Source organism: Streptomyces sp. NPDC048507, from assembly GCF_043199995.1.
In the GTDB taxonomy this organism is placed as follows: Bacteria; Actinomycetota; Actinomycetes; order Streptomycetales; family Streptomycetaceae; genus Streptomyces.
On the sequence record NZ_JBICWZ010000001.1, the window covers coordinates 633,089 to 688,244 of the forward strand.

The 55,156-nt window shown below is 75.4% G+C and carries 55 protein-coding genes and 1 pseudogene (2 of these 56 cut by a window edge); 36 read left to right on the forward strand and 20 right to left on the reverse strand.

Annotated features, from left to right (window positions below):
* Positions 1–459: the 3' portion of a DoxX family membrane protein gene (locus tag ACGFXC_RS02920; protein ID WP_393708824.1), read on the forward strand. Its footprint begins 72 nt before the window's first position; the window shows 459 of its 531 coding nt (coding positions 73–531); the start codon falls outside the window, past its left edge; it ends in the stop codon at positions 457–459.
* A 78-nt stretch (positions 460–537) separates the two neighbouring features.
* Here ACGFXC_RS02920 and ACGFXC_RS02925 read toward each other — a convergent pair whose 3' ends face one another.
* The 5 genes and pseudogenes from ACGFXC_RS02925 to ACGFXC_RS02945 form a co-directional block, all read right to left on the reverse strand.
* Positions 538–1,053: a universal stress protein gene (locus ACGFXC_RS02925; protein ID WP_393708826.1), complete on the reverse strand. Its 516-nt coding sequence runs from the start codon at positions 1,051–1,053 to the stop codon at positions 538–540.
* 169 nt (positions 1,054–1,222) lie between these two features.
* Positions 1,223–1,546: a pyridoxine 5'-phosphate oxidase C-terminal domain-containing protein gene (locus tag ACGFXC_RS02930; RefSeq protein WP_393708828.1), complete on the reverse strand. Its 324-nt coding sequence runs from the start codon at positions 1,544–1,546 to the stop codon at positions 1,223–1,225.
* Between the two features lie 130 nt (positions 1,547–1,676).
* Positions 1,677–1,841, reverse strand: a pseudogene (locus ACGFXC_RS02935) (hypothetical protein); the annotation flags it as partial.
* Positions 1,842–1,951: 110 nt separating this feature from the next.
* The gene (locus ACGFXC_RS02940; protein ID WP_393709599.1) at positions 1,952–3,334 is read right to left on the reverse strand and encodes an ATP-binding protein; all 1,383 of its coding nucleotides are present in this window, start codon (positions 3,332–3,334) and stop codon (positions 1,952–1,954) included.
* Positions 3,335–3,434: 100 nt separating this feature from the next.
* Positions 3,435–4,112 carry a response regulator transcription factor gene (locus tag ACGFXC_RS02945; RefSeq protein WP_393708830.1) on the reverse strand — a complete coding sequence of 226 codons (678 nt, stop codon included), beginning with the start codon at positions 4,110–4,112 and terminating at the stop codon, positions 3,435–3,437.
* 135 nt (positions 4,113–4,247) lie between these two features.
* Here ACGFXC_RS02945 and ACGFXC_RS02950 point away from each other — a divergent pair, with 135 nt between their 5' ends.
* The 3 genes from ACGFXC_RS02950 to ACGFXC_RS02960 all read left to right on the forward strand — a co-directional run bounded on the left by ACGFXC_RS02950 (position 4,248) and on the right by ACGFXC_RS02960 (position 8,484).
* A complete protein-coding gene (locus tag ACGFXC_RS02950; protein ID WP_393708832.1) occupies positions 4,248–4,820 on the forward strand; it encodes a hypothetical protein in 573 nt (190 codons plus the stop codon).
* Between the two features lie 154 nt (positions 4,821–4,974).
* Entirely contained in the window at positions 4,975–7,053 is a 2,079-nt protein-coding gene (locus ACGFXC_RS02955) for a SpoIIE family protein phosphatase (protein WP_393708833.1), read from the forward strand.
* Positions 7,054–7,206: 153 nt separating this feature from the next.
* A complete protein-coding gene (locus tag ACGFXC_RS02960; RefSeq protein ID WP_393708835.1) occupies positions 7,207–8,484 on the forward strand; it encodes a chloride channel protein in 1,278 nt (425 codons plus the stop codon).
* Positions 8,485–8,512: 28 nt separating this feature from the next.
* Here the strand turns inward: ACGFXC_RS02960 and ACGFXC_RS02965 are convergent, their stop codons facing one another.
* A complete protein-coding gene (locus ACGFXC_RS02965) occupies positions 8,513–9,511 on the reverse strand; it encodes an SMP-30/gluconolactonase/LRE family protein (protein ID WP_393708837.1) in 999 nt (332 codons plus the stop codon).
* 188 nt (positions 9,512–9,699) lie between these two features.
* Positions 9,700–11,343, reverse strand: a complete 1,644-nt coding sequence (locus ACGFXC_RS02970; protein WP_393708838.1) for an AMP-binding protein — start codon at positions 11,341–11,343, stop codon at positions 9,700–9,702.
* 156 nt (positions 11,344–11,499) lie between these two features.
* On the opposite strand from ACGFXC_RS02970, the gene ACGFXC_RS02975 reads away from it, so the two are divergent.
* From ACGFXC_RS02975 to ACGFXC_RS03000, 6 genes are all read left to right on the forward strand, one after another.
* A complete protein-coding gene (locus ACGFXC_RS02975; protein ID WP_393708840.1) occupies positions 11,500–12,126 on the forward strand; it encodes an alpha-ketoglutarate-dependent dioxygenase AlkB in 627 nt (208 codons plus the stop codon).
* A gap of 6 nt (positions 12,127–12,132) precedes the next feature.
* A complete protein-coding gene (locus ACGFXC_RS02980; protein ID WP_393708842.1) occupies positions 12,133–13,101 on the forward strand; it encodes a hypothetical protein in 969 nt (322 codons plus the stop codon).
* Positions 13,102–13,178: 77 nt separating this feature from the next.
* Positions 13,179–13,613, forward strand: coding sequence for a VOC family protein (locus ACGFXC_RS02985; RefSeq protein WP_393708844.1), 435 nt, complete (start codon positions 13,179–13,181; stop codon positions 13,611–13,613).
* Positions 13,614–13,746: 133 nt separating this feature from the next.
* On the forward strand, positions 13,747–14,955 hold the full coding sequence (locus ACGFXC_RS02990) for an RNA ligase (RefSeq protein ID WP_393708846.1): 1,209 nt from the start codon (positions 13,747–13,749) through the stop codon (positions 14,953–14,955).
* Between the two features lie 3 nt (positions 14,956–14,958).
* Complete coding sequence (locus tag ACGFXC_RS02995) at positions 14,959–15,897, forward strand: AAA family ATPase (RefSeq protein ID WP_393708848.1); 939 nt, start codon at positions 14,959–14,961, stop codon at positions 15,895–15,897.
* Complete coding sequence (locus ACGFXC_RS03000) at positions 15,894–16,256, forward strand: NTP pyrophosphohydrolase (RefSeq protein WP_393709600.1); 363 nt, start codon at positions 15,894–15,896, stop codon at positions 16,254–16,256. Before ACGFXC_RS02995 ends, ACGFXC_RS03000 begins: the two co-directional genes overlap by 4 nt.
* A 9-nt stretch (positions 16,257–16,265) precedes the next feature.
* On the opposite strand, the gene ACGFXC_RS03005 is transcribed toward ACGFXC_RS03000, so the two are convergent.
* Complete coding sequence (locus tag ACGFXC_RS03005) at positions 16,266–16,739, reverse strand: hypothetical protein (RefSeq protein ID WP_393708850.1); 474 nt, start codon at positions 16,737–16,739, stop codon at positions 16,266–16,268.
* A gap of 201 nt (positions 16,740–16,940) precedes the next feature.
* Between ACGFXC_RS03005 and ACGFXC_RS03010 the strand changes: the two genes are divergently transcribed.
* The 3 genes from ACGFXC_RS03010 to ACGFXC_RS03020 all read left to right on the forward strand — a co-directional run bounded on the left by ACGFXC_RS03010 (position 16,941) and on the right by ACGFXC_RS03020 (position 21,669).
* Entirely contained in the window at positions 16,941–17,315 is a 375-nt protein-coding gene (locus tag ACGFXC_RS03010) for a YbjQ family protein (RefSeq protein WP_356217139.1), read from the forward strand.
* A gap of 148 nt (positions 17,316–17,463) precedes the next feature.
* Complete coding sequence (locus tag ACGFXC_RS03015) at positions 17,464–20,919, forward strand: endo-alpha-N-acetylgalactosaminidase family protein (protein WP_393708852.1); 3,456 nt, start codon at positions 17,464–17,466, stop codon at positions 20,917–20,919.
* A 39-nt stretch (positions 20,920–20,958) separates the two neighbouring features.
* Entirely contained in the window at positions 20,959–21,669 is a 711-nt protein-coding gene (locus tag ACGFXC_RS03020; RefSeq protein ID WP_393708854.1) for a class I SAM-dependent methyltransferase, read from the forward strand.
* On the opposite strand, the gene ACGFXC_RS03025 is transcribed toward ACGFXC_RS03020, so the two are convergent.
* Positions 21,599–22,444: a helix-turn-helix domain-containing protein gene (locus ACGFXC_RS03025; RefSeq protein ID WP_393708856.1), complete on the reverse strand. Its 846-nt coding sequence runs from the start codon at positions 22,442–22,444 to the stop codon at positions 21,599–21,601. The genes ACGFXC_RS03020 and ACGFXC_RS03025 overlap by 71 nt on opposite strands.
* 64 nt (positions 22,445–22,508) lie before the next feature.
* The gene (locus ACGFXC_RS03030; RefSeq protein ID WP_393708858.1) at positions 22,509–23,474 is read right to left on the reverse strand and encodes an EamA family transporter; all 966 of its coding nucleotides are present in this window, start codon (positions 23,472–23,474) and stop codon (positions 22,509–22,511) included.
* A 29-nt stretch (positions 23,475–23,503) separates the two neighbouring features.
* Between ACGFXC_RS03030 and ACGFXC_RS03035 the strand changes: the two genes are divergently transcribed.
* The 4 genes from ACGFXC_RS03035 to ACGFXC_RS03050 all read left to right on the forward strand — a co-directional run bounded on the left by ACGFXC_RS03035 (position 23,504) and on the right by ACGFXC_RS03050 (position 26,778).
* Positions 23,504–24,952, forward strand: coding sequence for a PLP-dependent aminotransferase family protein (locus ACGFXC_RS03035; RefSeq protein WP_393708860.1), 1,449 nt, complete (start codon positions 23,504–23,506; stop codon positions 24,950–24,952).
* Positions 24,953–25,095: 143 nt separating this feature from the next.
* Entirely contained in the window at positions 25,096–25,572 is a 477-nt protein-coding gene (locus ACGFXC_RS03040) for an LAETG motif-containing sortase-dependent surface protein (RefSeq protein WP_393708861.1), read from the forward strand.
* A 7-nt stretch (positions 25,573–25,579) separates the two neighbouring features.
* Positions 25,580–26,269 carry an RNA polymerase sigma factor gene (locus tag ACGFXC_RS03045; RefSeq protein ID WP_393708863.1) on the forward strand — a complete coding sequence of 230 codons (690 nt, stop codon included), beginning with the start codon at positions 25,580–25,582 and terminating at the stop codon, positions 26,267–26,269.
* The gene (locus ACGFXC_RS03050) at positions 26,266–26,778 is read left to right on the forward strand and encodes a hypothetical protein (RefSeq protein ID WP_393708865.1); all 513 of its coding nucleotides are present in this window, start codon (positions 26,266–26,268) and stop codon (positions 26,776–26,778) included. Before ACGFXC_RS03045 ends, ACGFXC_RS03050 begins: the two co-directional genes overlap by 4 nt.
* A gap of 20 nt (positions 26,779–26,798) precedes the next feature.
* Here ACGFXC_RS03050 and ACGFXC_RS03055 read toward each other — a convergent pair whose 3' ends face one another.
* A complete protein-coding gene (locus ACGFXC_RS03055; RefSeq protein WP_393708867.1) occupies positions 26,799–27,221 on the reverse strand; it encodes a MarR family winged helix-turn-helix transcriptional regulator in 423 nt (140 codons plus the stop codon).
* A 164-nt stretch (positions 27,222–27,385) separates the two neighbouring features.
* Between ACGFXC_RS03055 and eno the strand changes: the two genes are divergently transcribed.
* Positions 27,386–28,687 (forward strand): phosphopyruvate hydratase, encoded by a 1,302-nt coding sequence (gene eno, locus ACGFXC_RS03060; protein ID WP_393708869.1) that lies wholly within the window; start codon positions 27,386–27,388, stop codon positions 28,685–28,687.
* Here the strand turns inward: eno and ACGFXC_RS03065 are convergent.
* Positions 28,654–29,166, reverse strand: coding sequence for a MarR family winged helix-turn-helix transcriptional regulator (locus ACGFXC_RS03065; protein ID WP_393708871.1), 513 nt, complete (start codon positions 29,164–29,166; stop codon positions 28,654–28,656). The genes eno and ACGFXC_RS03065 overlap by 34 nt on opposite strands.
* A 239-nt stretch (positions 29,167–29,405) precedes the next feature.
* Here ACGFXC_RS03065 and ACGFXC_RS03070 point away from each other — a divergent pair, with 239 nt between their 5' ends.
* The 3 genes from ACGFXC_RS03070 (at position 29,406) to ACGFXC_RS03080 (ending at position 32,825) form a co-directional block, all read left to right on the forward strand.
* The gene (locus tag ACGFXC_RS03070; RefSeq protein ID WP_393708873.1) at positions 29,406–30,617 is read left to right on the forward strand and encodes an MFS transporter; all 1,212 of its coding nucleotides are present in this window, start codon (positions 29,406–29,408) and stop codon (positions 30,615–30,617) included.
* A 34-nt stretch (positions 30,618–30,651) separates the two neighbouring features.
* Complete coding sequence (locus ACGFXC_RS03075) at positions 30,652–31,092, forward strand: heme-binding protein (RefSeq protein ID WP_393708875.1); 441 nt, start codon at positions 30,652–30,654, stop codon at positions 31,090–31,092.
* A gap of 86 nt (positions 31,093–31,178) precedes the next feature.
* Positions 31,179–32,825, forward strand: a complete 1,647-nt coding sequence (locus ACGFXC_RS03080) for a glycoside hydrolase family 20 protein (protein ID WP_393708877.1) — start codon at positions 31,179–31,181, stop codon at positions 32,823–32,825.
* Here the strand turns inward: ACGFXC_RS03080 and ACGFXC_RS03085 are convergent.
* The gene (locus ACGFXC_RS03085; protein WP_393708879.1) at positions 32,822–33,130 is read right to left on the reverse strand and encodes a DUF3040 domain-containing protein; all 309 of its coding nucleotides are present in this window, start codon (positions 33,128–33,130) and stop codon (positions 32,822–32,824) included. The two genes, ACGFXC_RS03080 and ACGFXC_RS03085, sit on opposite strands and share 4 nt — an antisense overlap.
* A 100-nt stretch (positions 33,131–33,230) precedes the next feature.
* Positions 33,231–34,043: an endonuclease I family protein gene (locus ACGFXC_RS03090; protein WP_393708881.1), complete on the reverse strand. Its 813-nt coding sequence runs from the start codon at positions 34,041–34,043 to the stop codon at positions 33,231–33,233.
* A 218-nt stretch (positions 34,044–34,261) separates the two neighbouring features.
* On the opposite strand from ACGFXC_RS03090, the gene ACGFXC_RS03095 reads away from it, so the two are divergent.
* Positions 34,262–34,828 (forward strand): DJ-1/PfpI family protein, encoded by a 567-nt coding sequence (locus tag ACGFXC_RS03095; protein WP_393708883.1) that lies wholly within the window; start codon positions 34,262–34,264, stop codon positions 34,826–34,828.
* 104 nt (positions 34,829–34,932) lie between these two features.
* Here ACGFXC_RS03095 and ACGFXC_RS03100 read toward each other — a convergent pair whose 3' ends face one another.
* The gene (locus tag ACGFXC_RS03100; RefSeq protein WP_393708885.1) at positions 34,933–35,742 is read right to left on the reverse strand and encodes a glutamate ABC transporter substrate-binding protein; all 810 of its coding nucleotides are present in this window, start codon (positions 35,740–35,742) and stop codon (positions 34,933–34,935) included.
* A 329-nt stretch (positions 35,743–36,071) separates the two neighbouring features.
* Between ACGFXC_RS03100 and ACGFXC_RS03105 the strand changes: the two genes are divergently transcribed.
* A complete protein-coding gene (locus ACGFXC_RS03105) occupies positions 36,072–36,617 on the forward strand; it encodes a TerD family protein (protein ID WP_393708887.1) in 546 nt (181 codons plus the stop codon).
* 201 nt (positions 36,618–36,818) lie between these two features.
* On the opposite strand, the gene ACGFXC_RS03110 is transcribed toward ACGFXC_RS03105, so the two are convergent.
* On the reverse strand, positions 36,819–37,421 hold the full coding sequence (locus tag ACGFXC_RS03110) for a TetR/AcrR family transcriptional regulator (protein ID WP_393708889.1): 603 nt from the start codon (positions 37,419–37,421) through the stop codon (positions 36,819–36,821).
* Between the two features lie 218 nt (positions 37,422–37,639).
* Here ACGFXC_RS03110 and ACGFXC_RS03115 point away from each other — a divergent pair, with 218 nt between their 5' ends.
* The 9 genes from ACGFXC_RS03115 to ACGFXC_RS03155 all read left to right on the forward strand — a co-directional run bounded on the left by ACGFXC_RS03115 (position 37,640) and on the right by ACGFXC_RS03155 (position 46,787).
* The gene (locus tag ACGFXC_RS03115; protein ID WP_393708891.1) at positions 37,640–38,575 is read left to right on the forward strand and encodes a phosphatase PAP2 family protein; all 936 of its coding nucleotides are present in this window, start codon (positions 37,640–37,642) and stop codon (positions 38,573–38,575) included.
* A complete protein-coding gene (locus tag ACGFXC_RS03120) occupies positions 38,572–39,441 on the forward strand; it encodes a hypothetical protein (RefSeq protein WP_393708893.1) in 870 nt (289 codons plus the stop codon). The genes ACGFXC_RS03115 and ACGFXC_RS03120 overlap by 4 nt, the downstream gene beginning before the upstream one ends.
* A 122-nt stretch (positions 39,442–39,563) precedes the next feature.
* The gene (locus tag ACGFXC_RS03125) at positions 39,564–39,830 is read left to right on the forward strand and encodes a GlsB/YeaQ/YmgE family stress response membrane protein (protein ID WP_393708894.1); all 267 of its coding nucleotides are present in this window, start codon (positions 39,564–39,566) and stop codon (positions 39,828–39,830) included.
* Positions 39,831–39,899: 69 nt separating this feature from the next.
* Entirely contained in the window at positions 39,900–40,385 is a 486-nt protein-coding gene (gene rraA / locus ACGFXC_RS03130; protein WP_393708896.1) for a ribonuclease E activity regulator RraA, read from the forward strand.
* 96 nt (positions 40,386–40,481) lie between these two features.
* Positions 40,482–42,158: a peptide-N4-asparagine amidase gene (locus ACGFXC_RS03135; protein WP_393708898.1), complete on the forward strand. Its 1,677-nt coding sequence runs from the start codon at positions 40,482–40,484 to the stop codon at positions 42,156–42,158.
* Positions 42,159–42,185: 27 nt separating this feature from the next.
* Complete coding sequence (locus ACGFXC_RS03140; protein ID WP_393708900.1) at positions 42,186–43,883, forward strand: protein kinase; 1,698 nt, start codon at positions 42,186–42,188, stop codon at positions 43,881–43,883.
* A 92-nt stretch (positions 43,884–43,975) separates the two neighbouring features.
* A complete protein-coding gene (locus tag ACGFXC_RS03145; RefSeq protein WP_393708901.1) occupies positions 43,976–44,902 on the forward strand; it encodes a squalene/phytoene synthase family protein in 927 nt (308 codons plus the stop codon).
* A gap of 68 nt (positions 44,903–44,970) precedes the next feature.
* Entirely contained in the window at positions 44,971–46,185 is a 1,215-nt protein-coding gene (locus tag ACGFXC_RS03150) for a sensor histidine kinase (RefSeq protein WP_393708903.1), read from the forward strand.
* A complete protein-coding gene (locus tag ACGFXC_RS03155; protein WP_393708905.1) occupies positions 46,182–46,787 on the forward strand; it encodes a response regulator in 606 nt (201 codons plus the stop codon). Before ACGFXC_RS03150 ends, ACGFXC_RS03155 begins: the two co-directional genes overlap by 4 nt.
* A gap of 16 nt (positions 46,788–46,803) precedes the next feature.
* Here the strand turns inward: ACGFXC_RS03155 and ACGFXC_RS03160 are convergent, their stop codons facing one another.
* Positions 46,804–47,577 carry a transglycosylase SLT domain-containing protein gene (locus tag ACGFXC_RS03160; protein ID WP_393708907.1) on the reverse strand — a complete coding sequence of 258 codons (774 nt, stop codon included), beginning with the start codon at positions 47,575–47,577 and terminating at the stop codon, positions 46,804–46,806.
* 592 nt (positions 47,578–48,169) lie between these two features.
* Between ACGFXC_RS03160 and ACGFXC_RS03165 the strand changes: the two genes are divergently transcribed.
* From ACGFXC_RS03165 to ACGFXC_RS03175, 3 genes are all read left to right on the forward strand, one after another.
* Positions 48,170–49,255, forward strand: a complete 1,086-nt coding sequence (locus ACGFXC_RS03165; protein ID WP_393708909.1) for an S-(hydroxymethyl)mycothiol dehydrogenase — start codon at positions 48,170–48,172, stop codon at positions 49,253–49,255.
* Between the two features lie 138 nt (positions 49,256–49,393).
* Positions 49,394–50,158, forward strand: a complete 765-nt coding sequence (locus ACGFXC_RS03170; RefSeq protein WP_393708911.1) for a PIG-L deacetylase family protein — start codon at positions 49,394–49,396, stop codon at positions 50,156–50,158.
* Positions 50,159–50,189: 31 nt separating this feature from the next.
* The gene (locus ACGFXC_RS03175) at positions 50,190–51,047 is read left to right on the forward strand and encodes an enoyl-CoA hydratase/isomerase family protein (RefSeq protein WP_393708913.1); all 858 of its coding nucleotides are present in this window, start codon (positions 50,190–50,192) and stop codon (positions 51,045–51,047) included.
* Here the strand turns inward: ACGFXC_RS03175 and ACGFXC_RS03180 are convergent.
* From ACGFXC_RS03180 to ACGFXC_RS03190, 3 genes are all read right to left on the reverse strand, one after another.
* Positions 51,034–51,834, reverse strand: a complete 801-nt coding sequence (locus ACGFXC_RS03180; RefSeq protein WP_393708915.1) for a hypothetical protein — start codon at positions 51,832–51,834, stop codon at positions 51,034–51,036. The genes ACGFXC_RS03175 and ACGFXC_RS03180 overlap by 14 nt on opposite strands.
* 48 nt (positions 51,835–51,882) lie before the next feature.
* Positions 51,883–52,794 (reverse strand): SDR family oxidoreductase, encoded by a 912-nt coding sequence (locus tag ACGFXC_RS03185; RefSeq protein WP_393708917.1) that lies wholly within the window; start codon positions 52,792–52,794, stop codon positions 51,883–51,885.
* 124 nt (positions 52,795–52,918) lie between these two features.
* Positions 52,919–54,070, reverse strand: a complete 1,152-nt coding sequence (locus ACGFXC_RS03190) for a hypothetical protein (protein ID WP_393708919.1) — start codon at positions 54,068–54,070, stop codon at positions 52,919–52,921.
* 361 nt (positions 54,071–54,431) lie between these two features.
* Between ACGFXC_RS03190 and ACGFXC_RS03195 the strand changes: the two genes are divergently transcribed.
* Positions 54,432–55,156: the 5' portion of an NADPH:quinone oxidoreductase family protein gene (locus tag ACGFXC_RS03195; RefSeq protein ID WP_393708921.1), read on the forward strand. It continues 268 nt past the right edge of the window; the window shows 725 of its 993 coding nt (coding positions 1–725); it begins with the start codon at positions 54,432–54,434; its stop codon lies beyond the right edge, outside the window.

Here is a 55,156-nt window from a genome sequence, read left to right on the forward strand (position 1 = left end):
CACGGGGCGCAGAAGCTGTTCGGCTGGTTCGGCGGGGCCGGGCTGGCCGGAACGGCGGCCGGGATGGAGCGCATGGGGTTCGTGCCCGGCCGGGAGAGCGCGCTCGCCGCGGGTCTGGGCGAGGCGGGCGGCGGGGCGCTGCTCGTGCTGGGCCTGGCCACCCCGGCCGCGGGCGCCGCTGCGGCCGGGGCGATGGCGGGGGCGGTCGCCGTGCACGCCCCGGCCGGGTTCTTCGCCCAGGGCGGCGGCTTCGAGTACCCGGCTTTCCTCGGGTTCACCGCGGCGGCCGTCGGCCTCGCGGGGGCGGGCCGGTACTCCGTCGACCACGCCACCGGCCACCTCTTCGACCGGCCGTGGATGGTGGCGCTGGCCTTCGCGGGCAGCGCCGCGGCCGCCGCCGCGGTCGTCACCAAGCGGGCCTGCGTGCAGGTGCGGCGGGAGGAAGCGCAGGAGGAGTGAGCCCGTCCGCCGGGACCGTCGCGCGCCCCCTTCGCGCTCTTCGTACGCCCCCCGCGCGCCCTTTGTGCGCCCCTCGTGTCACTCCGTCAGTTCGCGCGCGTCCGGCGGGAGGTGCCACGTCCCGCGCCGCCGCACGGCGTCCAGCGGGGCCCGGAGCGGGCCCGGCGGGACGGTCAGGACGGGGCAGGGCGCGTGCGCCAGGCAGTAGCGGGCCACCGACGGCCGCAGCGGGCCCAGTGGTCCGCGGCGGGTGCCCGCGCCGACCACGAGCAGGTCGTCGCCGTCCCGGACCGCGTCGACCAACACGGCCCCGGGGGTGCCCCGGACCGCCTGGCCGCGGAGGTCGACCCCCGGTCCGGCCGCCCCGACGGCGCGGTCGAGGGCCTGCCGCAGCCGCTCGACCGCGGCCGCCCGGTACCCGGGGTACAGGGCGTCGGCCCAGGCCGTACGGGAACCCGGGGCGCCGCCCGGCGCCCGCCAGGCCAGCACCACCCACAGCTGCGCCCGCCGTGCGCGGGCCTCCGCCGCCGCCCGGTGCAGGGCCGTCGGGCTCCCGGTACCGCCGCTCACGCCCACCACCACGCGTCGTCGCACCGCCGGCCCTCCCCGTCGATCCGGGCCGCCGCCCGAGCGCCGGCCGTCCGCCTCCATTCAACGGCGGCCGCGACGGGCCGTCCGTCAACGATCCGTAGGAACCGGGGCCCGGGCCGTCAAGGTCCCGTCAGGGGCCCGGGCGGCCCGGACGGCCCGGACGGTCCGGACGCTAGGACCAGAGCGGGAAGCGGTCCCAGCCGTCGCCGGCCCGCTCGTAGCGCAGCCGGGTGTGGACGCGGCTCTCGGCGGCCTGCCAGAACTCGACGGCGTCCGGCGCGAGGGTGTGCAGCGTCCACGCGGAGTCGACGAGCGAGGGCTCCTTCGCGATCAGGGCCAGCGCCCCCGCCAGCTCCCGGTCGCGCGCGGCGGCGTCCGTCAGGTACTGGCTCTGACGGGCCAGCAGGGACTCGGCGCGGGCCGTCACCGAGCGGCCCAGGAAGTCGGCGGCGCTGTCCTCGGCCGACCCCGGGGTCACCCGTCCGCGCAGGCGCACCTGGCGGCCGTGCTCGGGCCAGTAGAAGGTCAGGGCGGCCCTCGGGTGCCGGGCGAGCTGGGCGCCCTTGGGGGCTGAAGTCGTGGCAGGCGAACTGCCAGCCGGTGGCGTCGACGCCCTTGAGGATCAGGACGCGCGCGTCCGGGTTCCCGGCGGCGTCCACCGTGGACAGGGTCATCGCGTGCGGATCGCGCACCCCGTCCGTCACCGCCTCGAACAGCCAGGACACGAAGAGCCGTACGGGATCCTCCGGACCCCGGCCGACCGAAACGCATCCTTCCCCTGCATCCTGCATCCGCGAGGGCGGTTTCGTACATCACCTCGCACATGCTTGTCCGAATGGCCGAGAAGCTCGCAGACGGGGCCCTGGAGGGCGTGTGGCGGACCGTCCCTCCCGGCCGTCCGTCAGCCGGTGGCGGCGGTGCGCGGGGGCGCGACGGGCAGCCGGACCACCAGCCGGGCCCCGCGCGGGGAGTCCTCGGCCGTCAGGGTGCCGCCGTGGTGCGCGGTCAGGTCGCGGGCGATGGCCAGGCCCAGCCCGGCGCCCCCGTGGTCACGGCTGCGGGCGTCGTCGAGGCGGGCGAAGCGTTCGAACACCCGCTCCCGGTCCGCCGGGGCGATGCCGGGGCCGTCGTCGCGGACCTCCAGTACGGCCGTCCGCGCGTCCGCCCCGCCGGTGACGCCCAGGGTCACCTCCACGCCGCCGTCGGCGAACCGCTGCGCGTTGTCGAGGAGGTTGGTGACCACCCGGGTCAGCCACAGTCCGCTGCCCTCCACCGCCACGCCCGCCGCCAGGGAGCTCCGTACGGGGACCCGGTCGCCCAGGCGCGCGGCCACGGCGTCGCCCACCACGTCACCCAGGTCCAGCCGGACCGCCGCCACCGGCTGCGCGGCGTCGATCCTGGCCAGCAGCAGCAGGTCGGACGCGAGCTGCTGGAGCCGCTCCACGTCCTCCAGGGCCCCGCCGATCAGCTCCGGCCACAGCTGCGGGTCCCGGACCGCCAGGGCCACCTCCAGCTGGGTGCGCAGCACCGTGATCGGGCTGCGCAGTTCGTGCGAGGCGTCGGCGATGAACCGGCGCTGACGGATCCCGGAGGATTCCAGCCGGTCCAGGGTGGCGTTCACCGTCTCGGCCAGGCGGGCCACTTCGTCGCGGGTGGGCGGCACCGGCACCCGGCGGTGCAGGCCGCGGTCGGATATCGCGGCGACCTCCGCCCGGATCGCCTCGACGGGCCGCAGGGCGCGTCCGGTCACCCGCCAGGTGACGAGGCCGACGGTGGCCAGCAGCAGCGGCCCGCCGGCCAGGAGGGCGGCCGTCGTGGTGTCGTCGGCTGCGTCCACGTCGCGCAGCGAGGTCCCCACGAAGACCGATACCAGGCCCTGCGGGGTCTGCGTCGTCACCTGCACCACCCGCTGGCGGTGCTCGCCGCCGACCGGGCGGATCCGCCAGGTGTGGAAGGAGGTGCCCGGGCGCAGTGGCGCGGCGGGGCCCAGCGCGGGCAGGCCCGCCAGGTTCGGGGTGGCCCGCAGCACCCGGCCGCGGGCGTTGACCACCTGGACGAAGTCCGCCCCGCGGCCGGCCGGCCGCATCAGGTCGAGGTCCCCGGCCGCCGCCAGCCGGGCCACCGTCCGGGCCTGCTCGGCGGCGTCCCGTTCGGCGTTGCGCAGCAGGTTCCCCTCCAGCAGCCCCAGCAGGGCGAAGGAGGCCACGGCCAGGGCCACCGCCACCACGACGACGGCGGCCGCGGTCGCCCGGGCCCGGACGGTGGTGGGCAGCAGCCGCCGCAGCCCCGGCAGCCGCGCCCCGAGCGCGCGCACCCCCCGCAGCGCTACCCGGGGCAGGCCCCGCAGCGCACCCACGAGCGTGCGCCGCGGCCGGGGCGCGGGCTCAGCCACCGTCGGCCGCCAGCCGGTAGCCCGCGCCGCGCACCGTCTCCAGGGCGGCCCGGCCGAACGGCGCGTCGATCTTCCGGCGCACCGCGCTGACGTGCACCTCGACCACGTTGGGATCGCCGTCGAAGGCGCTGTCCCACACCTGTTCCAGGATCTCCCGCTTGGGCACCACCTCGCCCGGCCGCCGGGCGAGGTACTCCAGCACCGCGAACTCCCGCGCGGTCAGCCGGATCTCGGTGCCGGCCCGCGAGCACAGGTGGCGGGCCGGGTCCAGGGTCAGGTCGCCGAAGGTCATGGAGCGCGGCGCGCGCCGGCCCGTACGGCGGCCCAGGGCGCGCAGCCGGGCGACGAGGACGAGGTAGGAGAAGGGCTTGGAGAGGAAGTCGTCGGCGCCGGTGTCCAGGGCCTCCGCCTCGTCGTACTCGCCGTCCTTCGCGGTGAGCATGAGGATCCCGGCCTCGTTCCCGGCCGCGCGCAGCCGTGCGCAGACCCGGTAGCCGTTCAGCCCGGGCAGCATGATGTCGAGCACGACGAGGTCGTAGTCGTGCTCGGAGGCCAGCCACAGCCCCTGGAGCCCGTCGTGGGCCACGTCCACGGAGAACCCCTCGGACTGGAGTCCCCGCTGCAGGGCCAGGGCCAGCCGTCGTTCGTCCTCCACCACCAGTACGCGCATGGGGACCAGGGTCTCAGGCCCGGCCGGCGGCAGGCTGAAGAGGTCTTCAGGTGGCTTCAGGTGGGCTTCAGCAAGCGCTCGGCATGCTCGGGGCGAGCCGGGTGCGGTGCCCGGCTGCCCCTGAGGAGTCCCGGTATGTCTGAGCCCTTCCCGCAGTCCGATCCTTCCCCGCGGCCCGAGGGCGGCGCCACCGGGCGGGGGCGCCCGGGCCGGCTGCTGCCCCGGGGCCGGGGCGCCCGGTGGGCGGCCGCGGGCGTGGCGGCCGCGGTGATCGTCGGCGGCGGGGCGGCGGCCGTCGCCGTGGCCGGACACCACGACGGGCACGGCCGCAAGGAGGCCCGCGCCGCAGGCCCCGAGCGCGCCGGGCACGAGCGCGCCGCCCACCGGGGCGCGGGGGAGCGCAGGGGGCCGGGACGGGCCGCCCCGGAGGTCCGCGACGGAGCCGCCGGGCTCGGCGGCGCGCCGAAGAAGGGCGCGGCGCCCGCTCCGCTGCCGTCGCTCGCCGTCGGCCAGGCGGCGGAGAAGGCGGCGGGCGCGGTGCCCGGCGGCAAGGTCGAGTCCCTGCGGGCGGTGGCCCAGGAGGGCGGCGGCGGCGCCTGGCGCGCGGTCGTCCTCGGCCCGGACGGGGTCCGCCACGCGGTCATCGTCTCCGGCGCGGACGGCACGGTCACCGGCAACACCCCCCTGACCGCCTCCCGGACCCCCTGACACCGGCCCGCCCGTCACCACCGACCTCCGGCGGCCGCCCCCGGGCGGCCGCCCACCCGTCCGGCCCGTCCGTCCTGCCCGTGCCGCTCCCGGCGGGCAGAATGAAGGGAACGTGCTCCGCCCCGGCGCGGGCGGATGGCAGAGGAGGCCGCAGGTGCTGCCGTCGGATCAGCCGGGTGAGGCGCAGGCTCGCGGTCCGATCCGGTCCGAGCCGGGCTCGCTGCTGGAACACGTGGCCGTGGCTGTCTTCGGCATCGACGAGGAGGGCCTGGTCCGTTACTGGGGACCGGGCGCCCAGGGCCTCTTCGGCCACGCGGCGCCGGACGTCCTCGCCCGCCCCGCGGCCCGCCTCTTCCCCGCCGCCGCCGCCCCGGGCCCCGCCGAACAGCTGGCCGAACGGGCCCGGACGCTCGGGTACTGGCGGGTGCGGCTGCCGGTCCTGCACCGGGACGGGAGCGTCTTCGACTGCGGGTTCCGCGTCTTCCCGGTGACCGGCACCTCGGGCGGGTCCGTCGTCATGGGCCTGGTCAGCAAGGGCGAGGAACTCGACCGGGTCAAGACGAACCTCGCCTTCCTCGACGCCCTCTTCGAGACCTGCCCCATCGGCCTCGTCATGCTGGACGAGGACCTGCGCTACGTCCACCTCAACCAGGTGCTGGCCGACATGGACGGCATGAGCGTCCGCGACCACCTCGGCCGCCGCACCGCCGAGGTCATGATCACCTCGGACGGCGGCGAGTTCGAGGGCATGCTCCGCGCCGTCGCCGACGAGGGCACCCCCCTGGTCGGCGCCCTCGTGGGCCTGCGCACCCCGGGCCGCCCCGACCGCGACCAGGTCCGTTCCGTGAGCTTCTTCCCCCTCACCCGTGCCGTCGGCACCGACCCCGGTGTCGGCGGGCTGCTGGTGGACGTCACCGACCGCGAGCGGGCCCTGCTGGAGGCGACCGCCGCCCGGCAGCGCCTCGAACTGCTCGACCGGGCCGCCGCCCGCATCGGCACCACCCTCGACCTGGACACCACCGCCCGGGAGCTGGTCGCCGTCGCCGTGCCGGAGTTCGGCGACGCCTCCGTCGTGGAGCTGGTGGAGTGGATGGACCCCGACCGCCCCTACGATCCGCGCCTGCCCCTGTTCACCCGCCGGATCGCCGCCGCGACCACGCTCCCGCCGCCCGCCGACGAGCTCGTCGGCGGCCTCGACCGGGTCGAGTACCCGCCGGGCTCCAGCATCCACCACGTCCTCAGCACGGGCCGCCCGCTCTGCGTCCACGTCAACGAGGACTTCACCAGCCGTACCGTCGTCCACCGCGACCGCGCCCGGCTGCTCCTCGACAGCGGCCTGGCCGACATCATCCTCGCCCCGCTCGTGGCCCGCGGCACCGTCCAGGGCATCGCCATGTTCGGCCGGTCGTCCGCCCGTCCCGCCTTCACCGGACAGGACCTCAGCCTGGCCGGCGAACTCGCCTCCCGCGCGGCCCTCTGCCTGGACAACGCGCGCCTGTACGGCCGGGTCCAGGACATCGCCCTCACCCTCCAGCGGGCCCTGCTGCCGAGCGCCCTCGCGGTCAGCCCCCACCTCACCGTCGCCCACCGCTACCTCCCGGGCAGCCGGGCCAGCGAGGTCGGCGGCGACTGGTACGACGTCATCGACCTGCCCGGCGACCGGGTCGCCCTCGTCGTCGGGGACGTCATGGGCCACGGGGTGCCGGCCGCCGCCTCGATGGGGCGGCTGCGCATCACGGCCAAGGCCCTGGCCCGGCACGGCCCGCAGCCGCAGGACCTGCTCGCCGAACTCGACCTCTGCGCCCGCGAGTCCGGCATCGAACTGGCCACCTGCCTCTACGTGGTCCACGACCCGCACACCGGCTGCGCCCGGATCGCCGGGGCCGGGCACCCCCCGCTGCTGGTGCGCCATCCGGACGGCACCGTCGAGACCGTCGGCGAGGGCCTCGGCATCCCGCTCGGCGTCGGCGGCATCCCGTTCCGCTCGATCAGCACCCACCTGCCCGAGGGCGCCGTCCTGGCCCTCTACACCGACGGGCTGATCGAGGCGCGCGGCCGCGACATCGACACCGGACTGGCCGCCCTGCGCGCCGAACTGGGCCGCGCACAGGGTTCGTTGGAAGAGATGGCGGATCAGGTCCTGACGGCCCTGCTGCCCGACTCCCCGACCGACGACACCGTCCTGGTCCTCGCCCGGATCCACGCCGCGACCCCGCCGCCCGGCCCGGCCTGAGGCCGGGGAGGCCTCACCCTGCCGCCGGGCCCGGGTCCGGTCGGGTCCTCCGGCCGGGTGGGCGGGGGACCGTTACGGCGAGGTGCGCCGGGACCGGGGGGCCGGGGGTGCAGGCTCGGCGGACGTTCCCGTCCGGCCTGGTGGAGGCAGATCGTGCCCGGTGTTCGCTCCGACGGCCGCGTGTTCGTCGTCGCGGCGCTGGCAGGCTCGCTGGTCGGGCTGGTCGGCGGCGCCTTCCGCTGGTGCCTGCTGCACGCCGACGCGCTGCGCGGCGAGGTGCTGGAGGCCGTCGCCGGCCCGGGCCCGGCGCGCTGGCTCGTGCCGGTCGCCCTCACCGCGCTGGGGGCGGCACTGGCGTGCCTCGTCGCCCGGTCGGTCCCCCAGGCGGCGGGCAGCGGCATCCAGCACGTGGAGGCCGTGTGGCGGCGGGAGTCCGAGCCGCACCCGGTCCGGCTGCTGCCGGCGAAGTTCTTCGGCGGGCTGATCGCGATCGGTTCGGGGCTGGTGCTGGGACGCGAGGGCCCCATCGTCCACATGGGAGCCGCGATCGGCTCCGTGGCCGGGCGCCGCGCCCGGCTCGGCGCCGAGGACGCCCGCCTGCTGTACACCGCGCTCGGCGGGGCGGGGCTCGCGGCGGCGTTCGCCGCTCCGCTGGGCGGGCTGCTGTTCGTCTGCGAGGAGGTGACCCGCACGATCAGGCCGCGGCTGGTGCTGGTGACGCTCGTCGGCACCGTCAGCGCCGTGGTCTGCGTACGGCTCGTCGTGGGCGGCGATCCCCTGTTCCCGGTGGCGGACCTGGCCGCCCCGCCCCTGTGGACGCTGCCGCTCTTCCTGCTGTTCGGGGTGACGGCGGGGGCGCTGGGCGCGGCGTACAGCGCCCTCGTCGTCGGCATGCTGAACGCGGGCGACCGGCTGGTACGGGTTCCGCTCCCGGTCCGGGCCGCCGCCATCGGGGCCGTGGTCGGCGCCCTGATGGCGCTCGATCCACTGCTGGCGGGCGGCGGCGACCCGCTGAGCGAGCGGGTGCTCGCGGGCGGCGGCATGACGGTGGCGGCGCTGGCGGCGTACCTCGCCGTCCGGTTCGTGGCGGGCCCCCTGAGCTACGCGGCCGCGACGCCCGGCGGGCTGTTCGCCCCGCTGCTGGCCCTCGGAGCCCTGTGGGGAGCGCTCGCCCACGCGCTGGCCGCCCCGCTCCTGCCGGCCGGTGCCGGGGGCCCGGTCCCGTTCGCGGTGGTGGGCATGGCGGCCCTGTTCACCGCGGTGGTACGGGCGCCGCTGACCGGGATCGTCCTGGTGGTGGAGATGACGGACGCCGCGGCGCTCGTGCTTCCGCTGCTGATCGCCTGCTTCGCCGCGCACGTGACGGCGGACCGGTGCGAGAGCGAGCCGATCTACGACAGCCTGCGGCACCGGATGCTGCAACGCCCCTGAGGGCGGCCGGGCGGGGCGGCGTCCGCCGCTACCGGACCGGACGGGCGGCGCTCGGAGGGAAGGCGAGGCCCGTGGGGGTGTGGAGGCCGGTGAAGCCCAGGGTGGTCTGCGTTCCGTCGGCGGGGCGGAAGCGGACGACGCGGTCGTGGAAGGCGTCGGCCACGTACAGCGCGCCGCCCCGGTCGAGGGCGAGGCCCAGCGGGCCGCTCAGCCCGGTGACGGGCACGGTGCTCTGCCGGCCGGTGCCCGGGGCGATCCGCACCACCCGGTCGTTGCCGCTGTCCGAGACGTAGAGGTCTCCGGCGGTGCCGAAGGCGAGCCCGGTGGGCTGGGAGAGGCCGGTGGTGGGGACGGTGACCTGCCCGCTGCCGTCGGCGGGGAGCTTGACGACGCGGTCGTTGACGAAGTCGCTGATGTAGAGGTCGCCGCCGGGCGCCAGGGCCAGGCCCCAGGGGTGCAGCAGTCCGGTGGTGGGCAGGGTGCTCTGGGCGCCGCCGTCCAGCGGCACCTTCACGACGCGGTCGTTGAAGCTGTCGGCGACGTAGAGGCTGCCGGAGGCGTCGTCGACGGCGAGGCCCAGGGGGCGCGAGAGGCCGTCGGTGGCGAGGGTGGTCTGACCGCTCCCGTCCGGGGCCGAGCGCAGGACCCGGTTGTTGCCGGTGTCGGAGGTGTACAGGCGGCCCGTGCGGTCCCAGGCGAGGCCGGTCGGCCGCAGCAGGCCGTCCAGGGCGAGGGTGCTCTGCTCGCCGCCCTCGGGCAGGGCCAGCACCCGGTTGCCGCCGTAGTCGGACACGTACAGGGGCGCGCCGGAGTGCGGGCGTACGGGGTGGGGCGGCCCGGCGTCGGCCGCGCGCGCGGGCAGCGCGCACAGGAGCAGGAGGGCCGTGAGGGCGGCGAGGCGCCGGGCCGGCCGCCGCCGGCCCCGGCCGGGCGCCGGAGCCCGTCCCGCCCGGCCCGTCCGACGTGCGGATCCGGCCGCGGGCTCGGCGGCCCCGTGCCCGTTCGACCCGTCCGTGATGTGCTGCACGGTTCACCCACCTGTTCCAGCGCGGCCGTTCCCCTGCCGGCCCGGCCCGGTCCCGCCGACCCTAGGCAGCGTCCGCGGGCCGGCCGGGAGCCACGCCACCGGCGGCGCCGCCGGCCACTCCAATGCGGGCCGGGCGGTGCGGGCCGTCCGGCCGTCCGGCCCGCGGCGGTCCGCGGCGGTCCGCCGGTCTACGCCGGGTCCGGGTTCCGCTCCGGATCGAGCAGGCGGGCCGCCATCGCGCGCATCTCGACCTTGCGGATCTTCCCGGTGACGGTCATCGGGAACTCCTCCACGACGTGGACGTACCGGGGGATCTTGAAATGGGCGAGCCGTCCCGCGCAGTACGCCCGGACGGACTCCGCGGTCAGCGGCGCGGCCCCCTCGCGCATCCGCACCCACGCCATCAGCTCCTCCCCGTACTTGACGTCGGGCACCCCGATGACCTGGACGTCCAGCACGTCGGGGTGGGCGTGCAGGAACTCCTCGATCTCGCGCGGGTAGAGGTTCTCGCCGCCCCGGATCACCATGTCCTTGATCCGGCCGGTGATGCTCAGGTACCCCTCCCCGTCCATGACCGCGAGGTCGCCGGTGTGCATCCAGCCCTCCGCGTCGACGGCCTCGGCGGTCTTCCCGGGCTCGCCCCAGTAGCCCAGCATCACCGAGTAGCCCCGGGTGCACAGCTCGCCCGGGGTGCCGCGCGGGACGGTCGAGCCGGTGCGCGGGTCGGCCACCTTGACCTCCAGGTGCGGGCCGACCCGCCCCACCGTGGAGACCCGGCGCTCGACCGGATCGTCCGCGCGGGTCTGCGTGGACACCGGGGAGGTTTCCGTCATGCCGTAGCAGATGGAGACCCCGGCCATCCCCATCCGCTCGATGACCTGGGTCATGACCTCCACCGGGCAGGGCGAGCCCGCCATGATCCCGGTGCGCAGGCTCGACAGGTCGTACCCGTCGAACCCGGGCGCGGCCAGCTCGGCGATGAACATCGTCGGCACCCCGTACAGGGAGGTGCAGGACTCCGCCTCGACCGCCGCCAGCGTCGCCGCCGGGTCGAAGGCGGGCGCGGGGATCACCATCGCCGCACCGTGGCTGGTGCAGGCGAGGTTGCCCATCACCATCCCGAAGCAGTGGTAGAAGGGCACCGGGATGCACACCCGGTCCCGTTCGTCGTAGCCGCACAGCTCGCCCACGAAGAAGCCGTTGTTGAGGATGTTGTGGTGCGAGAGCGTGGCCCCCTTGGGGAAGCCCGTGGTGCCCGAGGTGTACTGGATGTTGATCGGGTCGTCCGGCGCCAGCGCGGCCCCGGCCCGCTCCAGCGGCTCCGGACCGGCGGCCCGGCCGCGCTCCAGCAGCGAGGCCCAGACCGGGCCCTCGAACAGGACCGTGAACTCCAGCCCCGGACAGCGCGGCCGGACCTCCTCGATCATCTCCGCGTAGGCGGACGTCCGGAAGCGCTCCGCCGCGAACAGCAGCCGGATGCCGGACTGCCCGAGGACGTACTCCAGCTCGTGGGAGCGGTACGCCGGGTTGACGGTCACCAGGATCGCCCCGATCTTCGCCGTGGCGTACTGCACGAGCGTCCACTCGGCGCGGTTGGGCGCCCAGATCCCCACCCGGTCGCCCTTGGAGATCCCGAGGTCCAGCAGCCCGAGCGCGAGGGCGTCCACCTCGGCCCCCAGCTCCGCGTACGTCCACCGGCGTCCGGCGGCCACGTCCACGAGGGCGTCCCGCCCGGGGAACCTCCGTACGGTCCGGTCGAGGTTGGCCCCGATGGTCTCGCGCAGCAGCGGGACCCCGGAACTCCCGGACGCACGACTCGACGCTTGCGACACGCGGACCTCCTGCACTCGGTGCGCGGGGGACGTCCCGCGCGCGGACCATGATCCCTTCCGGCGGGCCGCCGGACCAGGGGGCGGACGCGGGTTCCGGGCGGGCGGGCCCGCTGTCGTAATCGAGCAGGTGTTCGGGTATGGGTTTAGGCTGGAGCCATGCACGCACTCCAGGCCTCCCTGTTCGACCAGACCGAAGAGATCCGGCTCGGTCCGCTCGCGCCGGTACGGCGGACCCCGCTCGGGGCCGGGGCGTGGGTGGACCACCTCCCCGGATGGCTCACGGGGGCCGACGTCCTCTTCGAACGGCTCGCCGCCGACGTGCCCTGGCGCGCGGAGCGCCGGCAGATGTACGAACGCCAGGTGGAGGTGCCCCGGCTGCTGGCCTCCTACCGGGAGGGCGACCCGCTGCCGCACCCCGTGCTCGCCGAGGCCCGCGACGCCCTCGGCCGCCACTACGCCGCCGAACTCGGCGAACCCTTCGCCACCGCCGGCCTGTGCCTCTACCGCGACGGCCGCGACAGCGTCGCCTGGCACGGCGACCGCACCGGCCGCTCCGCCACCGAGGACACCATGGTCGCCATCCTCTCCGTCGGCGACCCGCGCGACCTCGTCCTGCGGCCCCGCGACGGCGGCGCCACCCTGCTCCGGCTGCCGCTGGGCCACGGCGACCTCGTCGTGATGGGCGGCTCCTGCCAGCGCACCATGGAGCACGCCGTCCCCAAGTCCGTACGGGCCGTCGGACCCCGCATCAGCGTCCAGTTCCGCACCCGCGGCGTGATGTGAGCTGCCGTGCGCGGCCGGACCCCACCCCGCCGCCGGGCCGGACCCGAACCCGCCGCCGGTGGCGCGGTCATGGCCGCGGGGATCCTCTCCGTGGGCCTCGGACTGACCCGCCACCCGGTCGCGGCTGCGGCCGCGCTGGTGGTGGCCGGGGCCCTGTGGCTGCTGCTCGCCGCCGGGTTCGTCCTCCGGCTCGTCGGCGACCGGGGCCGCTTCCGCGCCCAGGCCGACACCCCGGCCGCCCTGACCGCGGTCGCCGCCACCGCCCTGCTCGGCACCCGCCTGTGCCAGCTGGGCCGGACCGGCGCGGCCACCGCCCTGCTCGTCCTCGCCGCCCTGCTCTGGCCCGGCCTGCTCTGCTCCGTCGTCCTGCACTGGCACCGCCGCATGCCCGGTGCCGCCTTCCTCGTCTGCGTCGCCACCCAGGCCCTCGCCGTGTCGGCCTGCGCCCTCGCCACCGCCCAGGGCCACGACGGGCTCGCCCGCGCCGCCCTGGTCTGCTTCTGCCTCGGAGCGGCGCTCTACCTCCTGGCCCTGCGCCACTTCGACTTCCGCGAGGTGCTCGGGGGAGCCGGCGACCACTGGGTGGCGGGCGGCGCCCTGTCCATCACCGCCCTGGCCGGAGCCGGGCTCACCGGATCCGCCGTGTGGACCGGCCCCGCGCACACCGCGCTGCGCATCGCCACCCTGGCGGCCCTGGCGGTCTCCCTGCTCTGGTATGCCGTCCTGCTCGCCGCCGAGGTGCGCAGTCCCCGTACGCACTACGACGTCCGCCGCTGGTCCACCGTCTTCCCGCTCGGCATGACCGCCACCGCCTGCCTGTCCGCCGCCGCTCCGACCGGGGTGCGGTGGCTGTGGCCGCTGGGCGAGGTCCTGCTGTGGATCGCGGTGGCCGCCTGGCTGCTCACCCTCGCGGGCTGGCTGCGCTCCCGCCGTCCACCGCGCCGGGCACCCGCCCGCTCCCGCGCACCGCGCTGACCCGCCCCCGTCCGCCCCGGCCCGCAGCGGAGGCCTTTCGGCTGGCGGCGGCCCCCTCGGCTCAGTAGGGTCCCGCCATGGCCTACACGTTCCAGGTGACCATCGACTCCGCCACGCCCCACGCCCTCGCCGACTGGTGGGCCGAAGCCCTCGGATGGGAGGTGGAACCCAGCGACGAACAGCTCATCCGCGGCATGGTCGCGGCCGGACACGCCACGGAGGAGGACACCACCACCCACCGCGGCACCCTGGTCTGGAAGGCCGGGGCCGGCATCCGCCACCCCGAGGGCCTGGAACGCGCGCCCCGGGTGCTCTTCCAGTACGTACCGGAGCCCAAGACCGCCAAGAACCGCGTCCACCTGGACGTCCGCACCGGCGCGGAAGACCCCCACGAGGCCGTCGAACGCCTCCTCGCCAAGGGCGCCACCCGCCTCCACGAAGCCACCCAGGGCCCCTTCCGCTGGACCACGCTCGCCGACCCCGAGGGCAACGAACTCTGCGTCTCCCACTGACGGGGCCGTGGGGTGCGCCCGTCGACCGCCCGTCAACCGCCCCGGCGGCGAACGGTCGTGACCAGTCATAATTGATTACCGGCCATCCCCTCCCGCGGATGAGAATGAACCATCTCGAACCGGGAGGAACCCCATGAGCCAGGCCCACCTGACTCTCCACGACCTGATGCCCGCGCAGGAACTCGCGGCGGCCATCGACGCCGGGCACGTGACCCGCAAGGCCCATCCCGACCTGCCGCTCTCCCTCTACACGTACACGCGCACCGCGCAGTACGAGCAGGTGTGGAACGCCGTCACCACCCGCTGCCGGGGACTCGTCGCCGACGACACCACCGGCGCGGTCGTCGCACTGCCGCTGCCGAAGTTCTTCAACGTCGGCGAGCACGGGGCGGGCCGGCCCTACGCCCCCGCCCTGCCCGACGAACCGTTCGAGGTGTACGACAAGGTCGACGGCAGCCTCGCCATGGTCTTCCACTACGCGGACCACTGGCGGGCCGCCTCCAGGGGCTCCTTCACCAGCGCCCAGGCCGGCTGGGCCCAGCGCCGCCTCGACGCCCGCGACACCGCGGCCCTCGTGCCCGGCGTGACCTACCTCGCCGAGATCCTCTACCCGCAGAACCGGATCGTCGTCGACTACGGCGACCGCCGCGACCTCGTCCTGCTCGCCGCCTTCGGCCCGGACGGCGCCGAGGTGCCCCTCGCCGAGGCCGCCGGACACTGGCGGGACATCGGCTCGGTCGTCACCGTCTGGCCCGCCATGCCGCTGGCCGAACTCCTCGCGCTCACCGCGTCCAACACCCTGCCCGGCGGGGACAGCGCGACCGGAACCGACGCCGAGGGCTTCGTCCTGCGCTTCGCCTCCGGCGTGCGCGCCAAGGCCAAGCTGTCCGAGTACGTACGCCTGCACCGGGTGCTGACCCGCGTCACCGAGCGCGACATCTGGCGCGGCCACGGCATCCAGCGCTTCCCCGGACTGCCCGCCAAGCAGCTCGCCCAGGGCCTGAACTGCACGGTCGCGGACATCGAGGCCACCGGCGGCAAGCCGCTCGACGAGCTGCTCCAGCAGGTCCCGGACGAGTTCGACGCCTGGGTCCGGTCGGTCATCGCGGGCCTGGAGGAGGCGGCCGGCCGCCGCGAACGCGCCGTCGACGAGGCCTACGCCGCGCTGGCCCACCTGGCCGGCGACCGCGGCGCCTTCGCCCGCGCCGTGCGCGAGGTCCCCGACGCCGGGCTGCGCCCCGCCCTGTTCCAGCGGCTCGACGGCCGCCCGACCGAGCTCGCCTCCTGGCGGGCCGTGCGGCCCGAGACCTCGGACCCGTACACCACCGACGAGGAGAACTGACCCGTGTCCGAAGAGCCCGTACCCGTACGCCCCGTGGTCCACGTCATGACCGGGCTGCCCGCCTCGGGGAAGACCACCGCCGCCCGGGAGCTGCAGGCCGGAGCCGCGGGGCGGGTGCGCCGCGTCAACCTGGACGACCTGCGGGCCATGCTCGACCTGCCCGACCCCGAGCGCGGCCGCTCGTACAAGCACGAGCAGACCGTGCTCGCCGTCCAGGACGCGGCGGTCCGCGCGGCGGTCGAGGACGGCTTCGACGTGGTCGTCGACAACACGCACCTGACGCCCCACATCCCCAAGCGGCTCAAGGCGGCGGTCGGCGGGCTCGCGACCTTCGTCGTGCACGACTTCACCGGCGTCCCGCTGGAGGAGTGCCTGGCCCGGGACGCCGCCCGGGAGCGGCCCGTCGGCGAGGAGATCATCCGGATACTCGCCGACAAGCACCAGCGCTCCCGCAAGGGCGGCTGGCGGCTCACCGCCGAGTGGCTCAACGACCAGCCGCCCGTCGCACCGTACGTGCCCGATCCGGCGCTGCCCGCCGCGGTGATGTGCGACATCGACGGCACCCTCGCGCTGACCGGCGACCGCCACGTCTACGACTTCGCCCAATGTGGCCTCGACCTGCTCAACGAGCCGGTGCGGTACGCGCTGGACGCCTTCAAGCGGGCCGACGGCGACACCGTCGTGCTGCTCTCGGGGCGCAGCGAGGACCACCGGGCGCAGACGCAGGAGTGGCTCGCGCGGCACGAAGTGCCCTACGACGAGCTGTGGATGCGCGCGTCCGGGGACCAGCGCCGCGACGACGTGGTCAAGGCCGAACTGTTCGACGCGCACGTGCGCCACCGCTACGCCGTCCGGGTCTCGCTCGACGACCGGGACCGGGTCGTGGCGGTCTGGCGCCGGATGGGCCTGCCCACCTGGCAGGTCAACTACGGGGACTTCTGACCGTGACGGCGCCCCTGCTCATCGTGGACGCGGCCAACGTCGTCGGCTCCGTACCGGACGGCTGGTGGCGGGACCGGCGCGGAGCCGCCGAACGGCTGCGCGACCGGCTCGCGCTGCGCGACGCGGGGGAGGAGGTCGTCCTCGTGGTCGAGGGCGCCGCCCGGGGCGTCCCGTCCGTGCCCGGCGTACGGGCGGACGGGGCGCCCGGCAGCGGCGACGACCGGATCGTCGAGCTGGTCGCGGCCCGCGCGGCCGGCCGTCCCTGCGTGGTGGTCACGGCCGACCGGGAACTGCGGGCGCGGGTGCGGGCGTACGGCGCCGAGTGCGCGGGGCCCCGTAGCGTACGCCCGGCGCACTGACCGGGAAGGTCAGAGACGGCACCACTTCACGGACGAGAGGTTGTCGACGTAACGGGCCGAGACCCACGCCTCCTTGTCGTAGCGGCGGTCCTTGCGGAAGTCCTCGCCGCGGTTGTCGTCACGGCCGTCGTCCTGACGGCCGTCGTCGATGCCGCCACCGCCGTCGACGGGCTCGCGGGAGTCCTCGCGGTCCAGCAGGAACCAGATGTCGTTGCCCGCGACCCGCTCGCCGCGCTCCTTGCACACGAGGGCCAGCTTCTCGTGCGGGTACACCTTGCCGATGGCCCTCGCCCGCGTGCTCGGGTAGCTGCGCACCGTGAGCGGACCGCGGGAGACGACCTTGCCGACCGCGTACCGCTGGGGGTAGACGCTGGGCCCGTCGTCCATCGGACCCTGGTCCGCGGCGGCCGCCCCGGCGCAGGACAGGCCGAGCAGCAGGCTGCCGGCGGCGAGGGCGAGGATGGTCCTGGGGGGCTTCAGCATGAGCCGGCTCCTCTGAGAAGACGTCCGCCCGGCCGTGGCGCACGGACCGGGGCGGCAGCCTGGCGGCTGCCACCGACGACTATGGCGACGGCGCGCCGCGGGCCCCGGGCGGCGCACCGCCCGATAGCCCGATCTGCCCAATCCGCGCCCCGCGGCGCGTCCTGTGCCGCGGCCGCCGACGGGCGGGCCACAGTGGGGCGCATGGGTATCGAAGACTACGGCGGCGGCCCCGGCGCCCAGCAGACCGGTGTGCTCGTCGTCACGACCAACGACGTCCCCGGATACCGGGTGGAGCAGGTCATCGGGGAGGTGTTCGGGCTGACGGTGCGCTCCCGGCACCTCGGCAGCCAGATCGGCGCCGGACTGAAGTCCATGATCGGCGGCGAGTTGAAGGGCCTCACCAAGACCCTCGTGCAGACCCGCAACCAGGCCATGGAGCGGCTCATCGAGCAGGCCAAGGCGCGCGGCGCGAACGCCGTGCTGATGATGCGCTTCGACGTGACCGACGCCGCCGACGTCGGGACCGAGGTGTGCGCCTACGGCACGGCCGTGGTGCTGGTGCCCGCCTCGGGCTGATCACGTAAGTCCAGGACGGGGCGAGGCTTTGTCCATGGGCCCGGCGCCGTGGGGTCCGCAAGCTGACTGGTCAGTGAGCGGACCGCACGGCTGCGCGTCGTGCGGTCTTCCGAGCACGTGCAAGGAAGCGCCGATTCCCGGAGGCCCGATGCGCACCCCCCTCTGGCCGGCCGCAGCCGCGGCCGCCGCCCTCCTGGCCACCCTCGTCCTGCCGGGACCGGTGTCCGCGGCCCCGGCCGCCGCACCGGCCGCCGCCCCCGTGACGATCACCTCGGCCGAGCTGTCCGTCGGCGTCGACGCCGCCTTCCCCCGCGTCATCGGCTACACCCGGCGGGCCACCGGCGACGTCCTGGACGGCAACGAGGACCCGCTGAGCACCGTCCTCGTCAACGGGACCTCCTACACCCCGTCCGTGACCTCCACCCGCTCCGCCTCCGCCGTGGACTACGTGATGTCCTTCGACGGAGTGCGCATCAGCTCCCGCCTGTCGGTGACCGGAGCGGTCGTCGAGTTCCGGGTCACCGCGATCGAGGACACCCCCGCCCTGCGCGTCCACAGCTTCGCGATCCCCGACCACACCCTCGTCAGCGTCCGCAGCGGCCAGCCCGGCGCCGCGCTGTCCACGGCCCGCATGTTCACCGCCACCACCGGCACCGGGGACACCTTCACCCCCGTCACGGCCACCACCCCCGTCGACCCCGCCGCCACCACCGTCATGTACGGACTGGTCAACACCGGCCGGCTGGCCGCCGCCATCGACTCGAACTCCCTCTACGACGCCCCCTCCGGCGGCACGGCCCGCGAGAACGGCCGGATCAGCAAGCGCGTCACCGACCGCGGCGGGCAACGCCGCGCCGGACTGTGGAGCGGGGCCTGGCTCTACCGCGCCCAGGGCGCCGCCGACACCGACACCGAGCCCCTCCCGTACGTCCGCGTGGCGATCACCGCCGACCGCAACGCGGACTCCGTCGTCGACTGGCAGGACGCCGCCGTCGCCTACCGCGACATCTGGACCCCGCCCAACGGCTGGCAGGACACCGCGGACCGGGTCGTGCAGCGGATCCCCTTCAACTTCGCCTCCCAGGCCACCCACCCCTTCGCCCGGAGCCTCGACGAGACCAAACGCGTCGCCCTCGCCACCGACGGCCTCGGCCAGTTCGTCCTGCTGAAGGGGTACGCCTCCGAGGGCCACGACTCCGCCCACATGGACTACAAGAACATCGGCGCGAAACTGGGCGGCGCCGAAGGCCTGGGCGCCCTGATCACCGCCGGCCACGCCTACAACGCCGACTTCGGCGTCCACATCAACGCCACCGAGGAGTACCCGGTCTCGGCCACCTTCGACCCGGCCCACCAGAGCGGCGGCACCGGCTGGGACTGGCTCGACCAGTCCTACTACGTGGACACCCGCAAGGACGGCCAGTCCGGAGACCGCCTGAAGCGGCTGCGCGACCTCAAGGCGGCCGCCCCCGGCCTGGACTTCCTCTACGTCGACGTCTGGTACGGCGACGGCTACGTCTCCCGCGCGCTCCAGCGCGAGATCTCCGGACTCGGCTTCCAGCTCGCCACGGAATTCCCCAACACCCTCACCGAACAGTCCCTCTGGCACCACTGGGCCGCGGACCTCGACTACGGCGGCAGCGACCTCAAGGGCATCAACTCCACCATCGCCCGCTTCATCGCCAACCACACCAAGGACGACTGGATCGCCCGCGACCCGCTCCTGGGCGGCGCCGAACTCACCGCCTACGAGGGCTGGCAGGGCAAGAAGGACTACCCCGCCTTCCTGAACACCACCTTCGGCGTCAACCTGCCGACCAAGTACCTCCAGCGGTCCCCGGTCGTGAAGTGGAGCGCCGGCGCGGTCACCCTCGCCGACGGCACCACCGTCACCACCACCGGCGGCACCCGGAAGATCACCACCGGTGGCCGCACCGTCCTCGACGGCTCGGCCTACCTCCTGCCGCGCGACGGCAAGCTCTACCACTGGAACGCGGCCGGGGGCGCCACCACCTGGACCCTCCCGCCCGGCTGGAGCGCCCCCCGGCTGTACCGGCTCACCGACACCGGCCGCGTGCTCGTCGGCGACCTCCCCGTGGCCGCGGGCGGCAAGGTCACCCTGACCGCCGCCGCCCGTACCGCGTACGTGGTCACCGACGGCGCCGCGCCGGCGCAGCCCGACCCCCACTGGGGCGAGGGCACCCCCGTCGCGGACCCCTCCTTCACCGCGGGCGACCTCGCCGTGTGGAACCCGTCCGGCGCCGCCGCCGTCGCCCGCAACGCCCAGGGCCAGAACGAGCTGACCTTCGGCCCGCAGCGCGCGTCCGCCGTCTCCCAGCGGCTGACCGGCCTCGCCCCCGGCACCCACTCCGCCTCCGTCTGGGTCTCCACCCCCGCCGGACGGGCCACCACCCTCAGCGTCACCCCGGACGGCGGCGCCCCCGCCTCCGTGTACGCGGACTCCTCGCCGCTCACCGACGGCCTGGGCGGCAGCGAGAAGAACGGCACCACGATGCAGCGGATGAAGGTGCTCTTCGACGTCCCCGCCGGCCGGTCCACCGCCACGCTGACGCTGTCGGCCGCCGCCGGACCGGGCACCGCCGTCCTGGACGACGTCCGCGTCGTGCCCGGCGCCCGCACCCCGCTCGGTGGACACACCTACGCCGAGGACTTCGAGAACGTCGACGCCGGCTGGGGCCCCTTCGTCTTCGGCGGCGCCGGCGGCCCGGCCACCGACCCCCGTACGCACCTCGCGCAGCGCAACGCGCCCTACACCCAGGCCGGATGGAACGGCAAGCTCGTCGACGACGTGATCGGCGGACAGAACTCCCTCAAGTCCCACGAGGAACGCCCCGGCCTCGTCTACCGCACGCTGCCCCAGACCCTGCGGTTCACCCCCGGACACGCCTACCGGGTGGGCCTGCGCTACGAGAACGGCTTCGCCGGGGACTACCGGTTCGTCACCGGCTCCGGAGCCGCCGAGAGCGCCACCGAGCTGGGCCGGGCCCGCACCCCCACCGCCTTCACCCAGACCTTCACCGCGGGCGCGGACGCCTGGATCGGCGTGCGCAAGACCACCGCCGAGGACTCCCACGACGAAGCCGACCTGATCCTCGACGACCTGACCGTCGACGACCTCGGACCCGCGGGCGGCGGCGGTGAGGCCACCGTCCCGCAGGAGCGGATGAAGGTCACCGCCGCCGACAGCCAGGAGAGCGCCGGGGAGAACGGCAGCGCCGCGAACGTCCTCGACGGGAACCCCGCCACCATCTGGCACACCCAGTGGTACGCGGCGACCGCCCCGATGCCCCACGAGATCACCCTCGACCTCGGCGCCTCCTACGACGTCTCCGCCCTGCACTGCCTGCCCCGCCAGACGCAGAGCAACGGACGCATCGCCGACTACCAGGTGTTCACCTCCACCGACGGCGTCACCTGGGGCGCCCCGGCCGCCACCGGCACCTTCGCCGACACCACCGCCCGCCAGGACGCCGCCTTCACCCCCCGGCCCGCCCGCTACGTCCGGCTCAGGGCCACCCGGGAGGTGAACGGCAACCCCTGGACCTCCCTGGCCGAACTCACCGTCGGCTACCGGGCTTCCTAGTACCGTGGGCGTCCCGCGACCGGCAGGAGGGGCAGGCCCGTGACGGACCGACGCGAGTTAGCGGCAGAGGTGTTCGACGCACTGGGGGAGCGCTACGAGGAACTGTTCGGGGAGGTGCCCGCCCAGATCGAGGCCCTCGACTGGCTCGCGGAGCGCCTGGCCCCCGGGGCCCGCGTCCTCGACGTCGGCAGCGGCACCGGCCGCCCCACCGCCGAACGGCTCGTCCGGGCCGGCTGCGCGGTGACCGGCATCGACGTCTCCGCCGCCATGGTCGAGACGGCCCGCGCCCGGGTTCCCGGAGCCCGCTTCGAACAGGCCGACGTGCGCACCTACGCGCCGCCCGCCCCGGGCGCGTACGACGCCGTCTGCTCCTTCTTCCCGCTGCTCGTCATGGACCAGCCGGAGGTCGCCGCGGCCCTGGAGCGGATGGCCTCCTGGGTCGCCCCGGGCGGCCACCTCGTCCTGGCCACCGTGCCCGGCGACATCCGGGGCCTCGACATCGAGTGGATGGGCCACCGCGTCACCGTCAGCAGCCTCTCCACCGAGGAGCACCTGCGCCGCCTGACCGCGCACGGCCTGGAGGTGCTGCGCCACCACACGGCGCCCTTCCGGCCCGCCGACCCCCTCGCCCCGCCCGAGGAACACCTCTTCTGCTTCGCCCGCAGGCCCGCCCGCACCGTCAGCGCACCGGCCCCCGCCCCGACTGCTGGGCCCGGAACCGGACCGGCGGCATCCCCACCCGGCGGCTGAACAGCCGGCTGAAGTAGGCCGCGTCCTCGTACCCGACCCGCCGGGCCACCCCGGCCACCGGCAGGTCGGTCCGGGCCAGCAGCTCCTTCGCGCGGCTCAGCCGGATCCCGAGGAGGTACTCCTTGACCCCCTCGCCGGTGCTGCGCCGCACCGCCCCGCGCAGCTCCGCCAGCCCCATGCCCAGGCGCGCCGCGTGCTCGGCGACCGGGATCGGCAGCAGTGCGTCCCGGGTCAGGGCGTCCATCACGGCCTCCCCGCGCGGGGACACCCCGGCGCGCGCGTAGCGCAGGGCCACCAGCAGGGCGTGCACGGCCGCCGCCGCCTCCACCTCCAGCAGCGGCCCGCCGCGCCGGGCGGAGCGCAGGATCCCGTCGACCACGAGCTGTACCCCGGCCGTCCCGCTCAGCGGCACCAGCGGCCGGTCGGGGGTGATGTAGCCCAGGTCGGTGTACGCCGTCACGGCCGGTCCCGCGAAGTCCACGAAGCACTCGTCCCAGCCGCCCCCCGCCGGGTCGGGGCCGTAGTGGTGCTCCACCCCCGGCACCAGCCACAGCAGCGCGGGCGCCGTCACCGGCTGCGGCGGCCGCCCGCCGTGGCCGAACCAGCCCCGGCCCCGGGTCACCACCACCGCCACGTGGTGCTCCAGCACCCGCGGCCCGACCACCGGCAGCGCCCCCTGCTGCACGCCCACCCCGAGGCAGACCAGGCCGAGACGGCGGTGCTGGGCGGTGGGGGAGAAGTACCGCATCCAACTGCTGTACGGGGGCGTCGGCATCTGCGGATTGTGATCCACACCGCGGCGCCCCCTCAAGGGGCCCGCCCACCCCGGACGGCCGCGGTCAGCCCCGCGGGGCCGGACCGCCGCCGCCGCGCAGGCCGAGCGCCAGGCCCGCCAGCACCACCCCCAGCCCCAGCCACACCGCCGGCCCGGGCGGGCCGCCGCCGGCGCACGCCCCGGCCCCCGCCGCCGCGAGCGGTGCGACCCCGGTCAGCAGCCCCGCCCGGCCGGAGCCCACGGCGGCCACCGTCCGGTACCAGAGCAGGAACGCCACCGCCGTCACCAGCACCGCCAGGTACCCGACCGCCGCCCACTGCCCCGCCGTCAATTCCGCGAGGGCGCCCGGGCGTTCCGTCCCCAGCGACAGCCCCGCCAGCATCACCGCCCCGAGCCACACCGCGTGCACCGACACCCCCCAGGCGCCGTGCCGCCCCAGCACCGGCACCGCGAGCAGCGTGAACGCCGCCTCGCAGGCCAGTGCCAGCGCCGCCCACCCCACCCCGGCGGCGTCGGTGCGTCCGGTCCCCTCCACCAGTACGGCGCCCGCCACCACAAGCGGCGCGGCCAGCAGGACCCGCCGGGCGGGCCGGCGCCCCTCCAGCAGCGGCCCGACCACCCCCAGCAGGACCGGTGCGCAGGCCACGGCGACGGCGATCACCGCGGGCTCGGCGTGCGCGACGCCCCGTACGACGGCCACGTTGAACAGCACCAGCCCGCCCGCCGCGATCCCCGCCAGCCACAGCCACTCCCGGCTCCGCGGCCGCACCAGTACCGCCCCCGCGGCCCGGGCGAGCAGGACGAGGACCAGCGCGGCGACCGCGTACCGGACCGCCTGCGCGGCGAACAGCGGCGCCCCGACCAGCGACCGGGACACGGTCACGCTGCTGCCGACCAGTGCCATCCCGACGACGCCCGGGGCCAGGTCCCGAGGGGCGCCGGACACCGGTCCGGGAAGCGGGGCGGTGCGCGAGGTGCCGGGTGAGGTGCCGTGCGAAGTGCTGCGCGAAGTGCTGTGCCGAGTGCTCATGCGGACCAGCCTGGCGCCACAATGGTCCGGTGAGCAGGTCCAAAGAAGGCGCGTCCCAGGGGCCCACAACCGGCTCCGACTTCCTCCAGCTCGACATCGGCCAGGCCCCGCCCGGCGGCCGGACCGAATGGCTCGCCGAGCGGCTGCGCGCCGCCATCGCCGACGGCACCCTGCCGGTCGGCAGCCGGCTGCCCGCCGGGCGGGCCCTCGCCGCCGAACTCCGGGTCTCCCGCGGCCTGGTGACCGAGGCCTACCAGCGCCTCGCCGAAACCGGCCAGGTCGCCGGCCGGGGCCGGGCCGGCACCGTCGTCGTGGCCGCCCCGCCCGGCGCGGCCCCGCCCGCGCCGCCCGTCGTTTCCCGGGGCGGTCCCGTGGACGCCCTGCGCGCCGCGCCCTGCCGGATCGACCTCTCGCCCGGCGTCCCGGACCTCACCGCCTTCCCGCGCACCGCCTGGCTCCGGGCCGAGCGCCGGGTGCTGTCCGCCCTGACCCCCGCCGACTTCGGCTACGGGGACCCCCAGGGCGCGCCCGCCCTGCGCGCGGCCGTCGCCGGCTGGCTGGCCCGCAACCGGGGGATCCGCGCGGACCCCGCCGAGGTGATCGTGGTCGCCGGGGTCGCCCAGGCCCTCTGGCTGCTCGCCGGGGTACTGCCCGGGCAGGGCGTGCACCGGGTGGCGGTGGAGGACCCCGGCTCGCTGGGCGCCCGCGGGCAGCTGGAATCCGCCGGGCTGGACACCGTACCCGTACCCGTGGACGGGGCCGGGTTGGACGTGGACGCGCTGCGGGCGAGCGGGGCGCGGGCCGCGCTGCTGACCCCGGCGCACCAGTTCCCCGCCGGGGTCGTCCTCGACGGCGAACGCCGCCGCGACCTGCTGGACTGGGCCGCGGCCGGGGGACTGGTCATCGAGGACGACTACGACGCCGAGCACCGCTACGACCGGGCCCCCGTCCCCGCCCTGCGGGCCCTGCTCCCGGAGGGCGTCTGCTACGCCGGGAGCGTCTCCAAGCTGCTCGCCCCCGCCCTGCGGCTGGGCTGGCTGCTGGTCCCGCCGCGGCTGCGCGAGGAGGTGGCGGCCGCCAAGCGCAACGCCGACCTCGGCAACCCGGTGCTGGCCCAGCTCGTCCTCGCCCAGCTGATGGACTCGGGCGAACTCGAACGCCACCTGCGGTTCGTGCGCCGCCGCCACCGGCGCCGCCGGGACGCCATGCTGCGCGCCGTCGCCGGCCGGCTGCCCGGAGCCCGCGTGCACGGCGCGGCGGCGGGCCTGCACCTGATGGTCACCTTCGACGGGGCCCCCTTCGAGGACACCGACCTGGCCGCTGCCGCCCTGGGCCTCGGGGTCAAGGTCCACCCCCTGTCCTGGCACCGGGTGCGCCCCGGCCCGCCCGGCCTGGTCCTCGGGTACGCGGCGGGCCCGGCCGGCGAGATCGAGGAGGGCGTGGCCCTGCTGGGGCGGGCGCTCGGCGAACTGGTCTGAGGGGCGGGCCCGGCGCCGTCCGCCACGGGCGCCGCCACCGGTGGAAAAAACTTCGGAACCGGCGGCAACCGATCGGGGACTCGCACGTCGTGGAGGGGTGAAGGGCGAAGTTCCCGCCCTCGACCCGACCGTGGAGAACCCCCGTGAAGAACCTGAAGCGCGTTCCCCTGTCCGCCCGCCGGGCCGCCGTCGTCGCGGCCGCCGGGGCGGTCGTCGCCCTCGGCGGCCCGGCCTTCGCCGCGCAGGGGGCTTCCGGCGCGTCGGCTCCCGCCGCCAGCGCGTCGCCCACCCCGCCGCCCGCCACGCCCTCCGCCGCCCCCAGCGCGGTCCCCACCCACCCCGGCGGCAAGCCGTCCCCGTCCGTCTCCAGCGCCCCCTCCGCGACCCCCTCCGCCGGCGCCGGCGGCGCGGCCCCGTCCGCGTCACCGACCCGCCCCGGCGCCGACCCGGTCCCGTCGGCGGGCGCCGGTACCGCGGCGCCCTCCGCCGCACCGGAGGGACCCGAGCTCGCGCATACTGGCTCTTCCGCCACCACCGTCGCCATGGCCGCCGGAGCCGCGGGGCTCGTCGCCGTCGGGGCCGGAGCCCTGTACACCGTGCGGCGGCGCACCAGCAACTGAGGACCCCGTGCTCGACCTCGCACCACCCCTCAGCCCCCTCACGCCCGGGTTCGCCCGGGCGTGGCGGGGCTTGTGGCGGTGGGCGGCCCGCCGCGAGCGGTCCGCGCCGACGGCCGGCCCCGTACCGGCCCCGTACCCGCCCCGCTACGACTACACCTACGGTCACGGCCGCCCGTCCGGGGCGGACGGCGCCCCGGACGGGCCCGCGCGCCCGCCGACCGTCAGTGAGCTGTACCACGCCCACCGGCTCCGGATGGTCCGGCTGGCGGTGCTCCTCGTCGACGACCAGGCCACCGCCGAGGACGTCGTGCAGGACGCCTTCACCGCCCTGTACCGCCGGTACGGGGAGCAGATCGCGGAGGTGGACAACGCCCTGGGGTACCTGCGCACCGCCGTCGTGAACACCTCGCGCTCCGTGCTGCGGCGCAGGCGCACCGCCCGGGCCTGGATCCCGCCGGTGACGGCGGACGTCCCCTCCGCCGAGGTGTCCGTCGTCCTGGACGAGGCGCAGCGCGAGGTGCTGGCCGCGCTCCGCGGGCTGACCCCGCGCCGGCGCCAGGTGCTGGTGCTGCGCTACTGGGAGGACCTCAGCGAGGCGGAGATCGCCGAGACCCTCGGCATCAGCCGGGGATCGGTGAAGTCGAACGCGAGCCGCGCCCTGGACGCGCTCGAACGGATTCTGGAGGGACGGGTATGACCGCAGAGCGCCCCGTGGAGCAGGTGCTCCGCCAGGCACTGACGGCCCGGGCGCAGGAAGTGACCGTGGTGACGCTGCGCCCGGCCGACCCACCGGGCCCGCACCTGCGCCGCCGCCGGCCGTGGCGCTCGGCGTGGACCGTCGGGGGCCTGGGCGCACTGGCCGCGGCCGCCCTCGCCGGCTACCTCGTGCTCGGCGGGCCGGGCGCGACGCCGCCGCGCCCGGCGCCGCCCGCGGCGCCGCCCGAGCTCACCCCGCCGACCCCGTCGGCCGTTCCCTCGCCGGCGCCCTCCGCGAGCCCGTCCCCTTCGGTGTCCCCGACCCCGCCGACCCCGCCGACCCCGCCGGCCACGTCCTCCGCCACCCCGTCGGCGGTTCCGACGCCGCCCGCCACCGCTCCGGCGGGCCGGGCGCGCACCTCCCCGCCGTCCGCGGGCGCCGCCATGCCGTCGCAGCCGCCGTCCTCCACCTCCCGGCCCTCGGCGTCCGCGTCCCCGTCCAGAGGCTGACGCCGGGGGAGGAGGACGGCCTAGCGTGCGGCGAGGCGCTCCATCAGGGCGACGCTGCGCGCCAGTACGTCGCGCTCCTCGTCGGTGAGTTCGAGTTCGATGGCCTGGGCGAGCCAGCCGGCCCGGCGCCCCCGTTCGGCCTCCAGGGCGGCCCGCCCCTGCGGGGAGAGGTCCACCAGGGACTTGCGGCCGTCCGTCGGATGCGCCCGGCGGGCGACGAGCCCCTGCTCCATGAGCAGGCCGACCGCGCGGGCCATGGACTGCGGCCGTACGCGCTGGTCCGCCGCGAGATCGCTGGTGGTCATGGCGCCGTTGCGGTCGAGGGTGCCGAGCACGGAGGCCTGGCCGAGCGGGATCCGGTCCTCGTGCTTCACCCGGCGCGTGAGCCTGCCCATCGCGGTGCGCAGTTCGGTGGCGACGGCGGCGGGTTCCGGGGTGGTCATAGGGCACTTTAACCGGTGCTCACCAGCGAGCATGCACAGCCCGGCTGTACAGCGGAACTGTTCAGCACAACTGCACAGCATTGCTGTAGGGTCAGGGTCTGTCGCGGCAGGCGCCAGCGTTGTCGCAGCAAGGCCGCGGCGCGCTTCGACGCGAAGGAACTCGCATGGCTTCCACAGCAGTTGAATCCACCGTCATCCGGTCCGTCACCGCCCGCAGGGTCCTCGACAGCCGCGGCAACCCCACGGTCGAGGCGGACGTCCGCCTCGCCGACGGATCCCTCGGCCGTGCCGCCGTCCCCTCCGGGGCCTCCACCGGCGCGCGGGAGGCCGTGGAACTGCGCGACGGGGACCCGGGGCGCTGGCACGGCAAGGGGGTCGACCGGGCGGTCGCCCACGTCAACGGGGACATCGCGGCGGCGGTCGTCGGGCGCGACGCCGCTGATCAGGCGGGTCTGGACGCCGCGCTCATCGCCCTCGACGGCACCGCCGACAAGTCCCGGCTCGGCGCCAACGCGCTCCTCGGTGTCTCCCTCGCCGCCGCGAAGGCGGCCGCGGCCGCCCACCGCCAACCGCTCTACCGCTACCTCGGCGGCGCCGACGCCCGCCTCCTCCCGCTGCCGATGATGAACATCGTCAACGGCGGTGCCCACGCCGACAATCCGCTGGACTTCCAGGAGTTCATGATCGCTCCGATCGGTGCGGAGAGCTTCGCGGAAGCCGTCCGCATGGGCTCCGAGGTCTTCCACACGCTCCGCCGCGACCTGCTGTCCGCCGGGCACGCCACGGGCGTCGGCGACGAGGGCGGCTTCGCGCCCGCGCTGCGCACGGCCGAGGAGGCGCTCGACTTCGTGGTGCGGGCCGTCGAGCGCACCGGCTACCGGCCCGGTACGGACATCGGCCTGGTCATGGACCCGGCCTCGTCGGAGTTCTTCCGCGACGGCGCGTACGTGTACGCGGGCGAGGGCGTGCGCCGTACGCCCTCCGAACACGCCGACTACCTGGCCAAGCTGATCGACGCGTACCCGGTCGTCTCCATCGAGGACCCGATGGCCGAGGACGACCTGGACGGCTGGCGGGAGCTGACCGCCCGCGTCGGCGACCGCTGCCAGCTCACCGGCGACGACGTGTTCTGCACGAACGAGGGGCTGCTGCGCGAGGGCATCCGCACCGGCGTCGGCAACTCGGTCCTGGTCAAGGTGAATCAGATCGGCACCCTGACCGAAGCCCTCGCCACGGTCGCCACCGCGCACCGCGCGGGCTGGACCGTCGTCATGTCGCACCGCTCCGGCGAGACGGAGGACACCACCATCGCGGACCTGGCGGTGGCGACGGGCTGCGGCCAGATCAAGACCGGCTCGCTGTCCCGCTCCGACCGCACGGCGAAGTACAACCAGCTCATCCGCATCGAAGAGGAACTGGGCGCCTCGGCCCGCTACGCGGGCGGAGCGGTCCTGGACCGCTCCTGACCGTCCTGTGCCCGGGGGGTGCCCTCGCCCGCGGGGGTGTTCTCGACCGCCGCGACCAGGGGGGCCAGTTCCGGGGTGCGGGCGGCCTCGGTGAGCGCTTCGCGCAGGGCGGTGTCGTTGGTGGGGCGGGCTTCGGCGAGGAGGGCCAGGCCCGCCCCGCTCACGTCGGTGTAGATGCCCCGGCGGTCGGTGTCGCAGATGTAGCGGTTCAGCAGCCCGCGGTCCTCCAGCCTGCTGACCAGCCGGGTCGTCGCGCTCTGGCTGAGTACGACCGACTCCGCGACCTGGTGCATCCGCAGGTGGCCGCCCGGCCCGGAGTGCTGCCGGCTGAGCACGTCCAGCAGCGAGTACTCGCGCACGCTCAGCCCGTGCCCCGCCTGGAGCGCCCGTTCGATGTGCGCCTCGATCCGGCCGTGCAGCAGCGAGAGGGCGCACCAGCCCTGGGCGAGGCCCGTCAGTGCGCTGTCGGTGGCCGTCATGGGCTCCTCCGTCGTGTCCGGCCGGCCGGCCCCGGCTCATGGGGGGCCGGTTCCGCCGCGCGTGCGTACCGCCCAGGATAGGCCACTCTCTGCAATAGCCCGCGCTTGCCAATATCCCGCGTCTGCAATTAATGTGGACGAAGGCAAACGGCGACCGCAAGATCCTGTGGCCCGATGCCTCCCGCACCCACCCTCCCGGGCACACCCCACCCCCCACACCCCTGAAGGGCACCTCCCTCATGCCTCTCGCGCTCCTCGCCCTCGCCATCGGGGCCTTCGGGATCGGCACCACCGAGTTCGTGATCATGGGCCTGCTCCCCGAGGTGGCCGCCGGTTACGGCGTCTCCATCCCGACCGCCGGCTTCCTGGTCACCGGCTACGCCCTCGGCGTGGTCCTCGGCGCACCGCTGATGACCGTCCTCGGCACCCGCGTCCCCCGCAAGCGGATGCTGATGCTGCTGATGGGCCTCTTCGTCGTCGGCAACGTGCTCTCCGCGCTCGCACCCGCCTTCGGCGTCATGCTCGCCGGCCGCGTGGTCGCCTCCCTGGCCCACGGCGCCTTCTTCGGCATCGGGGCGGTCGTCGCCGCCGAACTGGTCGCCCCCGACAAGAAGGCGGGCGCGATCGCCATGATGTTCACCGGCCTGACCGTCGCCAACGTGGTCGGCGTCCCGCTCGGCACCCTCGTCGGGCAGCACCTCGGCTGGCGCGTCACCTTCCTGATCGTCGCCGCCCTCGGCCTCGTCGGCCTCCTCGGGATCGCCCGGCTCGTCCCCGACCTCCCGCGCCCCGGCGGCGTACGGATCCGCGACGAGATCGCCGCGTTCCGCAACGTCCAGGTGCTGCTCGCGATGGGGATGACCGTGCTCGGCTTCGGCGGGGTCTTCGCCGCCATCACCTACATCACCCCGATGATGACCAACGTCGCCGGTTTCGCCGACAGCTCCGTGACGTGGCTGCTCGTCCTCCTCGGCCTCGGCATGGTCGCGGGCAACCTCGTCGGGGGCCGGTTCGCGGACCGTGCGCTGATGCCGATGCTGTACACGACCCTGGGCGCGCTCGCCGTCGCACTGGCCCTGTTCACGCTCACCGCCCACAGCGCGGCCGGCGCCGCCGTGACCCTCTTCCTCATCGGAGCCCTCGGCTTCGCGACCGTGCCCCCGCTGCAGAAGCGGGTCCTCGACCAGGCCGCCGGCGCCCCCACCCTGGCCTCCGCCGTCAACATCGGCGCCTTCAACCTCGGCAACGCCCTCGCCGCCTGGCTCGGCGGCCTCGTGATCGCCGCCGGGCTCGGCTGGACCGCCCCGAACTGGGTCGGCGCCGCCCTGGCCGCCTCCGCCCTCGTCCTCGCCCTGGTCTCCGGAGCCCTGGAGCGCCGCACGGGACGGCGCACGGCCGACGGCCGGGTCGTCGCCGCCGGCGCCCCCGCCGCCGTCCCCGCCCACCACTGACCCCCACCCCCCCCACCGCACACAGGAGCACCGCATGTCCGCCGCCACCCCCGCCCCCCGCACCGCCGTCGCCCCGCTGACCACCCGGGACGCCGAACTGCTCGTCGCCACCGCCACGGCGGCCGCCGAAGCCGCCGGGGTCACCGTCAGCGTCAGCGTCCTCGACGCGGGCGGCCACCCGCTGGCCTTCCGCCGCGACGACCGGGCCGTCCTGATCTCCGGCGAGACCAGCACCCGCAAGGCCTTCACCGCCCTCCAGCTGAACGCCCCCACGGCCGACCTCGTCGACGCCGTCCAGCCGGGCGGACCCTTCCACACCCTGCCCACCGCCCTGGACCGCCCGCTCCTCTTCATCGCGGGCGGGCTCCCCGTCCACCGCGACGGCCGCCTCGTCGGCGCCATCGGCGTCGGCGGCGGCGCCCCCGCACAGGACCACGCCTTCGCCGCCGCCGCGCGCGACGCCCTGGCCGCCTGACCCGCCCCGCCCGGCCCCCGGGTAGCGCCACCGTGTCCCCCGTGCCAGGTTGGTACGGGGGACACGGCGGCGGACACGGGTGCGGCATGCGGCAGCGGACGAGGAGAAACCGGCGGGGCAGGACCCTGGCGACGGCGGCGGCCGCCGCGCTGGTCACCCTCGCCGTACCGGCCTGCTCCGCCGGAGCGGAACCCTCGCGGGCCGCCACGGACGCCCCCCGCGCCACGGGCGACACCCCCGGCCCCGTCACTCCGCCGGGTACCACCCCCGCCGCACCGCCCTCGACCCCGGCGTCCGCGTACCCGCTGTCCACCGCCCCGAGCACCGTCCCCGCCGTACGCGAACACCGGGCCGCCCGCGGCCCCGGCTGGAAGCCGGCCCCCGCCGCACGCGTCGTCGTGGCCCCCGCCGACAGCGCGGCCCTGTCCGACGAGGCGAAACTGCTCGCCGGGGAGCTGAAGCTCGGCTACGCCGAGGCGGCGGAGCCCGGGCCCGGCGACGTCCAGCTCGCCCTCGCCGCCAAGGGCTCCGGCCCGCCCGAGTCGTACGCGCTCACCGTGCGGGACGGCCGGGTGCGGATCACCGGCCCCGACGAGGCGGGCGTCTTCTACGGCACCCGCACCCTCAAGCAGGAGATACGCGGGGCCGGTGCGGCCCCCGAGGGCACGGTCGAGGACGCCCCGGCCAAACCGCAGCGCGGACTCAACCTCGACATCGCGCGCAAGAACTTCACCCCCGGCTGGATAGAGGACCGGCTGCGCGAAATGGCCGACCTCAAGCTCAACCAGCTCGGACTGCACTTCTCCGACGACCAGGCCTTCCGGATCCAGTCCGACAGCCACCCCGAGATCGTCTCCACCCCGCACCTCACCAAGGCCCAGGTGCGCGGGATCACGGCCCTCGCCGCCCGCCTGCACATCACGGTCGTCCCCGAGATCGATTCGCCCGGACACCTCGGCGCGGTCCTGCGGGCCCACCCCGACCTCCAGCTGCGCGACGCCCAGGGGCGGGCCGTCAAGGGCGCGGTCGACATATCCAACCCGGCGTCCGCCCGCCTCGTGGACGAACTGCTGCGCGAGTACCTGCCGTTGTTCCCCGCCGGGGCCTGGCACCTGGGCGCCGACGAGTACCAGGCGCTGGTGGTCCGCGACCCGCAGGCCTCCTTCCCGAAGCTCGCGGCCGCCGCCCGCGCCCGCTACGGGCCCACCGCCCGCGTCCAGGACCTGGCGACGGGCTGGCTCAACGACCGGGCCGCCGTGGTCCGCCCGTCGGGCAAGGCCCTCAAGGCGTGGAACGACGGCTTCTTCAAGGGCGGGATCGCCACCGCCGCCCCGGACATCCAGGCCGAGTACTGGACCGGCAAGGAGATCGGGGCCCGGCCGCCGCTGGAGTACCTGACCGCGGGCCGCAAGGTCGTCAACCTCAACGACGAGTACCTGTACTACGTCCTCGGCCAGCCCAACCAGTTCACGTATCCCACCGGCCGCCGGATCTACGAGGAGTGGACCCCGCGCGTGCTGCGCGGCACCGCCGCCGTCCCGGCCGCCCACGACGCGCAGATCCTCGGCGCCCGGCTCGCCGTCTGGTGCGACCTGGCCGGCGCGCAGACCCAGGACCAGGTGGCCGCCGGAATACGCCTGCCGCTGGCGGCCCTCTCCCAGAAGGTCTGGGACGCCAGGACCCCGCAGGCCCCCTGGACCGCCTTCAAGACCCTCGCCGACCGCCTCGGCTAGCCGGCCCGCGGGCCGCGCTCGCGCAGCTGCCAGCGGCGCCGGGCCCATTCGGCGGCCGGCGGCAGGGCCGCGAACACGGTGAGGATCCAGGCCGCGGCGAAGCCCCAGATCAGGGGCTGTGCCACGGTCACCGACGCCGCGATGAGCAGGACGACCGTCAGGGCGCCGAGCACACAGGCCGCCAGGGTGCGGTGGCGGCGGTGCGCCGACCGCAGGATCCGGTCCAGGGACCGGTCGCTCCTGAGGTCGGCCTCGATCGCGGAGAGGGCGCGCTGCTCGCGATCGGACAGTCCGGCTCCGTCCATGACGACGCACCTCCGTCAGCCGCCACCGCCGGGCGCGGACCGCAGCCTTTGGCCTGCGCATACCCGCCCCGGCGCGGACCAACCCCGGCGGGGCCGTCGGCTACCAGATGGAGTTGACCCACTCCGGGTGGTCGATGAAGGGATTGCGGTTGTGCTGGTAGGTGTCGTAGATGACCTGGTTGCGGCGCTGCTCGAAGGCGTCCGGCGGGTCCTGGAGGTTCCACTGCTTCAGGACGCTCAGGCGGCCGATCGCCGGGGCGCTGCCGTTGTCGACCTTGTCGTTCGGCTCCAGGTCGGCGAAGCCGTCCCCGCCGTCGTAGCGGACCGCCATGTAGAGCAGCATCCGGGCGACGTCGCCCTTGACCGCGTCGCGGGGCTCGAAGGAATCGGCGTCCGTACGGCTGCCGGGGGCCTCGGCGACGGGGCTGCCGCCCATGTCGAAGTCCTTGTTGCCGCGGGTGCTGTTGACGCTGACGTCCTCGGGCCGCAGGTGGTGCAGGTCGGTGCCGGGACCGGTGGCGGTGCCGAAGTCGCCGTGGCTCTTGGCCCAGACGTGCTCGCGGTTCCAGTCGTTGGCCCCGCCGCCGTTGGTGCTCTTGGACTGGGAGCGGCCGGAGTAGACCAGGATCACGTTGTTGGGGTTGGCCGGGTCCTGGTCGGTGACCTTCAGGGCGTTCCACACGCCGTCGTAGGTGACCTTGGACTGGGTCTTGATGATGTCGTGCAGGGCGGTCTTCAGCGCGGCGCCGGTCTTGCCCTGGGCGGGCGCGTAGTAGTCGGCCACGCTCACGGACGGGGCGGCCGTGGGGGCGGCCGCCGTCCGGTCCTGGCCGGCGGAGGCCGTGGCGGGTATCACGAACAGGGCGGCGGCCGCGAGGGCGCCGGCCCAGGGTGCCGTACGGGAGATTCTCATGACGTGGGGGTGCCTCTCCACACGCACCGTCCCCACCAGGGGAATTGGCGGGGTGTCAGGTGGCAGAGCGAGAGTCACATTGTCATGTGCCGTACAGGTGAAGGCTACGTGTCGGGAGTGGGGAACCCTGGTGTTTGCCGCCGTCGGCGCAGGGGCACGGTAGCGGTCGGCGCCGGCCGGGCCGGCGCCGACGGCAACGGCCCCGACGGGAGCAGCCCATGGCAGTGAAGATCCTCATCGTGACCGGCGACGCGGCGGAGTCGCTGGAGGTCATCTACCCCTACCAGCGCCTGCGCGAGGAGGGGTACGAGGTGCACGTCGCGGCCCCCTCGCGCAAGAAGCTGCGGTTCGTCGTGCACGACTTCGAGGAGGGCTTCGACACCTACACCGAGAAGCCCGGCTACACCTGGCCGGCCGACCTCGCCTTCGCCGAGGTGGTCACCGAGGAGTACGCGGCCGTGGTCGTCCCGGGCGGGCGCGCGCCGGAGTACCTGCGCAACGACCCCGAGGTGCGGCGAATCCTGGCCGCCTTCGCCGGGGCCGACAAGCCGATCGCGCAGATCTGCCACGGACCGCTCATCACCGCCGCGAGCGGGGTCCTGGAGGGGCGCCGGGTCACGGCCTATCCCGCGCTGGAGCCGGACGTGCGGGCGGCGGGGGCCGCGTTCGAGGACGCGGAGGCGGTGGTCGACGGGACCCTCGTCTCGGCCCGTGCCTGGCCCGACCACTCCGCCTGGATGCGCGAGTTCCTGACGGTGCTGCGGGCCAAGGCCCCACTGGCGTAGGCCCGGCGGGCGCGGGGCCGGCGCCGACCAGGGCCGGCCCCGCACCGGCCCCGGCACCCGCCCGCGCGCGGTCCGGCGCGCGCCGCGGCGCCGGACGGAGGCGGTCAGCCCGTGGTGACCGTGGGGGCCGGCTCGTACTTGTAGTTCGCCGGGCCGAAGTTCTTCTTCACGGCCGCCTCCCAGGAGCCGTCCGCGACCATCTTCGCCAGCGCCGTGTTGATCTTGCGCTGGAGTTCGCTGTCGCCCTTCTTGACGCCGATGCCGTAGTTCTCGTTGCTCAGCCGCAGCCCGACCAGCTTGAACTTGCCCTCGTTCCCCTTGCGGGCCGCGTACCCGGCCAGGATCGAGTTGTCGGTGGTCATGGCGTCGACGAGACCGTCCTGGAGGGCGACCAGGCATTCCGAGTAGCCGCCGAGCTCCAGCACGCTCGCCTTGGGGGCGAGGCTGTTCTTGACGTTCTCGGCGGATGTGGAGCCGGTCACCGAGCACAGCTTCTTGGTGTTGAGGTCCTCCGCCTTGGTGATGGAACCGTCGTCGGCGCGGACCAGCAGGTCCTGGTGGGCGACGAAGTAGGGACCGGCGAAGTCGACCTTCTCCTTGCGCTTGTCGTTGATCGAGTAGCTCGCGGCGACGAACTGGACCTCGTTGTACTGGAGCAGCAGCTCGCGGTCGGAGCTGTACACCTGCTTGAACTCGATCTCGTCCGGCTTGTAGCCGAGGTCCTTCGCGACGTACGTGGCCACGTCGACGTCGAAGCCGGTGAAGGTGCCACCGGGTTCGCGCATGCCGATGCCCGGCTGGTCGAACTTGATGCCGATGGACAGGGGCTCCTTCGGCTCTTCACCGCCACAGCCGGAGGCGGTGGCGGCGAGCGCGATCACTGCGGCGACCGCACCGGCCCTGGGAACCTTCATGCTGCACTCTTTCCTCGGGAACGCGCGGCCACGGGTGGTGATGCGCGCGTTCGGGGCACGCGCGACCGCTGGGTGGTGTGGCACGTGTATGAGGAAGCTAGGAAGCGGACGGGCACAGCGTCACTACATCTGAGTAAAACTTGAGGATAACGATCCGGTTCGGCCTGAAGGTCTCCGTCATGGCCGGGCCGCGCCGGGCCCGGGCCGCCCCCGCGCGCGCTCCCGGCCGCACTGGCCGGGAACGTACGGTGCCCCGCCCCGTGATCACCGGCGCGTGACAGCATGGCGGGGCAGCACGGGCCAAAGCGGCCAAGCGGAGGGGGAGTTCGGTGAGCGCACTACGCAAGAGCCTGGCCAAGGTGGAGGTCGGCCTGCGCTGGGATCCCAGCCCGGCCGGCACCCCCGCCAACGACCTGGACATCGTGGCGGCGGTGTACGCCGCCGCGGACCCGTACGGGGAACCGGTCTACCTCGTGCACTTCGGCAGCCGCGCCCCCGACGGCACCATCACCCTGGCCCGCGACAGCCGCACCGGGCAGGGCTTCGGCTTCGACGAGGTGATGACGCTCGAACTGGACCGGCTGGCGCCCGAGCTCGGCCGCGTGGTGGTCGGCGTGGTGATCCAGGACGCCGGCGGGGCCGCCGGAGCGGACCGCAAGACCTTCGCCGACGTGGCGGGCACCGGGCTGCGGATCCGCGAGGGCTACACCGACCTCGCGACGGGTGACTTCGCGGAGGTGGCGCGGGCCACCTCCGCCACGGTCGCGCGGTTCACCCGCGACGCGGAGGGCGGCTGGTCGCTCGACGCCGCCCTGCTCGGGTTCGACGCGGACCCGCAGGAGTTCGCCCGGATCATGGGCGCCGCGCGCGGCTGAGCCCGCGCCGGTACGGGCCCGGGGTCCGCGCGGGCCAGGGAGGAACCGGAAGAGGCGGCCCGGCGGACGGGGCGGCGGCCACTCTGCTCGGGAGTGGTCGCCGCCCCGTCCGGGTGGCGCGCTGCCGCCGTCCCCACGAGGCAGCGCGAGGCGGGTCGCCGTCCGGTCATCGTGGACGGCGGCCCACCGGTACGAAGGGCATCAGGGGGTGATGCCGAGTGCGGGCAGCAGGGCGACGTCGACGAACCTGACCAGGTAGTCGGCGTCCGCGTACCGCCCCTCCAGGACCGGGCGGATCCGCAGGACCCCCATCAGCTGCGCCGGCAGGAACTCCACGGCCGGGTGGTCCGCGGTGATCTCGCCCCGCGCCACCGCCCGGGCCACGATCGCGTCGAAGGCCGTCAGCTCGGGCTCCACGAGCGCCTCGCGCAGCGCGCCCTGTAGTTCCTCGTCGCTGAGCACGGCGTGCCCCAGCGCCTGGGTGAGCCGGGTGTCGCGGCCCGAGGTGCAGGCCGCGATCCGGGCGGCCTCGCGCAGGTCGCCCACCAGGGTCCCGGTGTCGACGTCGGCCAGGGACCGGTCGCTGCGGCTCGCGCGCAGGGCGGCGGCCACCAGCCGGGGCTTGGTCTTCCACTGCCGGTAGAGCGTGGACTTGCCGCAGCTGGCGCGGGCGGCCACGCCCTCCATGGTCAGGGCCTCGTACCCGTGCTCGCGCAACTGCTCCAGGACGGCGTCGTAGAACTCCTGCTCACGCTCCGGCGTGATCTTGGAGCGGCGCGCGGTGACCTGCGGCGTCGACGTCATGGGGGGCGGCTCTCCTCGCGGATTCCTGGGCGGCTGCGGCCGGTGCGTCCGGTGCGTGCGGCGCCCTTCGAGTGTACGGCTACGACAGCGTATCGGTACACCGGCGTATCGATACGGGAATGTATCGATACACTGGCGTGTCGATAGGAAGCGGTTCCCCGACCGACGGCACGCCGGCCGCAGACCGTGACCACACCCGAAAGAAGTGAGACCGGGGGATGACCTCCCACACCACTCCCGACCGGACGCGCACCGCAACGCCGGACGCGCGCCGCCGGCTCATACGCGAGCTGCTGCTCGTCGCGGGCCTGTTCGCCGTCTACAAGGCGGGCCGCATGCTCTCGACGGGCCGCACCGACGAGGCCTTCCGCAACGCCGGCCGCGTGTGGGACGCCGAGCGCGCCCTGCACCTGCCCGGCGAGGGCGCGGTCCAGCGGCTGCTGCTCCACTCGGACGCCGTCGTCCACACCGCCAACACGTACTACGCGGCCGTGCACTTTCCGGCCACCGCGCTGTTCCTGATCTGGCTCTACCTGCGCCGCCCGAGCCACTACCTGTGGACCCGCCGGGTACTGGCCGTGCTCACCGGCGCCGCGCTCGCCCTGCACCTCTCGTTCCCGCTCGCGCCCCCGCGGATGCTGGGCGCCGCGCACCTGGTGGACACCGGGAAGGTCTACGGGCCCACCGTCTACCGGGCCGCCCCCGCCGCCGACACCATGGCCAACCAGTTCGCCGCGATGCCCTCGCTGCACTTCGGCTGGGCGCTGATGCTGGCGCTCGGCATGATCGCCGCGACCCGGTCGCGGTGGCGCGCCCTGTGGCTGCTGCACCCGCTGATCACCCTGCTGGTGGTCGTCGGCACCGCCAACCACTACTGGCTCGACGCCCTCGTCGCCACCCTGCTGCTGGGCGCCGCCCTGCTCGTCATCCCGCGCCCGCGCGCCGCCGCGAAGCGGGCCGCGGCTCCCGCCCCGAGCCCCGTCGTGGCTCCCGCTCCGGCGGCCCGGCCCGCGGCGCCCGCCGCCGGCCGGGGGCCGGTCGCCGGGGGCGGTCCGAGACCCGGCCCGGCTCCCGGCACCGCCACCGGGCCCCTGCCGCGACCGTCCGCCGTACCGGCCGCGCCCGCCGCCGTGTCCGCGGGGGCCGGACGGTGAACGCCACCGCCCTCGCCGTCGCCCTCTGCCTCGCCTCCGCCGTGACCTACGCGGCCGCCGCCGTGGCCCAGGAGCGGCTCGCCCGCCGGGCCGTCGCCCGCACCGCCGCCGACCTGCTCGGCAACGGCGCCTGGTGGTGGTCGGCCGGGCTGAACGCCGCCGCCGCGCTGCTCCACGCCGCCGCCCTGCGCTACGGCCCCCTCACGCTGGTGCAGCCCCTCGGCGCGCTGACCCTGGTGGCGGCCGTCCCGCTCGGGGCGCGCGGCGCGGGGCGGCGGGTCGCCGCCACCGAGTGGCGGGGCACCCTGGCCACCGTCGCCGGACTCGGGCTGCTGCTGCTCCCCGCCTCCGGCCCGGCCCCCGACGACACCCTCACCCTCGCCGAGGCCCTCTCGGTGTCCGCCGCCACCGCCGCCGTGATCGTCCTGCTCACCGCCCGCAAGGACCCCCGCTCGGGCCTGCGCCACGCCACCGCCTCCGGCCTCGCCTCCGCGGCCGCCTCCGCCCTGACGCAGACCGTCGCGGTGGCGGGCGGCCGGGGCGGCGCCCTGCTCAGCGCCCGGGTCGTCACGGTGGCCCTGCTCGTGGTGGTGTTCGCCGTCGGCGGGATGCTGCTCTCGCAGCGCGCCTACCGGGGCGGACTCGGCGCCCCCCTCGCCGTGGTGAACCTGGCCAACCCGCTCGCCGCGGCGGCCATCGGCATGGTCCTGCTCGGCGAACGCATCCAGGGCGGCGCGCTCGGCGTCCTGCTCGCCGCCGCCGGAGCCCTCGCCGCGACCCGCGGGGTCCTGCTGCTCACCCGTACCGCCCCCACCGTGCAGCTCCCGGACGCCGGGCCACTGCCCGCCGGTCACGTCCCCGCCTGACCGGCGCGGGACGGGGCCGTGCGGCCCGGGACCGGCCGCCCCGTGCCCGGCGGAGAACCGATTCCCCGTCGGGCGCGTCCTCCCAGGTGAGAGACGTACACCAACGAGCGGAGCGAACGACCATGGGCATCATCGGCTGGATCATCCTGGGCCTGCTGGCCGGCGGCATCGCCAAGGTCCTGCTGCCCGGCCGGGACCCCGGCGGCCTCATCGGCACCACCCTCATCGGCGTCGCGGGCGCCTTCATAGGCGGCTGGCTCTCCGCCAAGTTCCTGGACCGCCCCATCCAGACCCAGTTCTTCGACCTCGCCACCTGGGGCTCCGCCATCGCCGGCTCCCTGGTGCTGCTCATCGGCTACCGCATCCTCTTCGGCAACTCCCGCGACTGAGGCCCGGACGCCCCCTGTCTACGCTGGGCCCGCACGGCGCGACGTACGAGCTGCGAGGAGCCCCGACCCATGAGCGTCACCCCCGTCCCCACCGCCGACCTCTACGACGAGCACGGTGAGACCCTCGGGATCTGTTCCACCGCGTTCCGCCGGATCGGCGGCCGGCGGCTCTTCGCCGGACCCGTGCGCACCCTGCGCTGCCACGAGGACAACGCCCTGCTGCGCGAGCTCGTGCACACCCCGGGCGAAGGCGCCGTCCTCGTCGTCGACGGCGGCGGCTCCCTGCGCACCGCCCTGGTCGGGGACCTCCTCGCCGGAGCCGCGGCCGCCTCCGGCTGGGCCGGGCTGATCATCAACGGCGCCGTCCGCGACAGCGTCGCGCTCGGCGCGCTCGACCTCGGCGTCCAGGCGCTGGGCACCTGCCCGCGCAAGAGCGGCAAGACCGGCGCCGGGACGGTCGACGGCCCCGTCACCATCGGCGGCGTCACCTTCCGCCCGGGCGACACCGTCCACGTCGACGACGACGGCGTCGTCGTGCTCCCCGCCGGGCACTGACACCGGCCGCGGGCCGCCCGGCGCCGTCCGTTTTCCGCCACCCCCGGAGCACGGGACCTGGCGGCGGCGGTCCGCGACCGGTTTCACTGCGGGCCCATGAGACGACACAGGATCATGGGCCTGCTCGGCGCGCTCGCCCTCGCCGTCGGCGCCCTGGCCGGACCCGCCGCGGCGGCCCCCGACCCGGCCCCGGCCCCGGCCCCTGACTCCCGGGCAGCGGAGGCCGGGCCCACCCCGCCCGCCGAGTTCGGCACCGACTGGCACGACCCCCTCACCGTCGCCCCGCCGCCGCGGCGGCCCGCGACCCGCTCCTGCGAGGTCACCGTCGCCGAAGCCCGGTTCCGGGACTTCACGCCCTACCGGGGCGATTACGCCCCGCCCGCCGGCTGCGGCCGGTCCTCCTGGGCCAAGGTCGTGCTGCGCCTGGACGGCACGGTCAAGGGCCGTCAGTACGACCGCCTCGGCAATCTCACCGTCGGCGGCGTCGAGATCCTGCGCACCTCCACCCCCGAACCCTCGCCCGACGGCATCGCCTGGTCCGTGGAGAAGGACGTCACCTCCTACCGCGACACCCTCAGCCGCCCCCAGCCCGTCGAGATGCTGATCGGCAACGTCGTCGACGACACCTACACCGGCGTCATCGACGTCAAGGTCACCCTCACCTTCTACGTCGCCGACGGCCGCAACCCGGCCCCCGACACCCCCGACCTGGTCCTCCCCGTCACCTCACCCGCCGCGGGAGGGGTTGCCGTCACCACCCCGCGCAACACCGAACGGCTCCTCGCCGAGGTGTACGCCACCGGCTCCGGCGGCGGCTGCGAGGAGTACTGGTACCTCACCGTCCCCGACGCCGCCCCCTACTCCTGCAAGGCCGCCGACGGCCCCCACCGCGAGGTCCGCATCAGCGTCGACGGCCGGCTCGCGGGCCTCGCCGCACCCTTCCCGACCGTCTGGACCGGCGGCTGGTCCAACCCCTTCCTCTGGTACGTCGTCCCGGGCCCCCGCGCCTTCGACGTCCAGCCGGTCCGCTACGACCTCACCCCCTTCGCCGCCCTCCTGGGCGACGGCCGCCCGCACCGCGTCGAGGTGTCCGTCGCCGGCGTGCCCGCCGGACAGAGCGGCTGGAGCACCCCCGCCAACCTGCTGCTCTGGCAGGACCACGGCCGCCCGGTCGTCACCGGCGCCCTGACCCGGTACGAGGAGACGGCCCCGACGGGCGCCTCCCACTGGACCCCGGCCCCCGCACCCGGCGGCGAACACCGCCTGGACACCGGCGGCGCCCACCGCCTCACCGTCGCCGGATACCTCGACACCTCCCACGGCCGCGTCACCACCACCGTCACCCGGGACGTCCGCGCCACCTCGGTCCACCGCTGGACCGAGGGCGAGGACCGCGACGCCCTCACCGCCACCTGGACCGACGAGGAGAGCGTCACCCGCGGCCCCGCCACCACGCGCACGCACCGGACGTACACCATGGACGGCGCCACCACCCTCGGTGCCGGGGACCGGCTGCGCACCGTCCTGTCCCTCGGCGACCGGGCCGACACCGTCACCCTGCGCGGCGGCCGCGAGACCGGACGCACCCGGCTCGACGACGGCTACACCGGCGACGCCTCGTACACGGCGAACGTCCCGCGCGAGCAGCGGCACGCCGTCGCCACCACCACCGCCCGCTCCCGCCTGTACGGGGGCCAGGCGGGCGGCGGCTGTTACGACCGTACGGTGACGGCCGTGCAGGGCACCCTGACGGTGGACCGGCGCCGCTGCTGACGCGGGCGGCCCCTACGATGACGGGCCATGGACACGAGTGAGGCCGGCAGACGGCTGGTGGACGGCCGCTTCGAACTGATCGGCCCCCTGGGCGCGGGCGGCATGGGAACGGTGTGGCGCGCCCGGGACATAGCCCTGCACCGCGAGGTCGCCCTCAAGGAGGTGCGCCCGCCGGACCCGGCCGCCGCCGCCGCGCAGCCCGGCCTCGCCGAGCAACTGCGCGAGCGGGCGGTGCGCGAGGCCCGCGCGCTCGCCCGTCTCGCCCACCCCAACGTGGTGACGATCCACCACATCGTGGAGCCCGCGCCGGGGACCGGGGGGCACCCGTGGATCGTGATGGAGCTCGTCAGGGGCGGCTCCCTGCACGACCGCCTCGCCGAGGGGCCGATGCCGGTCGGCGAGGTGCTGCGGCTCGGGCTCGACGTGCTGTCCGCGCTGCGGGCCGCCCACGCCGAGGGCGTGCTGCACCGGGACGTGAAACCGGCCAACGTACTGCTGCGGCCCGGCGGCGCGGCCGTCCTGACCGACTTCGGCATCGCCGCCCTGCACGGCTCGACCGCCCTCACCTCCACCGGGGTGCTGATCGGCTCGCCCGAGTACATCGCGCCCGAGCGGGTGCGCGGGGAGGAGGGGCTGGCCGCCTCCGACCTGTGGTCCCTCGGGATGCTGCTGTACGTCGCCGCCGAGGGGACGCACCCGCTGCGCCGGGCCACCAGCCTGGCCACGGTGGTCGCCGTCCTCGACGAGCCGATCCCGGCCCCGGTACGGTCCGGCCCGCTGGGCCCCGTACTGGAACGGCTGCTGGTCCGCGACCCGGCGGCGCGGCCCGACGGAGAGCTGCTGGAAGCGCTGCTCCGCACCGCGAGCGCCGCTCTCGCGGGAACGCCTGCCGCCCCGCCCGCCCCCTCCGCACCGTCCGTCCCGGTGGCCTCCGCTCCGCCCCCGCCCGGCCAGTACGGGCCGCCCGCCCCGTACGCGCCCTACGCGCCCGGGTCGGCCCCCGCCGACCCCGCCGTGACCCGCGCGTCGGCGTCGGACGTCGGACGGCGACGGCCGCCGCGGGCCCTGTCCGCCCTCCTGCTCGCCGCCGTCCTGGCCGGCGGCGTCTACGGCCTCGTGCGGTGGTTGCCGGACGGCGGCGACGCCACCGGCGCCAAGCCCGGCGGCGGCGCCACCGGTCCCGCCGTCTCCGCCCCGGCGGCGACCCCGTCCGGATCCGGCCCCGCCGCCCCGCCGCTGGGCCCCCGTACGAGCACCGCCGCGAGCCCGGCCTCCGTACCGAAGGGGAGCCTGCTCACCCCGGACCGCGTCCGCGCCGCCCTCGCGGCCCTCAAGGCGCAGACGGGCACCACCACCTTCGGGAAGATGACCGTCTACGACGAGTACCTCATCGCCGCCGTCCCCACCGCCCCCGGAGCCGAGACCCTGGACTACTGGGAGTACCGCGGCGGCGCGGTCCGCCGCACCGGTCCCGCCGGCACCGTCAAGGACGGCGACCCCGTGATCGACATGGCCGCCGTCGGCTGGGACGCGCTGCCCGCCCTGCTCGAACGCTCCGCGCGCGACCTCGCCGTCGCGAAGCCGTCCTCGCGCTACGTCATCGTCGACCCCTGGATGATGGACCACGTCCCCTGCATGCGCGCCTACCTCAGCGACGAGTACGGCCGCGGCGGTTACGTGCTCGCCGGGACCGACGGCCAGGTCAAGAAGGTCGTCTCCGGCTGACATCGTGTCCCCGTGCCCGAGGCGCACACGCACACACACGCGCCCGGGGTACCCCCGCACGTTCCGACACGCTTCCGAGGAGCACGGCCACCATGCCCAGCTGGCGCACCACCCTCACCCGGGCCGGGATCACCGTCCCCCGCCTGCGGGACGACTACACGCACGCCGCCCGCCGGGTCCTGCGCCGCGAACCCGCCCCCTACCTCACTCTCCGCCTGCTCGCCGACCCGGCCCTGGTGCCCTGGCTCACGGCCGGGCTCGCCTTCATGAACCGGGTCGACGACGTGGCCGAGGGCGGCCCGCCGGCCGGGCGGCCCGCCGCCATCGCCGCCCTGGCGGCCCGCACCGAGGCCGCCCTGGAATCGGGGGACGACCCCGACCCCCTGCTGCGCGCCTACGGCCACGCCGTGCGCACCAGGGAGCTGCCCGCGCACTGGGTCACCCGCTTCCTGGAGGGCGCGGCCACCGCCGAGGCGGGCTTCGACGGCTTCGCCGCCGAGGAGGACTTCCAGGCCTACCTCGACGCCTACGCCTGGCCCGGGGTGGTGGTCTTCACCGGACTGCGCTACCCGGGCGGCCCCGACCCCGAGCAGGCCGCGGGCTGGCGCCGGTTCGTGGACGCCGCCCAGCGCGTCGACTTCCTCGCCGACCTCTGCGGGGACCTCGCCGAAGGCCGTCTGTGCATCCCCCGCGCCCGCCTCGCCGAGCACGGCGTGACCCGCGAGGACCTGGAAGGGGCCCGGGACACCCCGGGCGTGCGGGCCCTGCTCGCCGCCGAATGCCGGCGGGCCCGTACCGCCCTGGCCGCCGCGGACGACGTCCCGGACCTGGCCGGTCCTGGCCTGCGTCCGGTGATCACCGCCATGACGGAGCTGATGGCGCACCAGCTGACCGCCGTGGATCGGGCGGGCAGCGCCGTCCTGCGGCGCGACACCGGATACGGCCTCGCCGCACCCCTGCGCACCCTGCTGCGCGCCCGGACCCGCGGCCCGGCCGGCCCGGCTCCGGCCGGCCCGTGACATTCGTACTCCCGCGTTTCGTACAACCGGATCTGCCGCCCGGCCGCCCGGCTTCCTACCGTGGAGGCATGACACGCGAGCGGCGCACAACGGACCGCGACACCGACACCGGCACCGGCACGGCCTGCGGAGCGGCGGGGCGGCCGGACGGCGAGGACCCCGGCCACCTGCCCGGCACGATGCTGCCGCGCAACGCCCTGACCCTGCTGCCCTGGCTGCTGCTGGGCATGGGAGCCGTCTCCAACATCGTCCAGGGCAAGACCCCCAACCCCTGGGTCGGCGCCATGGGCCTGCTCGTCTTCAACTCCCTCTACGTCACGCTGGTGTTCCGGGCCTTCCACCAGCGGGCGCGCGAGGCATCCGTCACCCGCTGGTGCCTGCTCGCGCTGGGGCTGGTCACCTGCGCCCTCGCCCTGGCCTACGGCGGCACCTGGCTGCTGTTCTTCCCGCTGCTGGGACTGGCCACCGGTGCGGTCCTGCGGGGCCGCCGGCTCGGCCAGGTGATGATCCTCGTGACCACCGTGGCCGGGGTCATCGCGGGCCGGCAGGAGGGGCTGAGCGCGATCGGCATCGCCTACGGAACCTTCCTGTCCGGGATGGTCACCGCCGCCCTGCTGGCCCTGTCCGGGACGGTCAAGGAGCTCCGCGAGACCCGCCAGGAGCTGGCCCGGGCGGCCGTGGACGAGGAGCGGCTGCGCTTCTCGCGGGACCTGCACGACCTGCTGGGCCACACCCTCTCGGTGATCGTCGTGAAGTCGGAGGCCGCTCGCCGGATCGCCCCCCGCGACATGGACGCGGCCCTGGAACAGGTCCGCGACATCGAGTCGGTGGGCCGCCACGCCCTCACCGAGATCCGGGAGGCCGTCACCGGCTACCGCGACGCGAGCCTGGAAGCCGAACTGGACCGGGCCCGCAGCGCGCTGACCGCCGCCGGCATCGAGCCCTCCGTCCGCCGGTCGGGGCCCCCGCTGCCCGCCCAGACGGCGGCCCTGCTGGGCTGGGTGGTCCGTGAGGCCGCCACCAACGTCATCCGGCACAGCGGCGCGGCCGGCTGCGCGATCGAGCTGACCGCCGCCGCCGGGGGGCGGGCCCGGCTGGTGATCACGGACGACGGACACGGCGTAGGCTCGGCCGCGCCCGGCAGCGGGCTCACCGGTCTCGGCGAACGGCTCGCCGCGGCGGGCGGCACCCTGCGCAGCGGTCCGGCCCCGGGCGGCGGCTTCCGGGTCACCGCCGAACTGCCGGTGGAAGCGTGGGGTCACGAGGACGGGGAGAACCGATGATCAGGGTCCTGCTGGCCGAGGACCAGGGCATGATGCGCGGCGCGCTCGCCCTGCTGCTCGGGCTGGAAGCGGACATCGAGGTCGTGGCGCAGGTCGCGGCCGGGGACGAGATCGTGCCCGCCGCGCTCGAAGCCCGGCCCGACGTGGCCCTCCTCGACATCGAACTCCCGGGCCGCAGCGGCCTCGACGCCGCCGCCGACCTGCGGGTGCGGCTGCCCGCCTGCCGGGTGCTGATCCTGACCACCTTCGGCAGGCCCGGGTACCTGCGCCGGGCGATGGAGGCCGGGGCCGCCGGGTTCCTGGTGAAGGACGGCCCGGTGGAGGAACTGGCCGCGGCCGTGCGGCGGGCGCTGGCCGGGGAGACCGTCATCGACCCGGCCCTGGCGGCCGCCGCCCTCGGCGCCGGGCCGAACCCGCTGACTCCGCGCGAGACCGACGTCCTGAACGCGGCCGCCGACGGGGCGACCGTCGCCGACATCGCGGGCCGGGTGCACCTGTCGGAGTCGACCGTGCGCAACTACCTCTCCGCCGCCATCGGCAAGACCGGTACCCGCAACCGCATGGAGGCCGTCCGCGCGGCCCGCCGCCAGGGCTGGCTCTGAGCGACGGGTGGGCCGGTCAGTAGGCGCCGTTGACGTTGTCGATGGAGCCGTAGCGCGCGGCCGCGTAGTTGCAGGCGGCGGTGATGTTGGCGACGGGGTCGTAGGAGTCCATCGGCGTGCCCGGTACGTGATAGGCGCGGAAGGTGGGGTCGATGACCTGGAGGAGGCCCTTGGAGGGGATTCCGGCCGCCGCGTTGGAGTCCCAGTTGTTGATGGCGAGCGGGTTGCCGGAGGACTCGCGCATCACGTTGCGGTGAATTCCGTTGTAGCTGCCGGGAATTCCGTGCCGGGCCATGATGTCGAGCGACTGGCGGATCCAGCCGTCGAGGTTGTTCCCGTACGAAGTCACCGTGGCCGGCACCGCCGTCGCGGTCGTGGCCGCCGCCGCGGTGGCGGCGGCCTTGGCCGCGGCGCCGAGGCTCAGTTCGAGGCCGGGGCGTATCACCGACGGGTCGGCCCCGATGGCGGTGCGGTTGGCCGCGTAGAGGGCCTGCCAGCCGCCGCTCACCGCGTGCTCGGCGGCGATCTTCGAAAGGGTGTCGCCGCCGATCACGGAATACGTGGCCGGAGCCCCGGCCGCCTTTTCGACGACGGGCAGCAGGGCCGGCTGGGCGGCGGTCCGCGCGAGGGCGCTCGGAGCGGCGGCGGCGACCGGCTGGGCCACGGCCGCACCGGCCGTGGTCGCGCCGATCAGCGGGAGGGCGAGCGCCGCCCCGCCGGTGCCGAAGAAGGCCAGGCGGCGGGCGAGGGGGTGCTGCTTCGGCCGGCGGTGCTTACCCTTTGCGGACATGGCGCATTTCCTCACGTGGGGGTACGGGAGAGCCTCGGCGGGGCCTGATTCGGCACACGGCCGCCGGGAATGAGGGTGACCGTAGGCGAATGCGCGCGGCCGGAACAAGACGCGAATTCCCGGGGGAGATCGACTTCCCTTCGACGGTCCGGTTGATGACCTTGAATGCGTCCGGGGGAAAGTCCCGATTCCCTTTCCGGGAAAAGGGAATCGACGCGGCAGGGAAATTGATGTTGAACCGGCGGGCGTGACTCAACTCACGGTGTGGAGCCCGGCCCGGAGGGCGCGTTCAATACGGTCAATTAGCCTCCGGACACTCCCGATTCGGGCGACCGGTGCGATGGCGGCGAATCGCCCATTCCGCACCCTTCCGGGCGGCCGGAGCCGTCGGATTCCGGCCAACCGTTCGAGGGTCGCCGGACGGGGGCGCCCGCACCCGCGCCGCACCCGCACCCGCGCCCCGGGCCACCGCACCACCTGATCCGGTCGCTCCGCGCGCGGAAGGCGCGACACGGCTCCCGTGCCGGTCGGCACCCGTGTACGTTCGATGATCCAGACCGATCCGGACGGACAGCACAGAACGGGGTACGACGTGACGCATCGCGTACGAGGGGTCATCGCGCGGAGCAAGGGCGCACCGGTGGAGACGACCACGATCCTCGTGCCCGACCCGGGGCCCGGCGAAGCCCTGGTCAAGATCCAGGCCTGCGGGGTCTGTCACACCGACCTGCACTACCGCGAGGGCGGCATCAACGACGAGTTCCCCTTCCTCCTCGGGCACGAGGCGGCCGGGATCGTCGAGTCCGTCGGCCCCGACGTCACCTCCGTCGCGCCCGGGGACTTCGTGGTCCTCAACTGGCGCGCGGTGTGCGGGACCTGCCGGGCCTGCAAGCGGGGCCGCCCCTGGTACTGCTTCGACACGCACAACGCGACCCAGCCCATGACCCTGGAGGACGGCACCCCGCTCTCCCCGGCGCTCGGCATCGGGGCCTTCGCGGAGAAGACGCTGGTGGCCGCCGGGCAGTGCACCAAGGTGGACCCGGCCGCCTCCCCGGCCGCCGCGGGCCTCCTCGGCTGCGGGGTCATGGCCGGCCTCGGCGCCGCGATCAACACCGGCAACGTCGGGCGCGGGGACTCGGTGGCCGTCATCGGTTGCGGCGGCGTGGGCAACGCGGCGGTCGCCGGCGCGCGGCTCGCGGGCGCCTCGAAGATCATCGCGGTGGACCTGGACGACCGGAAGCTGGAGTGGGCGCGCGGTCTCGGCGCCACCCACACCGTCAACGGGGGCACCGAGGACGTGGTCAAGGCCGTCCAGGAGCTGACCGGCGGCAACGGCGCGGACGTCGTCATCGAGGCCGTCGGCCGCCCCGAGACCTACCGGCAGGCGTTCTACGCCCGCGACCTGGCGGGCACGGTGGTGCTGGTCGGCGTACCGACGCCGGAGATGAAGCTCGAACTCCCGCTGCTGGACGTCTTCGGCCGGGGCGGCGCGCTGAAGTCCTCCTGGTACGGGGACTGCCTGCCCGAGCGGGACTTCCCGCTGCTGATCGACCTGTACCTGCAGGGCCGCCTGGACCTCGACGCGTTCGTCTCGGAGACCATCGCGCTCGACGGGGTCGAGGAGGCCTTCGCCCGCATGGAACGCGGTGAGGTGCTCCGTTCCGTGGTCGAGTTCTGACCCCGCCCCGACCGGCCCGCCCCGACCGGCCCGCTCCGGCGGGGACCGGTCCGCGGCGGCGCCCGCGGGCCGGCCCCCGGGCGTCCGCCCGGCGCCGCCGCCACCACCGCCGGGAGCCCGTTCGTTAGGGTGCGGACCATGAGCGAACGAGCCGATCAGCAGCCGCCCTTGCAGCCCATGCCCACCGACTGGAAGCGCGCCCTCGCGGTGGTGGCCCACCCCGACGACCTGGAGTACGGCTGCGCCGCCGCCATCGCGGACTGGACGGACGGCGGCCGCGAGGTCGTCTACGTCCTCGCCACCCGGGGCGAGGCGGGCATCGACACCCTCGCCCCGGCCGAGTGCGCCCCGGTGCGCGAGGCCGAGCAGCGCGCGAGCGCCGCGGTCGTCGGCGTGTCCACGGTGGAGTTCCTCGACCACCACGACGGGGTCATCGAGTACGGCCTCGGGCTGCGCCGCGACATCGCGGCGGCGATCCGGCGCCACCGTCCCGAGCTGGTCATCACCCTGAACCACCGCGAGACCTGGGGCGGCCCCGGTGGCGGGGGCTACTGGAACACCCCCGACCACCAGGCCGTCGGCCGAGCCACCCTGGACGCCGCCGGGGACGCGGGCAACCGCTGGATCTTCCCCGAGCTGATCTCGGAGCGGGGGCTGGAGCCCTGGGACGGTGTGCGCTGGGTCGCGGTGGCCGGCACCGCCACCCCCACCCACGCCTCCGACGCGGGCCCGGGCCTGGAACGCTCCGTCAAGTCCCTGATGGAGCACAAGGCGTACATCGAGGTGCTGACCGACCAGGACCCGGAAGAATACGTACGTACCTTCCTGACCGGAAACGCCGAACGGGTCGCGGAGCGCTTCGGTGGCCGCCCGGCGGTGGCGTTCGAGGTCTTCCCCCGCTGACCCGCCGCCCCGTAATCTGACGTTCCATCAGATGAGTGCGGGGGTGCGGCACAAGGTGATCGACACCGTCTCCACGGAGATCGACGAGGAGCAGGAGCGGGTCCGGCTGGAGGTCGAGGACGGCATCGCCTTCCTCACCCTGTGCCGGCCGGACCGGCTCAACGCCTGGAGCTGGGAATCCACCCGGCAGCTGGGGCTGCTGGCCGACCGGATCCGCTTCGACCCGGCGGTGCGCGCGGTGCTGCTGCGCGCGCAGGGACGGGCCTTCTGCGCGGGCATCGACGTCACCGCGCCCGGCGGCGCCATCACGGGGGACTCGCCCGCCGAGCGGACCCGGAACTACTACGAGGGCATCCGCTGGGTCCACGAGCGCTTCGCCGTCCTGGCCCGGCTCCCGCAGCCGGTGGTCGCCGCCGTCCGGGGCTACTGCCTCGGCTTCGGCTTCGAGCTCGCCCTCATGGCCGACGTCCGGGTCGCCGCCGAGGACGCCGTCTTCGCCCTCCCCGAGGCCGGGCTCGGCGTCGCGGTGGACGCCGGGGGCGATCTGCGCGTGGCCCGGGAAGCGGGCGCGGGCTGGGCCAAGTACATGGCCCTCACCGGCCGCCGGATCGACGCCGCGACGGCGGAACGCCGGGGCCTGGTCCAGCTGGTGGTCCCGGCGGAGGAGCTGGAGGAGACCGCGCTGGCGCTGACGGCGGAGATCGCGGCCAATGCCCCGCTCGCCGTCCAGGGCATCAAGCGCGGCATCGACGCGTACGCCGACGCTGCCCTGCCGGCCGCCCTGGACCGGGTCGCCATGACCGCCGCCCTCACCCTCACCTCCGAGGACTCCCGAGAGGGTTACGGGGCCCGGGCCGACCGGCGGCCCCCGCGTTTCAGGGGAGCGTGAGCACCGGCCGCACGGAGAAGCTGTCCCAGGCGTACTCCCCGTCCGGGCCGTAGGCGAACTCGGCCATGTCCCGGTTGCGGTGGGCCGTGGCCAGCGGCAGCCAGCCGAGGAGCCTGCCGTAGCCCCCGCACACGGCGCTGCCGCCGTCCCCGCCGTGGACGGCCCCGCGGTCCTGGCTCAACTCCGCCGCGTAGCTGTCGTAGGCGATGCGCAGCCCGAAGGCGTTCGGCTCGCCGCGGATCCCGCCGTCCCCGTACGGGGCCTCGTCGAGCGGACACGCGTCGCCCCAGCGGAAGAGGGTCCGGGCGCCGGCCCCGCAGGCGTGCTCCCACTCGTCGGCGGCGGGCAGCCGCAGCCCGTCCGCCGCCAGTGCCTCCGCGAGCCCGTCCGGAGGCTCGGGGGCCGGCTCGTCGCGCACCGCGACGAGCAGGGCGGCCGTCTCGGCCGTGCGCGCCGGGCTCAGCTCCCGGATCAGGTGGGCGGTGAGGTCGGGCGCCCCGTAGCCGTATCCCTCCGCGAAGCTCGCCGCGTAGGAGGCCTCCTGGGCGGGCGTCGGCCGCCAGGCGTCCGGATCGAACCCGAGCCGCACCCGCCCGCCCGGTACGAGCGCGAACGCGCGGCCCCCGCGCTCGATCAGCGCCCGGTGGAAGGGGCCGCCGAGGTGCTCGACGGTCTCGAACGAGCGGAGCCGGCCGTCCGCCCGCGCGGCGGCGTCGGCGGCGAAGCGGCGGGCGGCGTCGGGATCGAGCGCACGCCACCGCGCGAAGGTCATGTCAGCGAGGGTCATGGCCGCATCCTGGCAGCCCCCACTGACATCGCCGCTGGTGGCGGCCGTTCACGGGCTGAACGGACCCCGGCCCAGCTGGTCGCGGACCGGGACCACCGCGGGCTGGACCAGCGACCGGCGCTGCCAGTTGGCCCCGTCCACGACCAGCGTGTGCCCGGTGACGAAGCGGGCGTAGGGCGAAGCCAGGAAAGTGGCGGCCCAGCCCAGTTCGCGGGGGGCGCCCACGCGCAGCGCGGGCTGCCGGGAGTCCTTGGCCCCGGGTGCGGAACGCTCCAGGCCGCCGCGGATGTCCGCCGTCATGTCCTCGTGCGGGACCAGCCCGGGGACGAGGCCGTTGATCTGGATTCCGTACGGACCCCATTCGACGGCGAGGGTCTCCACGAGGTTCTTCACCCCGGCCTTCGCGGCGGCGCTGTGGGCGAAGCCCGGTCCGCCCGTCCAGGCATAGGAGGCGCCGACGTTCACGATGGAGCCGGGGGTGCCCGCCGCGAGGTGGCGGCGGGCGAACTCCCGCGTCATGAACCAGGTTCCGGTGAGGGTGGTGTCCACCACCGCCCGCCAGGCGTTGGGGGAGAGGTCCTCCGCCGGGCAGGGGAAGTTCGCGGCCGCGTTGTTCACCAGGACGTCCGGCGCGCCGAGCGCCGCCTCGGCGGCGTCGAAGACCTCCGCGACCCGCTCGGGGTCCCGGATGTCGCAGACGGCCGCCGCCACCTTGCCCGCGCCGGGCAGGGCCGCCAGCTCCCCGCAGGCGACGGCCAGTTGCTCCGCCCGGCGGCCGGCGATCACCACACCGGCGCCGAGCCGGGCGAACTCGGCGGCGATGGCCTTGCCCAGCCCGGTGCCGCCGCCGGTCACGAGGACCACCTGCCCCGCGTACGTACCGGGGGGCAGGGCGGCGGCGCCGAGCGGCGGGGGCGCGGGGAGGCCGCGCGGGGCGTGGGTCCTGGCGTTGTCCGTCATGGGGCATCGATAGCGCGCGGGCGCTCAGATCGCCATGCCCGTGACGGGACGGCCGCGGGGGTGCCCGAGGCCGTCCCTTCCGGATCGTGCCCGACCCGCGCCGGCACGATCCGAAAGAGCCGACCTACGGCTGCGGCAGGTAGGCCTGCTGGGCGGCGCAGGTCCAGATCACCGGCTTCAGCTTGCCCTTCGCGTTGACGGCGGCCCCGCCCGCCCGGCCGTCGTCGGCGACCGCGGTGGCCGTGCTGGGCCGGTCCGCGGCGAGCCGGGGCAGGGCGAGCACCGGCCCCGTGCCCTTCCACAGCTGCGCCTGGTCGGCCCGCGTCGGCTCGTCCGGGTGGAACTTGGCGGTGCCGACGCTGACGTTGGCGGTGGGGCTGACCGCCTCGAAGGTGCCGTACGGGAACGGCGTCAGCGTGCCGGGGGAGGTGCCGGGCGCGGTGTAGGGCGCCGCCCAGGTCCAGGGCTTGTACGCGTACCCCGGCCCGTACCAGTCGTACCCGACGACGCGGCCGCCCTCGTCGACGTCCGTGACGCGGCTCTCCTGGTAGGTGCCGCCGCCGCTGGGCGCGAGGGACTTCGCCGGGCCGCCGTCGGCCGGCCACAGCACCGGGATGCTCTCCCACAGCTGCTGGTCGTGGTCGGAGTCGTAGTGGTCCACCTTGGCGGTGCCGACGATGTCGCCCTTGTTGTTGATGCCCGTCACCAGGTCGACGAGGGCGTGCGGCGGAGCGTCGGCCGGCGGCGCCAGCTCGCGCACCTTCTGGCCGTCCTTCCAGACCAGGCCCACGCCCGCCCGGTTGCGCGAGACCACGTACCCGGCGTCGTTGACGTCGGCGTCGCCGTAGAGCTCGTCGGCCCCCGGCAGCGGGGTGATCGCCGCCGCGCCCGCCCGGTAGGTGAACAGGTAGCCGCCGCCCCCGGTGGTGAAGGCGCGGCCGACCATCAGACCGCCCTTGTTGACGGCGACCAGCTCGCCACTGGCGGCGGGAGCGGTCAGCGGCACCTTGTGGAGGGTGGTGCCGGTCCAGTACACGGGCAGGCCGCCGGAGACGCCGACGGACAGGTTGCCCTTGCCGAGGCCGAGGACGCTGTCGGCCTGGGGGCCGCCCGGGTTGTAGACGCTCGACCCGATGGAACCCAGTACCTGGACCTTGGGCGTGCAGGCGGCGGCGGACGGAGCGGCGGAGGCCGGGCCGGCCGCGGTGACGATCCCGGCGAGGACGACCGCTGCGGCGGCCGCCGAGGCGGCCCTTCTGCTGGGCGTGCCGTTCATGGTGGTTTCCCCCTGTGCGGTGCGGTGCGGTGTGACGTACTGCGTACGTGGTGGCGCGACCGCGCGCCTGGAGCGGCGTGCACTCCGGGCGCGCGTGATCCCCAGATCGCGTCATATGCCGGATGAAACCGGCGTGTTGATGCTATATCCAGCGCACCGCATTCACCCGGCGTTCGGCCGTCCGATTTCCGGAGGCGGCCGTCCCGCATTCCCCGTGGCGCCGGACCGCGGTCATGGGCCCGGCCGTGGTCGCGGGCCGGGCCCATGACCGCGGCCGGGCCCGCCGAGGCTTCCCAGGACGTCAAGCGACCGCTTAGTATGCCGCCGAGCGTGGTTCCTCGACGGCGGCTGGAGGCCCCGGATGCAGGCATGGCGAGTACACACGACCGGTGAGCCCCGCGAGGCGATGCGCCTCGAAGAGGTACCCGAGCCGGTGCCCGGCGAGGGCGAGGTGAGGCTCCGGGTGCTCGCGGCGAACGTCAACTTCCCCGACGCGCTCCTCGTCCGCGGCCAGTACCAGATCCGGCCGCCCCTGCCCTTCACCCCCGGCGTCGAGATCTGCGGCGAGACCGGCGACGGCCGCCGCGTCATCGCCAACCCCAGCCTCCCGCACGGCGGGTTCGCCGAGTACGTCACCGCCCCCGCCCGCGCCCTCCTGCCCGCCCCGGACTCCCTCGACGACGCCCAGGCCGCCGCCCTGCACATCGGCTACCAGACCGGCTGGTTCGGCCTGCACCGCCGGGCCCGGCTGCGCGCGGGCGAGACCCTGCTCGTCCACGCCGCGGCGGGCGGCGTCGGCAGCGCCGCCGTCCAGCTCGGCAAGGCCGCCGGAGCCACCGTCATCGGGGTCGTCGGCGGCAAGGCCAAGGTGCGCGCCGCCGCGGAACTGGGCTGCGACCTCGTCGTGGACCGCACGGCCGAGGACGTCGTCGCCCGCGTCAAGGAGTTCACCGCCGGACGCGGCGCCGACGTGGTCTACGACCCGGTCGGCGGGGACGCCTACACCGCCTCCGCCAAGTGCGTCGCCTTCGAGGGCCGGATCGTGGTGGTCGGCTTCGCCGGCGGCACCATCCCCGCCCCCGCCCT

Coding starts and splice junctions, on each gene's coding strand:
- ACGFXC_RS02945 (WP_393708830.1), bottom strand. CDS start 4,112: ATGCGCGTACTGGTGGTGGAGGACGAACGACGGCTGGCCCTGGCCCTG.
- ACGFXC_RS02950 (WP_393708832.1), top strand. CDS start 4,248: ATGTCTGAGCCCTTCCCGCAGTCCGATCCTTCCCCGCGGCCCGAGGGC.
- ACGFXC_RS02975 (WP_393708840.1), top strand. CDS start 11,500: ATGCACGCACTCCAGGCCTCCCTGTTCGACCAGACCGAAGAGATCCGG.
- ACGFXC_RS02985 (WP_393708844.1), top strand. CDS start 13,179: ATGGCCTACACGTTCCAGGTGACCATCGACTCCGCCACGCCCCACGCC.
- ACGFXC_RS02990 (WP_393708846.1), top strand. CDS start 13,747: ATGAGCCAGGCCCACCTGACTCTCCACGACCTGATGCCCGCGCAGGAA.
- ACGFXC_RS03005 (WP_393708850.1), bottom strand. CDS start 16,739: ATGCTGAAGCCCCCCAGGACCATCCTCGCCCTCGCCGCCGGCAGCCTG.
- ACGFXC_RS03010 (WP_356217139.1), top strand. CDS start 16,941: ATGGGTATCGAAGACTACGGCGGCGGCCCCGGCGCCCAGCAGACCGGT.
- ACGFXC_RS03015 (WP_393708852.1), top strand. CDS start 17,464: ATGCGCACCCCCCTCTGGCCGGCCGCAGCCGCGGCCGCCGCCCTCCTG.
- ACGFXC_RS03025 (WP_393708856.1), bottom strand. CDS start 22,444: ATGCCGACGCCCCCGTACAGCAGTTGGATGCGGTACTTCTCCCCCACC.
- ACGFXC_RS03030 (WP_393708858.1), bottom strand. CDS start 23,474: ATGAGCACTCGGCACAGCACTTCGCGCAGCACTTCGCACGGCACCTCA.
- ACGFXC_RS03050 (WP_393708865.1), top strand. CDS start 26,266: ATGACCGCAGAGCGCCCCGTGGAGCAGGTGCTCCGCCAGGCACTGACG.
- ACGFXC_RS03055 (WP_393708867.1), bottom strand. CDS start 27,221: ATGACCACCCCGGAACCCGCCGCCGTCGCCACCGAACTGCGCACCGCG.
- eno (WP_393708869.1), top strand. CDS start 27,386: ATGGCTTCCACAGCAGTTGAATCCACCGTCATCCGGTCCGTCACCGCC.
- ACGFXC_RS03065 (WP_393708871.1), bottom strand. CDS start 29,166: ATGACGGCCACCGACAGCGCACTGACGGGCCTCGCCCAGGGCTGGTGC.
- ACGFXC_RS03070 (WP_393708873.1), top strand. CDS start 29,406: ATGCCTCTCGCGCTCCTCGCCCTCGCCATCGGGGCCTTCGGGATCGGC.
- ACGFXC_RS03075 (WP_393708875.1), top strand. CDS start 30,652: ATGTCCGCCGCCACCCCCGCCCCCCGCACCGCCGTCGCCCCGCTGACC.
- ACGFXC_RS03080 (WP_393708877.1), top strand. CDS start 31,179: ATGCGGCAGCGGACGAGGAGAAACCGGCGGGGCAGGACCCTGGCGACG.
- ACGFXC_RS03085 (WP_393708879.1), bottom strand. CDS start 33,130: ATGGACGGAGCCGGACTGTCCGATCGCGAGCAGCGCGCCCTCTCCGCG.
- ACGFXC_RS03090 (WP_393708881.1), bottom strand. CDS start 34,043: ATGAGAATCTCCCGTACGGCACCCTGGGCCGGCGCCCTCGCGGCCGCC.
- ACGFXC_RS03095 (WP_393708883.1), top strand. CDS start 34,262: ATGGCAGTGAAGATCCTCATCGTGACCGGCGACGCGGCGGAGTCGCTG.
- ACGFXC_RS03100 (WP_393708885.1), bottom strand. CDS start 35,742: ATGAAGGTTCCCAGGGCCGGTGCGGTCGCCGCAGTGATCGCGCTCGCC.
- ACGFXC_RS03110 (WP_393708889.1), bottom strand. CDS start 37,421: ATGACGTCGACGCCGCAGGTCACCGCGCGCCGCTCCAAGATCACGCCG.
- ACGFXC_RS03115 (WP_393708891.1), top strand. CDS start 37,640: ATGACCTCCCACACCACTCCCGACCGGACGCGCACCGCAACGCCGGAC.
- ACGFXC_RS03125 (WP_393708894.1), top strand. CDS start 39,564: ATGGGCATCATCGGCTGGATCATCCTGGGCCTGCTGGCCGGCGGCATC.
- rraA (WP_393708896.1), top strand. CDS start 39,900: ATGAGCGTCACCCCCGTCCCCACCGCCGACCTCTACGACGAGCACGGT.
- ACGFXC_RS03135 (WP_393708898.1), top strand. CDS start 40,482: ATGAGACGACACAGGATCATGGGCCTGCTCGGCGCGCTCGCCCTCGCC.
- ACGFXC_RS03140 (WP_393708900.1), top strand. CDS start 42,186: ATGGACACGAGTGAGGCCGGCAGACGGCTGGTGGACGGCCGCTTCGAA.
- ACGFXC_RS03145 (WP_393708901.1), top strand. CDS start 43,976: ATGCCCAGCTGGCGCACCACCCTCACCCGGGCCGGGATCACCGTCCCC.
- ACGFXC_RS03150 (WP_393708903.1), top strand. CDS start 44,971: ATGACACGCGAGCGGCGCACAACGGACCGCGACACCGACACCGGCACC.
- ACGFXC_RS03155 (WP_393708905.1), top strand. CDS start 46,182: ATGATCAGGGTCCTGCTGGCCGAGGACCAGGGCATGATGCGCGGCGCG.
- ACGFXC_RS03160 (WP_393708907.1), bottom strand. CDS start 47,577: ATGTCCGCAAAGGGTAAGCACCGCCGGCCGAAGCAGCACCCCCTCGCC.
- ACGFXC_RS03170 (WP_393708911.1), top strand. CDS start 49,394: ATGAGCGAACGAGCCGATCAGCAGCCGCCCTTGCAGCCCATGCCCACC.
- ACGFXC_RS03175 (WP_393708913.1), top strand. CDS start 50,190: ATGAGTGCGGGGGTGCGGCACAAGGTGATCGACACCGTCTCCACGGAG.
- ACGFXC_RS03180 (WP_393708915.1), bottom strand. CDS start 51,834: ATGACCCTCGCTGACATGACCTTCGCGCGGTGGCGTGCGCTCGATCCC.
- ACGFXC_RS03185 (WP_393708917.1), bottom strand. CDS start 52,794: ATGACGGACAACGCCAGGACCCACGCCCCGCGCGGCCTCCCCGCGCCC.
- ACGFXC_RS03190 (WP_393708919.1), bottom strand. CDS start 54,070: ATGAACGGCACGCCCAGCAGAAGGGCCGCCTCGGCGGCCGCCGCAGCG.